This is a genomic window from Parasphingorhabdus sp. (assembly GCF_039982415.1).
Classification (GTDB): Bacteria; Pseudomonadota; Alphaproteobacteria; order Sphingomonadales; family Sphingomonadaceae; genus Parasphingorhabdus.
The window spans coordinates 343689-401359 of sequence record NZ_JBDWYL010000011.1; the positions used below are offsets into that span (position 1 = coordinate 343689).

43 protein-coding genes (2 of these 43 cut by a window edge) are annotated in these 57671 nt (G+C 49.0%); 20 read left to right on the forward strand and 23 right to left on the reverse strand.

What is annotated here, in order from left to right; genetic code table 11:
• Both ABJU74_RS15795 and ABJU74_RS15800 read right to left on the reverse strand, forming a co-directional pair.
• Positions 1 to 663: the start of an EAL domain-containing protein gene (locus ABJU74_RS15795; protein ID WP_348385207.1), read on the reverse strand. Its footprint begins 1662 nt before the window's first position; only the first 663 of its 2325 coding nucleotides appear in the window; it begins with the start codon at positions 661 to 663; the stop codon falls past the left edge of the window.
• Between the two features lie 78 nt (positions 664 to 741).
• Positions 742 to 2415, reverse strand: coding sequence for a FecR domain-containing protein (locus ABJU74_RS15800; RefSeq protein ID WP_348385206.1), 1674 nt, complete (start codon positions 2413 to 2415; stop codon positions 742 to 744).
• A gap of 165 nt (positions 2416 to 2580) precedes the next feature.
• Between ABJU74_RS15800 and ABJU74_RS15805 the strand changes: the two genes are divergently transcribed.
• On the forward strand, positions 2581 to 4269 hold the full coding sequence (locus tag ABJU74_RS15805; protein ID WP_348385205.1) for a ShlB/FhaC/HecB family hemolysin secretion/activation protein: 1689 nt from the start codon (positions 2581 to 2583) through the stop codon (positions 4267 to 4269).
• Between the two features lie 22 nt (positions 4270 to 4291).
• Here the strand turns inward: ABJU74_RS15805 and ABJU74_RS15810 are convergent, their stop codons facing one another.
• The 4 genes from ABJU74_RS15810 to ABJU74_RS15825 all read right to left on the reverse strand — a co-directional run bounded on the left by ABJU74_RS15810 (position 4292) and on the right by ABJU74_RS15825 (position 10923).
• On the reverse strand, positions 4292 to 5416 hold the full coding sequence (locus ABJU74_RS15810) for a hypothetical protein (RefSeq protein ID WP_348385204.1): 1125 nt from the start codon (positions 5414 to 5416) through the stop codon (positions 4292 to 4294).
• Between the two features lie 116 nt (positions 5417 to 5532).
• Positions 5533 to 6681, reverse strand: coding sequence for a hypothetical protein (locus tag ABJU74_RS15815; protein ID WP_348385203.1), 1149 nt, complete (start codon positions 6679 to 6681; stop codon positions 5533 to 5535).
• A 322-nt stretch (positions 6682 to 7003) separates the two neighbouring features.
• A complete protein-coding gene (locus ABJU74_RS15820; protein ID WP_348385202.1) occupies positions 7004 to 9883 on the reverse strand; it encodes a TonB-dependent receptor in 2880 nt (959 codons plus the stop codon).
• 227 nt (positions 9884 to 10110) lie between these two features.
• On the reverse strand, positions 10111 to 10923 hold the full coding sequence (locus ABJU74_RS15825; RefSeq protein WP_348385201.1) for an AraC family transcriptional regulator: 813 nt from the start codon (positions 10921 to 10923) through the stop codon (positions 10111 to 10113).
• Between the two features lie 392 nt (positions 10924 to 11315).
• On the opposite strand from ABJU74_RS15825, the gene ABJU74_RS15830 reads away from it, so the two are divergent.
• The 4 genes from ABJU74_RS15830 to galK all read left to right on the forward strand — a co-directional run bounded on the left by ABJU74_RS15830 (position 11316) and on the right by galK (position 17361).
• Positions 11316 to 13430: an alpha-galactosidase gene (locus tag ABJU74_RS15830; RefSeq protein WP_348385200.1), complete on the forward strand. Its 2115-nt coding sequence runs from the start codon at positions 11316 to 11318 to the stop codon at positions 13428 to 13430.
• 110 nt (positions 13431 to 13540) lie between these two features.
• On the forward strand, positions 13541 to 15070 hold the full coding sequence (locus ABJU74_RS15835) for an SLC5 family protein (protein WP_348422859.1): 1530 nt from the start codon (positions 13541 to 13543) through the stop codon (positions 15068 to 15070).
• Between the two features lie 84 nt (positions 15071 to 15154).
• Entirely contained in the window at positions 15155 to 16198 is a 1044-nt protein-coding gene (locus ABJU74_RS15840; RefSeq protein ID WP_348385198.1) for a UDP-glucose--hexose-1-phosphate uridylyltransferase, read from the forward strand.
• Positions 16195 to 17361: a galactokinase gene (galK, locus tag ABJU74_RS15845; protein ID WP_348385197.1), complete on the forward strand. Its 1167-nt coding sequence runs from the start codon at positions 16195 to 16197 to the stop codon at positions 17359 to 17361. The genes ABJU74_RS15840 and galK overlap by 4 nt, the downstream gene beginning before the upstream one ends.
• A 5-nt stretch (positions 17362 to 17366) precedes the next feature.
• Here the strand turns inward: galK and ABJU74_RS15850 are convergent, their stop codons facing one another.
• Positions 17367 to 18200, reverse strand: a complete 834-nt coding sequence (locus ABJU74_RS15850) for a hypothetical protein (protein WP_348385196.1) — start codon at positions 18198 to 18200, stop codon at positions 17367 to 17369.
• 223 nt (positions 18201 to 18423) lie between these two features.
• Between ABJU74_RS15850 and ABJU74_RS15855 the strand changes: the two genes are divergently transcribed.
• Positions 18424 to 19761, forward strand: a complete 1338-nt coding sequence (locus ABJU74_RS15855) for a dienelactone hydrolase family protein (RefSeq protein WP_348385195.1) — start codon at positions 18424 to 18426, stop codon at positions 19759 to 19761.
• 10 nt (positions 19762 to 19771) lie between these two features.
• On the opposite strand, the gene ABJU74_RS15860 is transcribed toward ABJU74_RS15855, so the two are convergent.
• Both ABJU74_RS15860 and ABJU74_RS15865 read right to left on the reverse strand, forming a co-directional pair.
• Positions 19772 to 21529: a carboxylesterase family protein gene (locus ABJU74_RS15860; protein ID WP_348385194.1), complete on the reverse strand. Its 1758-nt coding sequence runs from the start codon at positions 21527 to 21529 to the stop codon at positions 19772 to 19774.
• Positions 21530 to 21599: 70 nt separating this feature from the next.
• A complete protein-coding gene (locus tag ABJU74_RS15865; RefSeq protein ID WP_348385193.1) occupies positions 21600 to 22832 on the reverse strand; it encodes a DUF819 family protein in 1233 nt (410 codons plus the stop codon).
• Between the two features lie 244 nt (positions 22833 to 23076).
• Between ABJU74_RS15865 and ABJU74_RS15870 the strand changes: the two genes are divergently transcribed.
• The 7 genes from ABJU74_RS15870 (at position 23077) to ABJU74_RS15900 (ending at position 31301) form a co-directional block, all read left to right on the forward strand.
• Positions 23077 to 25431 (forward strand): chemotaxis protein CheA, encoded by a 2355-nt coding sequence (locus ABJU74_RS15870; RefSeq protein WP_348385192.1) that lies wholly within the window; start codon positions 23077 to 23079, stop codon positions 25429 to 25431.
• A complete protein-coding gene (locus ABJU74_RS15875) occupies positions 25428 to 25868 on the forward strand; it encodes a chemotaxis protein CheW (RefSeq protein WP_348385191.1) in 441 nt (146 codons plus the stop codon). Before ABJU74_RS15870 ends, ABJU74_RS15875 begins: the two co-directional genes overlap by 4 nt.
• Positions 25869 to 25917: 49 nt before the next feature.
• The gene (locus ABJU74_RS15880; protein ID WP_348385190.1) at positions 25918 to 26286 is read left to right on the forward strand and encodes a response regulator; all 369 of its coding nucleotides are present in this window, start codon (positions 25918 to 25920) and stop codon (positions 26284 to 26286) included.
• 47 nt (positions 26287 to 26333) lie between these two features.
• Entirely contained in the window at positions 26334 to 27398 is a 1065-nt protein-coding gene (gene cheB / locus ABJU74_RS15885; RefSeq protein WP_348385189.1) for a chemotaxis-specific protein-glutamate methyltransferase CheB, read from the forward strand.
• Positions 27395 to 28222, forward strand: a complete 828-nt coding sequence (locus ABJU74_RS15890) for a protein-glutamate O-methyltransferase CheR (RefSeq protein ID WP_348385188.1) — start codon at positions 27395 to 27397, stop codon at positions 28220 to 28222. The genes cheB and ABJU74_RS15890 overlap by 4 nt, the downstream gene beginning before the upstream one ends.
• A 104-nt stretch (positions 28223 to 28326) precedes the next feature.
• Positions 28327 to 29862: a bifunctional diguanylate cyclase/phosphodiesterase gene (locus ABJU74_RS15895; RefSeq protein WP_348385187.1), complete on the forward strand. Its 1536-nt coding sequence runs from the start codon at positions 28327 to 28329 to the stop codon at positions 29860 to 29862.
• On the forward strand, positions 29859 to 31301 hold the full coding sequence (locus ABJU74_RS15900) for a methyl-accepting chemotaxis protein (protein WP_348385186.1): 1443 nt from the start codon (positions 29859 to 29861) through the stop codon (positions 31299 to 31301). Before ABJU74_RS15895 ends, ABJU74_RS15900 begins: the two co-directional genes overlap by 4 nt.
• Before the next feature lie 253 nt (positions 31302 to 31554).
• Here the strand turns inward: ABJU74_RS15900 and ABJU74_RS15905 are convergent, their stop codons facing one another.
• From ABJU74_RS15905 to ABJU74_RS15940, 8 genes are all read right to left on the reverse strand, one after another.
• Positions 31555 to 32958: a methyl-accepting chemotaxis protein gene (locus ABJU74_RS15905; RefSeq protein WP_348385185.1), complete on the reverse strand. Its 1404-nt coding sequence runs from the start codon at positions 32956 to 32958 to the stop codon at positions 31555 to 31557.
• An 80-nt stretch (positions 32959 to 33038) separates the two neighbouring features.
• Positions 33039 to 34364 carry an amidohydrolase family protein gene (locus tag ABJU74_RS15910; protein ID WP_348385184.1) on the reverse strand — a complete coding sequence of 442 codons (1326 nt, stop codon included), beginning with the start codon at positions 34362 to 34364 and terminating at the stop codon, positions 33039 to 33041.
• A gap of 248 nt (positions 34365 to 34612) precedes the next feature.
• The gene (locus tag ABJU74_RS15915) at positions 34613 to 35950 is read right to left on the reverse strand and encodes an MFS transporter (protein ID WP_348385182.1); all 1338 of its coding nucleotides are present in this window, start codon (positions 35948 to 35950) and stop codon (positions 34613 to 34615) included.
• 14 nt (positions 35951 to 35964) lie between these two features.
• Positions 35965 to 36966, reverse strand: a complete 1002-nt coding sequence (locus ABJU74_RS15920) for a VOC family protein (protein ID WP_348385181.1) — start codon at positions 36964 to 36966, stop codon at positions 35965 to 35967.
• Positions 36967 to 36999: 33 nt separating this feature from the next.
• Entirely contained in the window at positions 37000 to 37293 is a 294-nt protein-coding gene (locus tag ABJU74_RS15925) for a DUF1330 domain-containing protein (RefSeq protein ID WP_348385180.1), read from the reverse strand.
• Positions 37294 to 37324: 31 nt separating this feature from the next.
• Positions 37325 to 38185 (reverse strand): alpha/beta hydrolase, encoded by an 861-nt coding sequence (locus ABJU74_RS15930; RefSeq protein WP_348385179.1) that lies wholly within the window; start codon positions 38183 to 38185, stop codon positions 37325 to 37327.
• A 191-nt stretch (positions 38186 to 38376) separates the two neighbouring features.
• Positions 38377 to 40722 carry a TonB-dependent receptor gene (locus ABJU74_RS15935; protein WP_348385178.1) on the reverse strand — a complete coding sequence of 782 codons (2346 nt, stop codon included), beginning with the start codon at positions 40720 to 40722 and terminating at the stop codon, positions 38377 to 38379.
• Between the two features lie 158 nt (positions 40723 to 40880).
• A complete protein-coding gene (locus tag ABJU74_RS15940) occupies positions 40881 to 41645 on the reverse strand; it encodes a helix-turn-helix domain-containing protein (RefSeq protein WP_348385177.1) in 765 nt (254 codons plus the stop codon).
• 195 nt (positions 41646 to 41840) lie between these two features.
• Here ABJU74_RS15940 and ABJU74_RS15945 point away from each other — a divergent pair, with 195 nt between their 5' ends.
• Genes ABJU74_RS15945 through ABJU74_RS15965 form a run of 5 tightly spaced genes read left to right on the forward strand, consistent with a single transcriptional unit; the run spans position 41841 to position 46348 of the window.
• Positions 41841 to 43379 carry an FAD-dependent oxidoreductase gene (locus ABJU74_RS15945; RefSeq protein ID WP_348385176.1) on the forward strand — a complete coding sequence of 513 codons (1539 nt, stop codon included), beginning with the start codon at positions 41841 to 41843 and terminating at the stop codon, positions 43377 to 43379.
• A 21-nt stretch (positions 43380 to 43400) separates the two neighbouring features.
• A complete protein-coding gene (locus ABJU74_RS15950; protein WP_348385175.1) occupies positions 43401 to 44405 on the forward strand; it encodes a chromophore lyase CpcT/CpeT in 1005 nt (334 codons plus the stop codon).
• A 32-nt stretch (positions 44406 to 44437) separates the two neighbouring features.
• Complete coding sequence (locus ABJU74_RS15955) at positions 44438 to 44899, forward strand: c-type cytochrome (protein WP_348385174.1); 462 nt, start codon at positions 44438 to 44440, stop codon at positions 44897 to 44899.
• 35 nt (positions 44900 to 44934) lie between these two features.
• Positions 44935 to 45828 carry an SUMF1/EgtB/PvdO family nonheme iron enzyme gene (locus ABJU74_RS15960; RefSeq protein WP_348385173.1) on the forward strand — a complete coding sequence of 298 codons (894 nt, stop codon included), beginning with the start codon at positions 44935 to 44937 and terminating at the stop codon, positions 45826 to 45828.
• A 13-nt stretch (positions 45829 to 45841) separates the two neighbouring features.
• Positions 45842 to 46348 (forward strand): hypothetical protein, encoded by a 507-nt coding sequence (locus ABJU74_RS15965; protein WP_348385172.1) that lies wholly within the window; start codon positions 45842 to 45844, stop codon positions 46346 to 46348.
• A 38-nt stretch (positions 46349 to 46386) separates the two neighbouring features.
• Here ABJU74_RS15965 and ABJU74_RS15970 read toward each other — a convergent pair whose 3' ends face one another.
• The 6 genes from ABJU74_RS15970 to ABJU74_RS15995 form a co-directional block, all read right to left on the reverse strand.
• On the reverse strand, positions 46387 to 47544 hold the full coding sequence (locus ABJU74_RS15970) for a hypothetical protein (protein ID WP_348385171.1): 1158 nt from the start codon (positions 47542 to 47544) through the stop codon (positions 46387 to 46389).
• Between the two features lie 155 nt (positions 47545 to 47699).
• The gene (locus ABJU74_RS15975) at positions 47700 to 48422 is read right to left on the reverse strand and encodes a chromophore lyase CpcT/CpeT (RefSeq protein ID WP_348385170.1); all 723 of its coding nucleotides are present in this window, start codon (positions 48420 to 48422) and stop codon (positions 47700 to 47702) included.
• Positions 48423 to 48442: 20 nt separating this feature from the next.
• Positions 48443 to 49936, reverse strand: a complete 1494-nt coding sequence (locus tag ABJU74_RS15980) for an FAD-dependent oxidoreductase (RefSeq protein ID WP_348385169.1) — start codon at positions 49934 to 49936, stop codon at positions 48443 to 48445.
• A gap of 340 nt (positions 49937 to 50276) precedes the next feature.
• On the reverse strand, positions 50277 to 52067 hold the full coding sequence (locus ABJU74_RS15985; RefSeq protein ID WP_348385168.1) for an EAL domain-containing protein: 1791 nt from the start codon (positions 52065 to 52067) through the stop codon (positions 50277 to 50279).
• Between the two features lie 677 nt (positions 52068 to 52744).
• A complete protein-coding gene (locus ABJU74_RS15990; protein ID WP_348385167.1) occupies positions 52745 to 54637 on the reverse strand; it encodes a sensor histidine kinase in 1893 nt (630 codons plus the stop codon).
• 169 nt (positions 54638 to 54806) lie between these two features.
• Positions 54807 to 55460 (reverse strand): response regulator transcription factor, encoded by a 654-nt coding sequence (locus ABJU74_RS15995; protein WP_348385166.1) that lies wholly within the window; start codon positions 55458 to 55460, stop codon positions 54807 to 54809.
• Between the two features lie 318 nt (positions 55461 to 55778).
• Between ABJU74_RS15995 and ABJU74_RS16000 the strand changes: the two genes are divergently transcribed.
• Positions 55779 to 56960 (forward strand): hypothetical protein, encoded by a 1182-nt coding sequence (locus ABJU74_RS16000; protein WP_348385165.1) that lies wholly within the window; start codon positions 55779 to 55781, stop codon positions 56958 to 56960.
• Between the two features lie 27 nt (positions 56961 to 56987).
• Positions 56988 to 57671, forward strand: partial view of a hypothetical protein gene (locus ABJU74_RS16005; RefSeq protein WP_348385164.1) — the 5' portion only. The gene runs 66 nt beyond the window's last position; only the first 684 of its 750 coding nucleotides appear in the window; it begins with the start codon at positions 56988 to 56990; the stop codon falls past the right edge of the window.

Sequence of the window (57671 nt, forward strand, 5' to 3'; positions counted from 1 at the left end):
TATATCTACAAAACTATGTCGTGGTATCGTTTGGGGATCGATTGATTGGTCAATGGGAAATTTCTGATCAATATGTCCGGCGGTTTCCGAAAGCATGCTGGCCAGAGACGGCCGCACGGTGCTTTCCGTCACCGTACCATAGCTATAATCATTGAGTTGACCGTTTTTGTCCGGGTGCACATTAACCGACGCTAGAAAAACATGGTCACGAAAAAGATCCAGCGGCAGACTTTCTACAAATTTGCCGTTGGCAGAAATGCCCTCTTGCTTGAATGTCGGCAAAATTATGGTAGCCGCAGACCGCTCCAACGCAGATGCAAAAAGATCATCCTGCTCAATGGTTGAATGCGAAGAAAAATCAATATCGAAAGCAATCACCGTCGCTTCATTTGCTGATAATTTGTCAATCAAATCAGCATAATAGTCGCGCGGCCATGGCCATCGATCGAGGGCCTGGATAGATTTTGCATCAATTTCGACAATGGCTATTTCACCCGTCGCGGGTTTTTCCAACAGATCGGCCCGAAAATTTTGAAATTGCCGTTCCACTTCTCCGCCAATACCGGCGAGCGGCAAGGATATCGCGCAGAACAATGCCGCCGTCCAAGCCAGCAAAAATCGCCGCGATGTTTTGGCACCAAAAGAAGCAAAGGCGTTGGTCAATTTATCTCCAAAACTTACCTGAGGAGATATTAGCGCAATGGCCTCTATTTTCAGTTAATTCGCGCAGAACAAATCTGTCTAGTCATCATGACCTTTTTCGTGGCCTTTTCCGCGGCCGGAAGAACTATTTCTGCCGCTACTGAACTCTTCATCGTCGTCCTCATCGGCATCATCGTCATTACCACGACCGTTGCCGAAACCCCTACCGGGATTATCGTCATCATCGCCATCCGCATCATTGCCATGACCATTGCCATTTCCGGGATTGCTATCATCTTCGCCATCAGCGTCGTTGCCATGGCCATTATTGCCATCGTCATCATCATCATCATCGTCGTCATTGCCACGACCATTGCCGTTTCCGGGATTGCTATCATCCTCGCCATCAGCGTCGTTGCCATGGCCATTATTGCCATCGTCAGACTCTTCTTGATCCGGATTGGAATCGGTTTGATCACCATCATCGGATTCGGCTTCATCTTGGTCTTCGTCGCTGGAATCGTCCTCCGCTTGATCTTCTGCATCCTGATCTTCTTCAACAGGATTGCCTGAAGTCCCGGTATCGGTGTCGTCAGACTCACCGCCGTCGACTTCGCCTTGGTCTTCGTCGCTGGATTCGTCCTCGACTTGATCTTCTTCTGCTTGACCATCTGCATCCTGATCTTCTTCGACAGGATCCTCTGAAGTTTCGGTATCAGTGTCATCCGGTTCACCACCGTCGACTTCGCCGTTTTCTACTTCGCCTTGGTCTTCATCGCCGGGGTCATCTGTGACCAGATTTTCACTGTCCTGGTCATCATCGCCCTCAGAAGCCGCGCTCTCAGTTTCATCTCCTTGTCCGTTATCGCCAGAATCTTCTTCACTGGCAGATCCCGTGCCAGCATTTACGTCAGATTCATCCTCTTCCATTCCTGCCTCATTGCCGATCGAAATGTCGACATCGCTGAATGTACCAACCGATTCTTCGGCGCTCTCAACAAGAATGAAGCGATCAGAACTCACACCACCACTAATCAACCCGTTGGTCAATTCTGCCAATTCAACACCCTCTTCGCCAACAGGAACAGATATCGTCCCGGACAAATCGGAGGATTGGACTGTTTGTGCTTGGGGCGCTGGGGATTTTTCACCCGCACGGCTAGCGCTCTTCTGGCCGAAGCCCGATGGCTTGTTGGGAGATTCAATAACGCGCTTTTCGCCATCCAAAATAACAAGGCTAAACGGATCGCTTGCATTAATCATTCCAATGACGCCCGGCGTGACCAATTCGGTGGCGCCGCCGTCCAAACTTGCCACTTCAACCGCGCCTTCGGTTACTTGAACGGCCGTCCCGTCGCCGCTCACCGAAACACTGAACGTGGTTCCCTTAACAACAGCCGCCATATAGGGTGTTTTGACACCAAAATGCGGCGTTTCTTTTTTGTCGATGCGGAACAAAACATTGCCGAGATACTCAATTATCTGGGTTATCTTGCCGGCTTTCTCCGGCTGTGCAATTTCAATATGACTGGATGGTGATACGACCAAATACTCTCCACCGCGCAACAATATGGCACGACCTTTGGGACCGGTTTTGATGACATCTCCGGGCAGCAATTTTCCCTGGCGCTGCGCAATCTTAATGATTCCATTGCGCGCAACGGTCACATTTCCGCGTATCTCAGAAACTTGCCAACCGGGCGCACCGGCATAAGCCGCACTGCTGGACAAAAGCGCGATTATGGCAACTGATTTAGTAATGGGCTGTACCATGAAATTACTTTCTACTCTTATTAGCATACTAGATTAACGGAACGGGGTTGAAGATATGAAGAAGAGAGCTGGTTAAAAGAATTTTAATTCACAGTGCTGATAACCAAGATTTAATATCAAGCCGCTAAGCCAAGGCCCCAGAATTTAATCCATTGGTGCTTTTTGTTGCGTAAATTATCAGCATTTCCTCCGGCGATATCGTTGCTTGTTCTCACAGCGCCGCAAGCGCTATGGGCGCAAGATCGGCGACTAACTGCGCTGGACGAAGAGGTTTGGACGATCGGTTTTCCAACCGATAATGCCGGTAATGCAGCAGCCGCGCAAATTACTCCGATTGAAATCATGGCAGTCGAAACCCCCGATCTTGTCACCAACAATAATCAGCCTTTGACCCCTGACGATTCCGATAATTTTCGTATTGGTGCGGTTGGCGTTGTTGGATCGGATGCACTGGAAGCAGACGTCTTTTCACCGGTGGTTGAAGCCTTTATTGGGCGTGAAGCGGACGAAGAGGAACTGGCTTCACTCACTCAGCAAATCGCTGATATTGCAAGAGAAAATGGTTTGATATTTGCATCAGCCTATATTCCCGAGCAAGCTGTGCAATTGGGTGTTTTGGAGATTAAACTAATCGAAGGTCATATTGACCAAGTGCGTATCATTGGCTCTGACAACGCATATCTCAAGGCTTCTCTCGCTTCTCTCGAAGGCAAGGTTGCCCGCAAATCAGAAATTGAGCGCAAAATATTGTTGGCAGGCGATATCCCCAATATCCGTGTGCGCTCCACAGAATTCCTGCAAGAAGGCGGGCAAAATATTCTGCAAGTTACAGTCCGTGAACGCGGTGATCGGCTGAGACTGCAAGCTGATAATTATGGCAGTGATAGTTTTGGCCCAGTAAGAGCCCGGATTTCTGGCGATCTGCGCGGCAAAATACATAGCGCTGATGCGCTTGGCCTAGCGGTGAGAACCAATCCGATAGAGCCTTCCGAACTGCTGTCCGTCAGCGGATATTACGAGACCGCCATTGGCAAAAATGGCCTGCGAGCGGGCCTTGCCGGATCGATTGGTGATACTTCTCCAAGCAGCAATATCGCCGGATCTGATTTATCCGGAACCAGCCGTTATCTGGCGCTGTTCGCAAGCTACCCCTTGGTCCGAGCGAGCTCCGGCAGCCTGTGGATCGAAACCGAAGCGGCTTATCTGTCGATTGATCGAGAAGATATGAATGCCCTTATCCGCGAAGATACAGAAGTCACCCTATCCTTTGGCGTCCGCGGCGAAATCCCATTTGCCGGCGGAAGATTTCGAGCCGGTGCGGCTATTGTTCAAGGTTTTGATATTTTTGATGCGACCCGCTTTGGCGATCCCTTTGCATCGCGCAGCGATGGTGATGGTATTTTCACTAAGGGAGAATATTGGGCAGATTTCCGGACCGGATTAACCAAAGACCTTAGCATCTATCTTGCGGCGCGCGGCCAAATTGCAAGCCGTCCTTTGCTCGCCGCGCAGGAACTTGGCATTGGCGGAGCCTATCGCGTTCGTGGTTTTGATTTTAGCGAGCTATCCGGCGATGACGGCTTTTATGGATTAGCAGAACTTCGCTATAAATTTCGCTCCAGGCCGTCTTGGCTGAGACGACTACAGATATATGGCTTTATCGATATGGGCTATGTCAACGACCTTGGGAGCAACTTTAGCGAAGGCACATTATTATCAGCAGGCCCAGGCTTGCGGGGTACTATTGGCCCCTTTGATTTTGAATTAGAAGCCGCACTGCCGATTAATCGTGATCGCGACAATAGTGAAAATAAGGACCCTCATCTCAACGTCCGGGTCGGCATGGGGTTTTAATATATCGTCGGAAACATGCTGTTTACTGTACTGTATTCTTGATATAATGGCCGCGAGATCCATCAACCGGCAAGAGCTTATTTCCCGATATTTTCAAGCGCAATTCTTCAAAAGGTGGCTCGATGAAAACCCGATTGTCAAGTTTCACTTCAAAGACTTTTGCTGTTTTCTGCGGGTCCATATCAAAGGTCGAGTGATATTTCGCACCATTGTGATGAAGCGTGAGACTGATATTTTGTAATTTGCTCTTTGAGCCACCAGACGCAAAAGCAAAACCCAGTTCATAACTATTCGCGCTCAGTTTACTGCCGTCTGCAAACGAAAAATCGGCATCAATATTCAACCGTGCATTTGGGCGATCACGGCGATTAATCCAGACGCCCACACCGTCTTGCCAATTGGCTTGCGGAGATTGTAAACCCGCGGAACCATTGGGGACATAGTCAGATAGAAACAGGCATTCCGCGGGTAAAGCGGGCGGTCTGTAGCGACCAATTAAATTCGCCGTTCGCCCGCTTTGCGCAAGAAAAGCCACCGCATCCTCCCATTTCTGTCTTGCGGTTCTAGCGGATATTTCCAACGTGTCTTTCTTGTCCGAAGGATCGCGATTCAAATATCGCGCAATGGCATTTTCATAAGCCAGCAAGCGCTCCGCCTCGATTTTTTTAGCCGCTTCAAACCGCTTTTGAGGCGGCAGTTTATGTGGAAAAGCATCATCATCTCGCGAGGAAAAATACGCACCTGATTCAAGAAAACCACATCGCCACTTGGCCCGATTTCTTTGCCGGATCTCTGTCATTCTATAAGCGGAATCGCGTTCATCAAAACCCCAATCATAAGCGGTTCCCAATTGGAAAACCGGCATGTCAGCACTAAACTCATGTGGTCCTAAACGGATTTCATCGCCAATCTGCGTCCATCGCCCTTCACTATAAAAATCGGCTGCGCCAACTATCAAATTCCATTTATAGCTCCCATCCACTTCAACAAGCAGTCGCGAAGCCGTTTCCATCGCACCAACCAAGCGATAGGAGCCGGCTAGCGCGGGACTGGGATCGGATTTTTCTTCTGCAATTTGAGCAAGGCCATCCGATAACGGTAGCGTTGCAAATATCAATGCGCCGGCGATCAATATCCACTTTCGCAATGCCGTTCTCCTGAACATATGTGAGACAATAGCCTTCGGTATAACTACCTCACCCCATTCTCAAAATGATTATTGGCCATCGGCCATGACGATCCGCTGATCCGCCAAGTCTGTGTTCATTCAATCGCCACTTGAAAAGTCAGGGCTATGGAACTGGTCGGCGCCAGCGAAGCGACAACCATCGTGATGGTTGATCCGCTTATAGAGGCGCCCCAAGGGTCATTTTCATCAGCGCCGCTATCATTATCATCCTCTGGAATAGACGCGGTTTCGCAATCCGGGCCGGATAACATAGTGCCCACCGCATAGGATATATCGACGGGCAAGGTATCCGTTGTGGTCACCATATCGGCGGTGGCGGAGCCAGTATTGGATATTAAAATACAATATTCCACAATCGCACCAGGGATGGCCTTGGGATTGCTTCCACCATTGACGGGGTCACTGACTATGGATGATAATTTCTGGACTGCGAGACTAGGCGACGCCGAACAATTGTCATTATCAGCCGGATCGAGATAATTGAATTGGCCAGCGGAAATTTTTTGGCGGAAAATAACATTCGCCGCGTTATTGGGTGCGCCCGGCGTATCAACACTGGCAGATACCCGGGAAAAATTGCTTTCGTCCTGCCAATTGCCGCAAGCGAAGACAAAGCTGGTTGCCGAACCACTGGATGATCCTATGCGAAACGATCCTGTTGGATAGGGTGTCGTTATATCACCATAGGTAAAGCCGTGAAACAGACTGCCATCTGCGGCCCGAGATTGCGCCACGTCCCCTGTATTGCGGAGCGCAAGCGGGGCATAGGAAGGGGTCGCTACAACGGTGCAGGATGAATATGCGGCACTGGCCGTCGAAGGCGGACCAGCACATGTTTTTATGCACGAACCGCGGGCCTGCAATATGTAAACGCCATCACCATTTGCATCATTTGCATCGTCGGCAGGCAAATTACTGTTGGGATCACTGTCATTATACACAACAATGATCGAACCGGGGGCAATTGCAGATAAACCCGCGCAATTGGCCAGGTCGCTGCTGGCGTCGAACCGCGCATAGCCGGGTGCAATACCAACACCGCTAGTGCTGCCTTCCCACTCACCATTATTATCGTCTAGAATCCATCCATCCAAATTGACAGAAGCCGTTGGGCTGGCAGCGTCTCCCACCACTATAAATTCGTAAAATTCTTTGGTACCTGAAGTCCCGTTGGAAGCTTCATTGACAATCAGTCCGGCTGCCCAAGCTTGCGCTGTTAGCACAACGCTCCCGAAAAACAGGAAAGAAGACGAAACCAGAATCGCCGCTATATTGCCCCAATATCCGGGATATGTTCGCTTAAATCCAAGCATCAATGAAATCACACATTGTTTTGCCTTCTGTTCGCCTAATTAACGGCAGAAACGAACGCTGCTTAAGCAAACAATTCGGAGCAAAAAATGGGACTGCTTTTCATTCCGGAAAATTTAGACCGAGACGATCGAGAAGCATTGGAATTCAATGAGGATGCTGGCCATCGCCTCCACAGAAAAAGGGGCCGCAATAGCCATTGCAGCCCCTTTATTCTCTAAAACCAATTATCGCTTAGAATTTTCCGCGAACACCAAAAGTATAGCGTGCTCCGGTACGCTCATAGTTGAGCAACCGGTTCGGGAAGCGAGAGAAATCACGTGTATCTTCTTCAAAGATATTAATCCCTTCGGCAAAGACCTGAAAATTGTCTGTCACATCAAAGCCCAATGAAAAGTCGACTTGGCTAAACGCTTCGCGTGTTTGTGGTTCGCTGAAAAAAGACTGACCCAGGAACAAAAATTCATCCCGATAATTATAGGATATACGCGCCTGAAATGGCCCTCTCTCATAAAAAGCGGTCACGTTTACAGTATGTGGGGTAAATCCATTAAAGCCCGGATCACCAGCCAATTGATCATCAATTTGGCTGTTCACATATGTATAATTGACCACACCACCAAGACCTTCAAACGTGCCGCCTGTGATTGTTTTCTGCAAAGCAATTTCAACACCGGTAATGCTGCCGCTTTGGCCGTTGCGATCACGGGTATCCTGGAAGGTCACATTGACAATCTCATCCGCCACGCGCCCGCCATTGCCTGCCGGGAAAAGAACCGGATTAACCACCGGCAACGTCGCTGTTTCGATGAAGTTTCCTAGATTTTTGTGGAAGCCCGCTATGCTGAAATAGCTCAGCTGGTCAAAATACCATTCAAAGGAAATGTCAAAATTATCTGCTTCAAACGCTTGCAAAAACGGGTTGCCGCCGCCGCTGGTAGGCGCGTTGGAGCGACCGCCAAAAGTGTTGGCCACGCCCAAAGCTGTCAATGTTGGCCGGGTAACCGTTTTCGCATAGCTCAACCGCAACACCGTATCCGCTGTCGGTTCTACCTTCACATTGACCGAAGGCAGGAAATTCACATAGTCATTCGGGACAGAAATGTCGGTTGCTGGGCCAAAAATGACTTCCAATTGGGTGTCACCCGGGGTTTCGCGGAATTGCAGAACCGGTTGATCAACTCCCCTGGAGACGACATCAGTAAACGCAATACGGAATCCGATATTGGCGCTCCACGGCAAATCGCCGCCAAAATCTCCGCCCCATTCGGTGTTAAAATATGCCGAATAGATTTTCTCATCGACGCTGAAACTCCCGCCGGGATTGAATGTCGGGGTGTAAATGCCCAATAACGGATCCGTATTTGGGTCTGCAAGAATTGCGAGCAACCCAGCAGTATTACCACCCGTCCGATTGGGATCATTGAGATTGGTTGGATTGTTCAACTCACGAAATGCATCCGCAAAACTCGCGTTGAGGATTGTCGGTGGAACCGAACCAGCGCCTGGAACGCCGGACAAAAAGCCATCAAACGAAAATGGGTTTAGAATGGTTTCATCAAACGGAACCGTATAGCCACAATAAGCGCAGAAAATCTGTGCGGCCGAAACACCGTTTCCGGGAGCGGCGAAATTGTCGAACAAATCCTGACTTTTGCTTCGATCCGTATGCAACGCTCCGAATGTTACGGTTTCTAGCGGACCTTTTTCAACCGCCCATTCCCCATCAAATCGATATTCCCAGATATCATCATCAACCCTTGTTCGGTTCACATTGACAAAGTGCAGACGTTGGATCGAGGTATCGGTCAATCCCACAAGATTGGTAATGGTTGGAATGCCATTATCATTGGGCAGCTCAATTAAGGGCGATTCCGGAGCAAGCGCACCCAAGACAACAAATGGGTTGGTCCCGTCTCTCGACGCGCTCGAACGGGAAATATCAAACACAAATTTCAGATTATCTGTCGCCTCAAACTCAACATTTCCGCCGAACACATAAGTTTCTGCTTCGCGGTTCCGGGACGTGATAACATTATCATTTTGTGACAATCCAACCGATCCCGCAATCAAGGGATTGCGATTAGCAAAATCCACGCTCGGCCGGCTGAACGATGTCACTGTGCCATTTGAATCGATGACCGGATTGATAAACGGCGGGCTGAAAAAGCCGGAAAATTGGGTGGCAAAAGACTGGACATCAAATTTCGAATAGAGACCATCCAAAGTCAGCGTCAGCCGATCAGAAGGCGCGAATTGCAATGCCCCATTGACGGTAATTCGCTCGCGGTCTTGGACATCGCGATCAAAAACCACTTGCTGCTGGACACGCGATGCCGGAATTGGCCCCAAAGCCGTGGCATCCAGTCCAACCGAATTTTCTGGAGCGTTGACCGCAATATCGCCGGCGTTAACAGTGCCGTCTCGCAGCGCAAAGCCGTTGGTAAAGGCTGTATCAATTTGTGTTTTCCGGTCGGAATATGATCCGCCCAACAAAATACCAAAACTGTCATTTGACCAGGAAACAACACCGGAAATCTCGGGACTAATTTCGTCTCGCAAATCTTCGTAAACACCAGCGACTGATGCTGTTGCGTTAAATCCAGGACGATCCAGAGGGCGAGCGGTGGAAACATTGACCACAGCGCCAATTCCGCCAGATTGCAAATTGGGCGCGGAAGATTTGAATACTTCGGCGCGCTGGATAATGTCTGAAGACAAAACGTCGAACGAAAATTCCCGTCCCGGATTATCGGTGGCAATCGTGCGGCCATTGAGCAAGACCGCATTAAATTCAGGACCCAAACCACGAACAGTAATAAACTGACCTTCACCGCCGCTGCGGTCAATCGCAACACCGGTAATGCGTTGCAAGGCCTCTGCTACGTTATTGTCGGGGAACTTTCCTACCTCTTCGGCCGAGACGGCATCAACGATCACCGATGCGTCGCGTTTAATATCTTGCGATGCTTTCAGTGAAGCCCGGATGCCAGTCACAACAATCACATCTTCATTTTCTTGAGCTGCTGCGTCCGAAGTTTGTGCTGTTGCACTAGAAATTGGCACCAAAGCGATGGCCGATGAACAGAGCAGTAATCCGCCGAGGGTTTTCATAATTCGTCTCCCATGTACAAATCGGTTTCCCCGATTTTCCTTTTCCGCGCCGATGATATTTCAAGCCATTAGACGCGTTTTCTCACCGACCAATCGAACGGTGAGCCCTCGTACTGTCATGGCGATCCGACAGAAATCCATGGGTAAAATGGCTTCTTTTGTGTTTTTTGGGATTTTGGGGACTATTTTTCGGAAGTGAAGTAGTTGGGTAACAGTGGTATAAAATACTATCTATTTGGCAGACGACTGCGATATTCCCGTGGAGACCAGCCGATAATTTTGCTAAATTGCTTGCTAAAATGATACTCATCACAATAGTCCAATCGCGCGGCAATTTGACGCAACGTCAACGATCGATCTGCCAATAAATCGCAAGCTTGTTCCATCAAGAAACCCGATCTGTACTTTCCGGGAGCCATGCCCGATAATTTTCGGAATTTTTTTCGCAACAGCTCATAGGACATTCCCAAAGCATCGGATGCTTCGTGCACATCGCGACTGGTTTCCAGTGCCCGCTTTGCATTTTGAAGCCACTGTATATCCGCCTCCACATCATTGCGGGCGGCATTCTGAATATCCATTAGCAGCTGTTGCATCCGAACCGCTTCGGCCATCATCTTGACCGAATCTCCGTCATTCTGCTCACCAATGGCTTGCTTGATTTGGTCAATCCAATAATCCGAAGGATGCAAAGGCACCACAGGCTTTGAGGTGTCAAAACACCCGTTTTTGCGCCACAGATCGAAAATTGGTCCTTCAAAAACCAAATAAAGTTCATCCCATACCGATCCTTTGGGCGGACCGTACCAATGTTCCAGCCCAGGCAGCACGATAATGGCATCTCCGGCATTAACATCAAAGGCCAAGCCATTTTCATCCCGGTATGATCCCGTACCCTGCAATACATAAACCAATGTAAAATGGGGTAATATTCGGCGAGATGTCAAAACGCCGGCACCATTTTTCACAAAGCACGCAATGCGGATACCGCCCAAAGGCGACACGGCAACATTGCGAACGAAAAAACTGCTTTCTTCCAATGCACTCCCCTTATTTACACCGTCTCAAAATTCCACAGGCGACATTTTTATTTTATGGCCACCACGGTATAATCTATTTTCGAGATACCAAGAAACACATCTAAATACCAGAATGAACATTTCAAGCATCGCGCCCAAGGCTATTATCCGCACAGGAATATCTGTTTCACGACCGGCGTAATTGGGCTTTGCTGCAAGGCTTCGGTAAGGAGCATTTCCTTGCATTCAAGGAATAATATGCGAGGGAACAGGGACCAAATTGGGGAAGACTGGTTTTAATGCTAACATCTGAATCGCAACAAAAGATCGATCAGCAAAAACGGAATTCCGCGTCGCGGGGATCTGATGGAGCGCAAAACTGCGCCAATAGCTTGCCCCAGGACTTCATCCTGTTGAAGACAGACGAGACAGAGGTTGTGATTGGCGCGACGCCAGGTCAACGCCCCTATATTCTCTATTGGGGCCCGACGCTTTCCAACTCATCGGCAGAAGAATTGCACATGATGGCCGTTCGCCAACAGGCACATGGTGGTCCGGAAATCGACATTCCGCCAACATTGTCCAATGAACTGGCAACCGGTGTTTCAGGGCCTCCGGGCTTTATAGCGCATCGCAGCGGTATCGATTGGACGGCGATATTCACTGTACACACTGTCGAAAAATTATCCGACCATCAGGTCCGGATCATTTGCGAAGATTCAAATACAGCGTTGCGGGCCACTTATGACATTGCCATCGACCCTGCCAACCATGTGTTAATGGCGAAAAGCTCGATCACCAATATTGGCGAGAAAGCAATGACGATCGATTGGTGCGCGGCCCTGTGCATGCCGATTGATGAACGCCTCACAAAGTTGATGAGCTTTGCGGGCCGCTGGGCGATGGAGTTTCAAAAACAAGAAACCTCTGCCTTCCAAGGAAGCTATGTCCGCGAAAATAAAAGCGGACGGACCAGTCATGATAATTTCCCCGGGCTCATTGCCCTAGCGGATTCCACATCAGAAAATCACGGCCGAGCCGCTGGATTCCACCTCGGCTGGAGCGGTAATAATCGGGTGCGGGCGGATCGGCATTCCGATGGGCGTATTTCTGTTCAAATGGGCGAGCTTTTTTATCCCGGCGAAATGGAATTGTCCGCCAATGAAACATATGAATCGCCGATATTATACGCCGCGCAAACGGACAAAGGTCTCAACCATTTATCGGCTCAATTTCATAGATGTTTAACGGAAACCGTTATGGATGGCCGCGTGAACAAGAAGCCGCGTTTGGTGCATTATAATACTTGGGAAGCCATATATTTCGATCATTCGGAAGAGAAATTCCTGCAATTGGCAGAAAAAGCAGCCGCGGTCGGCGCCGAACGATTTGTTTTGGATGACGGCTGGTTTGGAGCACGAAGAAACGACAAGGCAGGACTAGGTGATTGGTGGGTTTCCAAAGAAATTTATCCTAATGGTCTCGAACCGCTCGCGGCAAAAATCCGTTCACTAGGAATGGAATTTGGGATTTGGTTTGAACCAGAAATGGTCAACCCTGACAGTGATCTCTACCGCGCCCATCCTGATTGGATTTTAGAAGCCGAAGGCGTCGAGCAAGTTCCGTTTCGCCATCAATATACGCTCGATCTGACCAAATCAGAAGTCTCAGAATATCTGTACGGAAAGATCAGCAAAATCGTTCAAGATCTTGGAATTGCTTACATTAAATGGGATATGAACCGAGAAATTCACCATCCCGGAAGCGCCGGCCGAGGCGCCATTCATCGTCAAACCAAAGCGGTTTATGCGTTGATTGAACGCTTGCGCAAAGCCCATTCTGATCTGGAAATCGAAAGTTGTTCTTCCGGAGGTGCGCGGACGGATTTTGGAATATTGGGAAGAACCGACCGCGTCTGGCTGTCGGATTCCAATGACGCGCTCGATCGACAGGACATTCAGCGCGGCGCCAGTCACTTTTTCCCCTTGAAAATTCTCGGAAGCCATGTCGGCCCCAAAGTCTGCCACATCACCAAGCGCACACTAAGCATGGAATTCCGCGCTGCCACAGCTATATTCGGTCATATGGGCTTGGAGTTAAACCTGCTCGAGGAAACCCCAGATGATATTGCAACATTAAAAAAGGCCATTGCGCTTTACAAAGAGCACAGAGATTTGCTTCACAGCGGGAATTTCGTTCGGCTGGAAACTCCCGACTATCTCAACGTCATCGGCGTGATCGCAAAGGACCAATCAGAAGCGATTATCAATTGTGTGAAATTGGTGGGGCATAAATCCACCCTTCCCAGCCGTATCTTTATTGAAGGTCTTGATCCTGCCAAGCGTTATCGGACAACCATATTATGGCCGATGCAAGATTTTGCCATCACGCACCCATCGATCATAGATATTGCCGATCTGTGCGGAGAAGGCAGTGATTTTTCTGGCGAAGCCCTTGCAGTGCAAGGCCTGCAACTGCCGCTGACCTATCCTGAAACCAGTATCATTTTTAAATTTCAGGCGGTTTAAATTGATCCTGATGCTGAAAGCTGAGACAAGACCAAAAATACCGCATAGAATTAATAAAGAGCAATCATTGCAGCGGAATAATGATCGGGAACAACCGGGGGGAGTTTAGCGTGTTCGAGACCAGCAGTTCCACGATACAATTGACCGTATTTTTTGGCCTCATGATCTTCGTGGCTTATCTGACGTGGCGCAAAGTCCATGCAGCTAAGGCTGCAAGTAAAGGCAGCGCAGACAAAGAAATTTTTCTTGCTGGAGGTGGCTTAAGCTGGTTTTTCGTAGCCGGTGCCATCACCCTGACCAATTTGTCCACTGATCAATTGGTTGGCATGAATGGCAATCAAATGCTTTTGCTGGCTTGGTGGGAAATTGCCGGATTTATCGGCTTGATCATGCTGGCCTTTATTTTCGTCCCGATTTATTATCGCAACAATTGCACGACTGTAACCGAGTTGCTTGAGCAGCGCTACAAAGGCGGCAGCATCCGAACGGTCATTTCGGGCTTTTTCCTGCTCGGCAATCTGTTCATTTATTTACCGGCGGTGATTTATAGCGGTGCGTTATTCATGCAATCCGTATTCGGAACCAACATGTCGGTCATGGCTATTGCTGCCATATTTGCCATAGTAGGCGCAGCTTATGCGATATTGGGCGGATTGCGAGCCGTCGCCGTGTTGGACACCTATAGCGGCATAGGGATTTTGGCCTTGGCCCTCGTCGTGGTTTTTCTTGCGCTGCAAGCTGTCGGTTTTGATATCAGCAGCGGAGTACCGCCAGAGCGTTTGTCTATGATTGGTGACAATGATTCTCCTATACCCTTTCACACCCTGTTTACCGGCATGCTTTTCATCCAGATTTTCTATTGGTCCACCAATCAGAATATCACCCAAAAGGCTTTGGCCGCGCCCAATGTCAAAGAAGCCCAAAAAGGCGTTATGGCCGCCGCATTTATTCGGGTGCTGATTGTTCCGCCGATTGTTGTCATTCCCGGGGTCGTTGCTTTTAAACTGTTCGGAGATGTCGGCGACAAAGCTTATGGTATGTTGGTCAGCGAAGTCTTACCAAGTTGGACCAGCGGGATGTTTGCGGCCATGATCGCGGCGGCAGTCCTAACCACTTATTCAGCCGTGATGAACGCCACAATCACATTGTGGTCGGTTGATTTTCATCGCAAGTTTCTCAATCCCGAAGTAGATGTCGTTCGGCTCAATCGCAAAGTCGGTATTGGCGCGATGATCCTGTCGGTACTGCTCGTTCCCGCCTATGCCAATGCTGAGAGCATTATCAATCTGTTACAAGAACTAAACGGCTTGCTGTCTATGCCAATTTTGGCAGCATTTATCGCCGCTTTGCTCTTTCGCAATATGGATGCACGCGCTGCCGTAGTTGGCTTAATCTATGGTGTTTCCACCTATGCGTTCCACACATTCTATCTATATGTGCCCAACGACGCATGGGGCGGGGAAACTTATTACCGGTATCTCGGCCTTGACTGGCTGCACTATATTGACGTGATGGTATTCGTATTGTTTTCATCAATTCTCGTCGCTCTAGTGACCAACTTGCTGGTCTTTGGAAATCGCGCGATCTTTGCTTACAGCCAAGCTGGACGCGCAATGCGCGCGAAAGAAAATGCGGCATAGTGAAAAAGGTTTGCGTAAATATTCCGGTTTCATTTTGCTGTTCCATAGCCCGCATATCTTCTTGTCTGTTAAGAACTGACGATCATGGCCACTGACAATTTTTTCTCCGACCATCCCCATCGCCGATTTGATCCTTTGCGCGACCAATGGGTTTTGGTTTCCCCCCATCGCAACAAGCGGCCATGGCAAGGCAAGGTAGACATATCAGAGAATCAACCCAAGCCCTCCTTTGATGACAATTGCTATCTCTGCCCCGGCAACGACCGGGCTCATGGCAACAGCAATCCAGAATATGAAGGCGTGTATATTTTCCCGAATGATTTTTCTGCTCTATTACCGGATACGCCAGCACCTGAAAAAGGCTCGCCTCTTTTTCGAGCAGAACAGGCCCGCGGAGAGGCTCGGGTTATGTGCTTTTCGCCGGATCACAGCAAAACGATCGCGGAATTTAGCATCGCGGAAATTGTGCCCATTGTAGAAGCCTGGTGCGATCAGCTCGAAGAACTGGGTGCCCGCTATAAATATGTGCAAATTTTCGAAACCAAGGGCACCATATTGGGGAGCTCCAACCCTCACCCCCATGGTCAGATATGGGCCAGTGATCATTGGCCGCAAGAGGTGGTCGTCGAAGATCGCACCCAAGCCGCATGGCATTCCACTCATGGTCGGTCCATGCTGCTGCAATTGGCAGAGGAAGAATCTGGCGGCAAACGCGTGATATTTGAGAATGACCATTGGTTATCGATAGTCCCCTTTTGGGCGGATTGGCCGTTCGAGACGTTGTTACTCCCAAAATTCCCTGTGAGCCGCATGCCCGATCTTACAGCCGCACAAAGGGCATCATTGGCGGAAGCCATCCATGGGCTGGTTGTTCGATATGACAATCTTTTCGAATGTTCTTTTCCGTATTTGATGGGCTGGCACGGCGCTCCCCATGACCTTAAAAACGATGATTACTGGCAGCTACATGCCCATTATTATCCTCCATTATTGCGCTCGGCTTCGGTGCAAAAATTCAAAGCAGGTTATGAAGCCTTAGCCGAGGCTCAACGTGATATGACCGCCGAGCAAGCAGCCCAAAAATTGCGCGATGCCGGCGGGGTTCACTATCGAGGAAATGCAGCATGACCCGGGCCAAGCTAATCGCGCGCGCGCGCGCCGGATTTGTGCGCGCATTTGATAAAGAACCGGAGTTTTTCACTTATGCTCCGGGCCGGGTTAATTTAATTGGCGAGCATACCGATTATAACGATGGCTTTGTGCTGCCCATGGCAATTAATTTTGGCACAGTCGTGGCCGCAGGCTCGACCAGCAACACAGAGATCTCAGCAGTGGCGGTCGATTTTTCAGACAGTCATGACCGTATTAAACTGGGTACCCCCATCACAAGACGAGAAGATCTGCCCTGGAGCCATCATGTACGCGGTATTGCAAATATTTTGCAAAATTCAGGACAAAAATTGGTCGGCACGAATTTGGCAGTTAGCGGCGATGTCCCCAAGGGTGCGGGGCTTTCCTCTTCGGCTTCCTTGGGCGTGTCCCTTGGCAAAGCGCTGACTACAATTGCTGAGCTGAACGAATTTAGCGCCGTCGCGTTGGCGCGTATCGCCCAACAATCTGAAATTGAATTTGTGGGGACAGCCTGCGGGATCATGGATCAACTCACCTCGGCCAGCGGACAAGCGGGCAGCGCGCTGCTATTGGATTGCCGCTCGCTCGAAACGCGCGCCATTGCGCTTTCTGAAAATTTGAGCGTGTTGATCGTCCACTCTGGCGTGGAACGTGGGCTCGCCGACAGCAGTTATAATGAACGCCGGGAACAATGTGAATTGGCCGCGCAGCAAATGGGGGTCGCTTCCTTACGCGATGTCGATATCGATCTGTTGGAGGCCTCTAAAAATAGTCTTGATGAGACTATCTATCGCCGGGCCAAGCATGTCGTGACGGAAAACGCGCGGACGCTGCAAGCAGCAAAAGCCCTTACCGAAGGAAATTTGGAACAATTGGGCCAGCTAATGGCTCAATCGCATATCTCGATGCGCGATGATTTTGCGATTACGGTACCAAAAGTGGATGAATTGGTTGCAATTGCACAGGCAGAGATTGGAGACCAGGGCGGCGCCCGTATGACCGGTGGTGGCTTTGGCGGCTGTATCGTTGCGGTAATGGACAAAGACGCCGTCGAAAGCGTCCGAGAGGCTATAACTGCCCAATATAAGACACCAAAGGGAGAAGCGCCCACAACAATCTCTGTCACACCCAGCGACGGTCTCAGCCTCATTGCAAATTAAAAGCGCTAGCTCCGATATTCTAGGGCAAGTGTCGCGCAAAGATGGTCGGCCTGACTAACGGTCAGAGACATATGGTTGCCGGCTTTCTTGGTTGGCACATATTGAACTTGGAAGGGGATATCGAGTTCAACATAGCGATGAAATGACATGTGTCCGCCAACAATGTCAGGCGACGCTCCGTCCAACATCAGGTTCACAAATTGCCGAGCGATCGTAGCAAGATGAGTTGAATTCACATGATCGCCTGAACCACTGAGATAAGGATGGCCGGGAGGGAAACCATTGTCTTTGGTGATCAGCCCGTGCGCGACGCGATTATCCTGATCAATCAATTCTGAAATAAAGCAATGCGCTTGCTCTTCCAGTCCGGTTCTGGCTGCCGATGCATAAGGGAAATCCATCAGTGCTGCCGGTTTTTCAATGGCGCGCTTCGCTTTATTTCGCCAGGTTTCGAAATCCCGGTTTTTGAAAATTACACCGGTCCCGGACATGCGATAAACCAGCGACCCATTTTTATCGAAAAAAGTCAGTTGATAGCGCGGGTCAGATTCATCCATTTTGCTGTCTGCTACACCATGTGTGGCATGAGAAACGCCGGCAGCGCCGCAAGTCCATTCGGTTTGCGTCAAAGCAGACCATTTCGTGGGATCCCAAGTACCTCTGGCAATTCCCGTTTCGACCGACGTCCAATAGTTGATCGTCTGTACCACTATAGGGTCAAAAGGAGCCAAGGTGAGCCATGGCCAAATGTCAGTGTCTCCTGAACATTTAAACGATACCGCTCCATCAACGAGAACCTCGTGGGAATGGGTAAAAGACTTTTTGCGAGGATGCGTCATCGATTTAATGATCGCAGAAACGCGGCGAGCTTACAACCAATGGCTAACTTGTCTCCACGCTTTAAACGGAAAACCGACATTTTCTTCCGCTATTGCATTTTTCGGTTCGACTTGGTCCTTACAACATTCTAACGACCGCTGACACGGTCCATTGATCAGAAACCAGCAAATGAAATGGTCTGACCACGGTAAAATACGCGCTGCTATCGACAAGGAATAAGCAATGAAGAAAAGGAAAATTGCCGCAATAGGTCTCGTCGTTTTGCTGATCAGCGGAGTTTCAGTTGCCTATGTCGCTTCCCCCACCATTCATGAAGGGCAAGTTGGTGAAGCGCCCGAGTTGGGCCGCGCTGGCCCGTTTCCCATTGGCACAAACGTCCAACAATTTGCCCTTGATAATCGGACTGAAATCACGGGCTGGGGAGCCGTTACCGGCAATTTGAAAGAAACGGAACGCGCGTTGTCCGTGCGTTTCTGGTATCCAGCAAAAGCAGCGAGCGGCAAGCCTACCCAATATAAACATGTCATGCGGCCACCGGGCAAAGACCCTGTGGCTCTATCCTCACAAGGCATGGCCTTATCGGACGCCGAGGCCCTGACTGACGCAAAATATCCGCTAGTTCTGATGTCCCACGGATTTGGCGGATGGGATACCCAATTTAGCAATCTTGCAGAACATATCGCTTCCCAAGGCTATATTGTGGCCTCGATAAACCATGCTGACAAACCCATCGAAAATGCCGCATCATTCTTTCTGTCATTCGGAAATGTTCTGGTGGATCGCACGCTGGATCAACGTCAGATTCTCAGCATGATTATTGACAAGGCCCAATCAGAAACACCGGCTTATGCAGCCCAGATAGATACGGATAATATCGCTTTAGTCGGCTATTCTATGGGCGGATATGGTGCAATTGCTTCGGCCGGTGCCGCTTATGATTTTGCCAATGATCCGATGACGAATATTCCGGATGATGCTCAGGAGCGGATGATATCTGCAACGCAAAAGCCTTTACCGATTAAGGCGCTGGTGACATTTGCACCATGGGGCGGCCAACCCGATAGCCGCGTATGGAACGCAGAAAATCTGGCCAAAATCAAGGTTCCGGCATTGATTGTTAGCGGCAATCAGGATGATGTTGTCAACTTTGAAGAAGGCGTAAAATGGCTATATGACAAAATGACCGGCTCCGATCGATATATGCTGGTCTATCGTGAAGCCCGCCATAATATCGTTGGCAATCATTTTGACTTAGATCCAGATACTGCCTTCACGACCGCAGAATTTTTGAAAGAACCCGTGTGGCGAAGCGATCGATTGAACAGCATCAACCAACATTTCGTCACCGCCTTTCTCGATATGACCCTCAAGGGCGAAAGTGATAAAGCCAGCTATTTGACCGTACCGACGGAAAATTCTAACGATAGCGCATGGCCGATTGGCTTTGGCGAACAGCTTAACGGCAAAACCGCTGGCGCCGAGCAACCGGACCATTGGCCGGGCTTTCAAAGGCGTTGGGCCGTTGGTCTGGAACTATATCACCGCACGCCAGATCAATAAATGGACTCGGCTATTTGCAATTGAGCTTATTGCCGTTGCGCCAAGCTTCATCGGACGTTTGCACTGACAGATATATCCGGCAAGCCAGCGCCGCATCTTCTAGGCGCGGATCTTTGAAAAGGGCGCTAGCAACGCCTTTGCTGCTTTCCCGAGAAGCCAAAAATTGGATCCCGCCATCCGATTGACTATCAAATATCAGCAGATTTTTTTTCGCGGCTTCTATCGACCAAGACCGCCAGTCCGGCCGCACATCTTTGCCGCCACGACCCGGCACACCGTGATACGCAAAGTGCCCCCAATAGCCCATCATGGCTTCTGATAAATCCAGTCTTTCGGCTTCATTTTCATCGGTAAATAACCATTGGTCTGCTGTAGCAAAAAATCGGAAACTCCCCATGACAAATGGGATTTCCATTGCATGAGCTGCGCCCATTAAGTCTCCAAAATCCGTCCCGAGTATCGACCCAGCATCGTCCCAATCAAAGCGATAAGCGAAAACTTCTTTATGCCCAGCAGAGACCATTTGAGTGGCAGGCATATCCACCGCTTTGACGCGCCACATACGGCTCGGATATTCCGATGCGGCATCATAAATATCTTGATCCCGCACATAGGGGATCATTCCCAATCGGGAACCGACTAACTCATCCAGACCGAGCAGAAAGAGCTTCATTTCATCTCTATTGGTCCCGGTTATGATGGGAACCGCATTGAAGGTTTCTGTTGAATCAAAACTGGACGTCAAACCATTTTTGGAAACCACAATATCATCTTCGATAATCCGCGGCAGCTCCCAGTTGCGTTTATGAAGATCTGCGCCATAAGCTGCGTGAAGTTGCTTGACAGATGCCGCGCGCAACGCTGGTGCCGTCACCTCGCCATCAATCATGTTAGCTGCAATTGTTACCGACGCATCTCTGCCGGTATTTTTGGCATCTGCGAGACTGATGGAATCGAAACTTCCCGATTGAATAATCGCTTTATGGAACTTACCCGCCGCCGCGCTGCTGCCGAGCAGCGTCGCGACATTATGCCCTCCGGCGCTTTCTCCAAAAATCGTGATATTGGCTGGGTCGCCGCCAAAAGGCGCAATATTGTCCGCGATCCAATCCAATGCTGCGATCTGATCCAAAATTCCGAAATTCGCGCTTTTATCCCATTCGGTTTCCGCCGCTTCTTCCAAAGCATCATGCGCGAACCAGCCCAGTGGTCCCAAGCGATATTGGATCACAACGACGATGACATTTTCCTGCACCGCAAGCGCTGAGGGATCATATTGTTCCGCGCGACCCCAAAAATTGGAACCGCCGTGGATCCACATCATCACGGGCAATTGCGTTTTCGCTGCCGTCGCGGCATCCATAGCAGGCGCAAAAATATTCAAATAAAGGCAATCTTCTTGCCCCATAAGATTGCCCAACGGAATCGCGTCGGCGCTTGTCCCTTCATCCAATGAGCGTCTGATTTGCACGCACCATGGCGCATCTTCCAAAGACGCTCTTACACCAGTCCAAGCGGCAGCCGGACGAGGCGCACGCCAGCGCAAATCTCCAACCGGCGGTGCAGCAAATCCAATGGATTTCCATATATGAGCGGGATTTTCATGATGCACATAACCGATCAAATCACCCTGACTGATGGTACGACGGGTTATTTCAGCGCTTTCTGGTGCCGGTAACTTTTGCGCGTCGGATGAACTTAACCAGAAATATAGACCAAAAATCGTCGCTATCCCAAGGCCAACTAGTAAAATTGTCCGCAGCTTCATCTTAGTCCCTCTTCGCTATATTTTGCTGTTTAAGCACAGCAAAGGCCGACTGGAAACGCAAAAAGGGCGCTTAGGGTGCGACCGCTTGCATTAACTGCGCACATAATATGGCGCCGTAAGTGCCCAGTGCATATCCCAATACGGCCAGCAATACGCCCACGGGCGCCAATGCTGGATGAAAGGCCGCCGCAACCACAGGCGCCGACGCTGCGCCGCCGACATTGGCTTTGCTACCGACCGCCACGAAGAAAAATGGCGCCCGAATTATTTTGGCAACCGTAATCAACAAAATGGAGTGAAACATCATCCAAATAAAGCCGACCAAAATTAACATCGGCGCTTCCGCCATTTTGAAAATATCCATTTTCGTCCCAATGATCGCAACGAGCAAGAAGATCAAAACTGTCCCCATTTTGGAAGCACCGGCCCCTTCGAGATTTCGGGCTCTGGTGAAGCTAAGACCAACACCAAGGGTTGTTGCAATCACAACGATCCAAAAAAATTTTCCCGCAAGAAAACTTTCAGCAAAGGCTGAACTGGTTGCAAAAAATTCTGCAAGATAGCCCGCCCAGAGATGAGACAAGCCCACGCCACCAAAAGCCACGGCCAGCAACATCATATATTCCACCGTGGTCGGTACACGTTCAACCGACAAGGTGAAATTTTCCATTTTCGCCTGCAATTTGTCAATCGCCGAAGAATCGGCTTTCAACCATTTATCGACTTTTTTGACATTGCCAGCGCCGTATAGCAGAAATGCCATCCAAATATTGGCGATCACAATATCAACCGCAACCATAGCGCCATATCTTTCCGCATTATATCCATAGACTTCCAGCATCGCCGTCTGATTGGCACCCCCGCCAATCCAGCTGCCTGCCAAAGTTGCTAATCCGCGCCACACCGCATCGGCCCCTTGGCCGCCTACCGTTTCCGGGCTGAACGAACCAACAATCAAAATCGCAATCGGCCCACCAAGAATAATCCCGATTGTGGCCGTGAAAAACATGATGAGCGCCTTCGAGCCCAGCCCCATAATGGCTTTGAGATCGATGCTTAACGTCATCAATATTAAAGCTGCTGGAAGAAAATAATCCTTTGCCACTTGCCAAAGGCCTTCATCCGCCGAAATCAATATTCCGAAACTGCTCAATAGGGATGGAATAAGATAGCAAAGCAATACGATCGGGATGAAAACAAAAAAGCGATCCCAAAAACCCCCGCGATTCTTCAACAAAAAAAGCAAACCCAAGACACCACATAGCACCCCGAAGCTGGCAATATTATCTAGCGGGAACATCATTGGCCGAATGCCTCGGAAACTATCTTGGTTGGCAGCATGTCTGACACTCCTTCGGCAGATAAGTTGGGGTGGTCTGCAGTTATCTAAAGATTATGCGGCAAATGTACATAGAATCGCGAACATATTGGCGCGACCAGTAACCAGCCGGGAAATAACTGGCAAAAGCGAAGAGATTGCGAATCAATTAACTCTTCATCAACCATGAAAGTGCATAGCTAAGACTGGCTGTCATGGGTTGAGTAGAATGGACGATCTTCACACTGAATTTATTGCGGAAACGCGCGAGATGCTCGAATCCGTGCAGGAAGAGCTGGTTGCCTGGGAAGCTGATCCTGCCAATAGGGACAAACTCGATGCAATTTTTCGTTTCGTCCATACCGTCAAAGGCAATTGTGGTTTTTTTGATCTGCCGCGCTTGGCTGAGTTAAGTCATATTGCCGAAAGCGCCTTGTCCGATGTGCGGGCGGGCAAACGGTCACCCGATGTTCAGTTAATCGATGCCATTTTTGCAACCATTGATCGTATCGGAGAGATGATCGACATTTTCGAACGAGGTGAAGACCTGCCCGAAAGTCGTGACGATGATTTGATCGGTGCGTTGAAAGTCCAAGATGGCGCTTCAAATGAACAAACCCCAAGTACCGACGCGGCGCAAACCGAACATAGTTTAACCACTAATACGCCAATAGCGCGCTCTATTCGACTACCCGTAACTTTGCTGGACCGCGTGATGGTTGGGGTGTCGGATCTCGTGTTGGTACGCAATGAATTGGGCCGACTGATCCGCGATTCTGATGCCGATACAACCATTCTCAGTACGTTTGATCGACTGACAACAACCATCGACGAGATGCGGGAAGATATCTCGCACATGCGCATGCATCGGCTCGATCATCTCTATAGCCCCCTCCCCCGGTTGGTCCGCGATCTGTCTGCGGAATTGGGCAAAAAAACTCATCTCGAGATTGAGGGTGGACAAGTCGAACTGGATCGAGAAATTATCGAACTTATTCGTGATCCTATCATCCATATTTTGCGCAATGCGATTGACCATGGCATTGAATCGCCTGCGGATCGAATATCTGCTGGCAAAGAAGAAACCGGCCTCATTCAAATCATGACCCGGCAAACTGGTAATCGCATCAGCATTGCGATCGTCGACGACGGCCGCGGCATCGATACTGTTAAATTATGCGCCAAAGCTGTAGCGAACGGAATAATCTCAGAAAAGGAAACAGCCGGGTTATCTGAAAAAGACATATTAGCTCTCATTTTCGAACCCGGTATCTCAACGGCCCATCAGGTCACGTCAGTCTCAGGACGTGGCGTAGGAATGGATGTTGTGCGGTCGAATATCGAACGTCTGGGCGGCGAAATTTCAGTCACCAGCGAAACTGGTGAAGGCACGCGCTTGTTTTTGTCCTTACCGGCAACATTGAGTATCGTGCCCTCGCTTACGGTTCAAGTGGGCGATCATCGATTTGGTGTCCCGCGTTCTTACGTCCAAGAAATTGTTAGCTCACGATCACAGGAATTGCAGTTTATCAACGCTGGTGATTCCAAGCTCGTCCATTATCGTGATCAGAAATTGCGCTGTTCGAAACTGGCCGATATTCTAGGTATTGACGCCGGTGATGATGGAAATTGCGATTTAATGATTGTGAAAATTGCCAGTGGCGATCTGTTTGCCTTGGCCGTCGACCAAGTCATCAGCCATGAAGAGCTTGTCGTCAAACCCCTGGCTGATGCCATAATGGCAACCAATTTATATACTGGCGCATCCCTACTGGATGATGGAAGCCTGGTTCTTATGCTTCATGTAGCTGGAATTGCGATCAAGGAAAATCTGCTTAGCGATATCGTGAAAAAACAACGCCGGCCTGCATTGAAAGACCAAGACAATATGGTCAAAAAAATCAACGTGCCTGCCGTCTTGTTCCAGGGATTGGATGAACAACCGCGATTGGTTCGGATGGATTCAGTTCATCGGATTGTTAAAGTCTGTCGCAGTGCCATACGGTCCCAAGAGTCCAGCGCACAAGTCGTTATCGACGATCATATCATCCCTCTGGCAGGAACATCTTGCGGCGATTTGCCCGACGAAAATGTAAATATCCTTTTGCTCAGTGATCGCACGAGTGAAATTGCCTATGCCATTGACAAGGTACTCGACACGGTCTCGATTGAAGGGGATATCCTCTCCGAAACAACCGATGGAGAAATTGAAGGCGTAACATTATTGGATGGTAACGCCCTGGAAATGCTCAATTGTCATTGGCTTTTCGCACATTATGGTAAGCCATTGGAAACGACCAAAGTCACGATTTGCAGAATGAATCTGGATGACGCTTGGGGCCGTTCGATATTAAAGCCTTTGGTAGAAGCTGCCGGCTATCAGGTCATTGGCGCCCAAGATAAGCAATCGGCAGATATCGCTATCGCACTGGATGAAGAGGCGGATCGAACGCTGGAAGCTACCGAAACCATCAGACTCACGTCTCGTGCCGATACAGACGAAAAAGCCGGCAATGAAATTTATCGCTACGATAGAGACGCCTTAAACGCTGCCCTCAAATCCAGAAAAAGGAAGTCGGCATGAACCAGACATTATTGGTTGCGCAACTGAACGGACGGCGGATCGCAATGGCCGCTAGCCAAATTGAATCGATTGTGGAAATCAGCAAAATAACTCCTGTTCCACAGACGCCAGACTATATTGAAGGCTTGTCCACATTACGCAGTAAGGCGTTAACGGTGATCAACTGCGCTCGTGTTTTAAAAATCAATCGCGATCATAGTCAGGCCGATACGGATCGACAAGCTGCCGTGGTGCATCATGCCGGCCATGACTATGCGCTGCTACTGGACGCCGTCGAGGATGTGGTGGAAACACAGAATGTTCCGGAAGAAATATTAGGAGGCGTGGGAGACGAATGGTCGGATGTCGCCTTGGGTATTGTTGAAACAGAAATTGGTCCGGCATTGATGGTCAATGTCGAGGCGTTCATCACAGTGAAATCTGATACCGCACATTAATAAATTGCTTAGAGTTAATTGTTTAGGGTCGTAAAAGTAGGAATTGTTCATGAGTAAAACTTGTCTGATTGTCGATGATTCAAGCGTTATCCGTAAGGTTTCGCGGCACATTCTTGAATCATTGGGCTTTGAAGTCACAGACGCAGAAAACGGCCAAGAAGGCCTTGAAAAATGTGATGAAAATATGACGGATCTGATCCTGTTGGATTGGAATATGCCGGTTATGAACGGCATCGAATTTATCAAAGCCTTGCGCGCGCGATCAGACGGCAGCAGCCCGAAAGTTGTTTTTTGTACAACCGAAAATGATGTCGAACATATTCGCGAAGCGATGAGCGCAGGCGCGGATGAATATGTGATGAAACCCTTTGATCACGAAACCTTGCAGATAAAATTGAAGCTTATCGGGTTTGACTAGAACCGCCTTATGAACCCCCCCCCAATAAGGAATAGGAAAATCTGTTAATGCAACGCTTCGATCAACAAGATCCCATTCGCGTCATGGTGGTGGATGATTCACTCACCGCGCGAACCGTGCTGCGCAAAATTATAGAAAATGCGGAAGACCTGATTTTATTGGAAGCCGCGAATAGCGCGGAACAAGCTCTTGAAAAACTTCATAATGTCGAAGTCGATGTCATTTTGCTCGACCTCGAAATGCCCGGCATGGGTGGATTGGCAGCCTTGCCGGAACTGCTGGCCAGCGCCGGCGAGGCACGCATCATGATCGTTTCCGCACTAACCGCCGAAGGAGCAAAAGTAACAATGACGGCCCTGTCTATGGGCGCAGCGGATACGATACAAAAACCGCAAGTTGGCGAATTTGATACCGAATATCGGACGGACCTGGCCAATCGCATTCGCGCGCTGAGGCCCAAAGCCACTAGCGCAAATAGGTCACAGCTTGCCACGCGGTCGGCACAGCCAAAAGTAAGAAAAGCCAATCAGAACAAGATTAAAAGCCTAGCCATTGGGGCTTCTACGGGCGGCATTCATTCCATGTGTCAATTTCTCAAGCAACTGCCCAAATCATTTCAACCCGCAATCCAAATCACGCAGCATCTACCGGCGTCCTTCATGCCAATTTTCGCCAATCAAATCGCGCTGGCTTCATCCCGCAAAACGCAGATTGCAGCCGATGATATGCCTGTTTTGCCAGGAGAGATTTTAATAGCGCCCGGTGACGGACATTTGAGTTTCACCATGAAACAGGACCGCTCGGTCGTTAAAATTTTGCGCCACAAAGTAGCCAATGGATGCTGTCCCTCTGTCGATCCCATGTTTGAAAGCCTCGCCGATACCTTAAATGGTGAAACAATTGGCGTGCTGCTGTCCGGCATGGGCCGCGATGGTTTACAAGGTGCAGAAAAAATAGTTGCTGCGGGCGGGATTATTCTCGCCGAATGCCCGGAAACTTGCGCCGTCTGGGGAATGCCTCGCGGAGTTACCGAAGCCGGTTTGGCATCGGCAGTCGCCTCGCCTGAGGATCTGGCAAATTGGATCGGTTCAAGAAATTTGGTGACGACATGACGATGATTTCCGGATCCGAGAGAATCATTGCAAATCTACTGGCCTCTAGAACAGGTCAAGAGCTGACCAACAGCCGCAGTTGGCGCATTGGCACCGCTTTGTCTGGGATTTTTCGCGAAAAAGGAATATCCAATACGGATCAATTGGTCTGTATGCTGGATGAGCCTGAACACTCGCATCTATCGCAACAGGTTGTCGAGGCTTTGCTCAACAATGAAACCTATTTCTTCCGCGATCGGGCGATGTTCGATCAGTTGGCTCACCGCGTATTGCCAAAAATTGCCAATCAACGTGCAGAGAGCAAATCTCTGCGGATATTGTGCGCTGGTTGCTCGACCGGCCAGGAAGCCTTGTCGCTGGCGATGATTTTCCTCGAGCAGACCGGCCGTTGGACGGATTGGCAGATAGAGATAACCGGCGTCGATGTCTCGCACAGCGCCATCGCCACAGCACGGTCTGGAATTTACTCGCAATTCGAAGTGCAACGCGGATTATCGGTCGCCCAGATGCTCGCCAATTTTTCCGAAACGCCGATGGGTTGGGAGGCGAATGAAAACTTGCGGCAAATGACACAGTTCAAAGTGCATAATGTTCTGCATCCTATGACAACAAACGCGCCCTTTGATATGATCCTGTGCCGAAATGTGCTGCTCTATTTCGATCAAGCCACACGCCAAAATGTTTTGACCCGTTTACTGGAAAACCTGAGTCCCGATGGTTGGTTGATGTTGGGTGCCGGTGAAACGGTCGCAGACCGCAACTCACCGCTTATGCCGGTCGAAAAAGGGATTAATCTGTTCCGGACAATTGCCACAGATTTGTGATCCCAAAACAATAGCCCAATTTTTCGGCTGCTCAGTTTACCATTTTGGGTCAAGTTAATGGTTCATTAGCCAATCTTATCTATCGATATTTTGAGAGGTAGAGCATGGGTCAAATATTCGATTTTTCTAGCTGGGGACCGCAAAGTATTGTCTTTGCGCCGTTGATCATACTCAGCACAATTGTGAGCGCAATGATCACCTTGTTGATGATCAACAATTCCATTGTAGCCTCCCCAACTTCTCCTCTGATTATCGGAGGGATTTTGGCCTATGTCGGTGCCGTTGCGCTGCTCGCCCATTTCGGTTTGTTATATATTAGACGCCTCGAACGACTGGCGCTTACCGATAGCTTGAGCCGCCTTCCCAATCGGCGCGCCTTGCATGCGGATGTAAGAAACCACACCGCTTCAGAAAATGAGCTGGCAATTGCTATTGTTGACCTTGATGGATTCAAGATGGTGAATGATCATTATGGTCACAATGTCGGCGACGACTTGATCAAAAAATGCGCAACAATGCTGGCCGAACTTTGCGGCGATGATGCCCGTTGTTACCGTTTGGGCGGTGACGAATTTGCGATATGCATGATTGATCCCTTAGCCGGGACCATCGTGGAAGGCATTAGCCGCTCCTTTATCGATAAATTCAAGAAACCAATTGTGATTGATGATCGCCGGATCATGATTGGCGCAAGCATCGGTATCACCAGCAGCAAAGGCCCTAATCGCCTGTCATCGATGGAACTCACCCGTCGGTCTGACGTTGCCATGTATGCCTCCAAACGCGGCGGGAAAATGCGTTGCACATGGTATAAGCCGGAACTGGACAGAAACCGGCAATCAATCCAGCAACTGGACGACGAAATGCGTTCTGCGCTGGTGCGGGAACAATTTCAGGTTTTCTATCAGCCACTGGTCAATGCCCAATCCACGCAGATAGTCGCCGTTGAGGCCCTATTGCGCTGGGATCGTGGATCGAAAGATCCCATTGGACCCAATGTTTTCATTCCCATCGCAGAAGAATCGGGATTGATCAGCACAATTGGTTTGTGGGTTTTGCGGCGGTCTTGTGAGGATGCTTTGCCTTGGGGAGACCTTAAGCTCTCGGTCAATATATCGGCGGTCCAGCTGCGCGATGTGGAATTTCCAATTCAATTGGGTCAAATTTTGGAAGAGACCGGTTTCCCTCCCGAGCGTCTCGAGCTCGAGATTACCGAGACCTGTCTTGTCAATGATCCCATCTTGGCGGAACGCAGCTTGGATATGATCCGTGGTTTTGGGGTCAATGTGTCCTTGGATGATTTTGGAACCGGATATGCATCTATTGGATTTTTACGGCAGTTCCGCTTTGAAAAACTCAAACTTGATCGTTCACTTGTCGTGGAAGCGGAAGATGACGAAGGCTCACGCGCAATGATGCTATCGAGCATTAGCATGGCCCGCGCCTTGAAAATGGGCGTTACCGCAGAAGGTGTAGAAACCAAGGCACAAGCCGATTTGGTCCGCGCAGCTGGCTGCGACCAAATCCAGGGCTGGTTATATTATAAGGCTCTGCCAGCCGCAGAAGTGCAGGACCAATTTAACAAACAGACTATTTCTGCCGAAGAATTTAAGACCAGGAAAAGAGGAACCGCATCATGACCGCAGTAGCGACCAACATGACCAGTTTAAGCGATGCAAGAGAAGAAGCAGAACGCGAAGCGGAGCGCGAAACCCAAGCAACCAATTCAGGTCTCTTGGCCCGATATTTTAATTGGTCGATCGGCACCAAAATCAATGTAATCAACGCGATTAGCGGGATGTTTGGAGCGACATTGGTTGGAATGGGTTGGTTCTCCCTCAATGCCATCGAAACCAGTTTGCTGACATCGGGTATCAATGCGCCTGAAGTGATCGCAATTGCACATAGTGGCAAAGCCGCATTTGTTATGCTGCTGATTTTGGCCATTTTCTGGACCATCATTGCCAACTATCGCATTGGTAAAGATATCACTGTAGGCCTGAAACGAATTACACCAATGCTTTGGGATGTGATCGACGGCAAAATGGATATGGATGTACCTTATCGCCATCGCAAAGATGAGCTTGGTGATATTGCGCGATCTGTGGAAGTGTTTCGTCGCGCTTCGATCAAACTCCAACAGGTTCGAGGGGAACGGGAAGAGGCCCTGGCGCGGGAACAAGATATCCGGGATGAGCAAAATGCATTGCGGGAAAGTCAGACCAAAAAATTGCAGAAACTATCTGAATCTTTCGAGCATATGATTGGCAATATTGTCAGCAGCGTTGCGTCCGCATCGTCGCAACTCAATTCTACAGCGACTTCCATGGCGTCTTCCGCAGAAGTGTCTTCTTCGCAAATATCCTCGGTCACAAAAGCAATGGAAGATGCCTCAAAGGGCGTTACCGCAGCCGCCGCCGCGAGCGATGAGTTTGCGATGTCCATTGGTGAAATTAGCCGGCAAGCATCCAGTTCCGCCGAATTGGCACGCAAGGCAACCGGCGCGGCTGATCAAGCCAACTCCACCATTTCGACACTGTCCAACTCCGCCGAAGAAGTCAGTCAGGTGGTCGAGCTGATCCAGAGCATTGCTCAGCGCACCAATTTATTAGCACTCAACGCTTCTATTGAAGCCGCACGGGGTAGCGATTCTGGTCGCGGATTTGCAGTGGTTGCTGCGGAAGTCAAAGAATTGGCCTCTCAAACCAGCAAAGCCACACAGGATGTTGCCGATCAGATTAATTCTATGCAGGAATCTACATCGGCCAGCGTCTCCGCACTGCGCTCTATCGGCCAACAAATTCAACAATTGGAATCCACTGCGGTCTCTATTGCTGCGGCGGTTGATCAACAAGCTGTCGCCGGACAAGATTTGGCGAAGAGCATCGATATTGCAGCCCGAGGCGCAGACGAGGCTTCGACCAATATCGGCAAAGTGCAAGAAACGACACTAGCGACAGGATCGGCAGCGACACAGGTGCTGGAATCGTCCACCGACTTGGAGAAACAAGCGGTTACACTGCGGGATCAAGTTGAGAAATATATGGGCCAGGCCCGTACGATGGAATTTTTCAAATAGATTTGTCTGCGACGGAAACGATCCTCCTTTTGGATAGTCGCCTGTCATGGCGCAGTCCGCAGTTCATTTGCGGATAGCGCACCCCAGTCTCATACTTATCTGGCCTTAGTCAGCGCAGCGCGCAGCGGAAGGGTGGATCGCATCAAAGAATGCCTGCCGCAACTGGGCGCCTTTCCCGGCAGCGTTGATCAGACGATAAGCTTTCCCCTATCGTCCTCGAAAACCAGGTTTCTGGTTGTCCCGTATCAACCGACTAGTTGATATAGAGTATTTCGAAATTCCCCCAATATCGGCCGCGGAAACTCAGCGGCACAAAGACATTCTTGCCCGCAGATGCTCTCGTTTTACCAGATTGGAGAAAACGATAAACAGACACGGTATAGGGTTCCGATTTGCGCTCAATTGCCAGCTTTGTCGTCTCGTCGAGAAAGATCCGTCTGTTGCGGCAATATTTATCATCATGTTCCGGATCGCCATTAGGTGATCGAGACCGTTCGCTGAGATGGGTTGGCAGATATCCGTCAATATTGGACAAAACACTGCTAATTATTGCATTTTGATCGGCTTGATATTTGTCCAAGATCGGGCGAATATTTTCATCCGCAAAGCTGTTAAATCCATTATCATATCGTACCGGATTGGAGCCCGCTATATCCCGATACTCGCGATCAAATAGCTGGTCTTCGGACAAAGTCCCATCATCAAGAGCTTTTTCTACCATAGCGATAATTTCGCGCTGACCTTGAATTGCCAAGTCTACAAATTTGCGATCTTCTGCGGCAAATCCGCTGCGTACAAGTTGATCAAACATGACCTTTGACATCGCTTCAAGATCGCCAACTTTTCTTTTTGCGCTATCCAAAGTGACCTCATTATTCTCCGCACTTTCAGAGAAATGATTGAGAACCTCTTGAACTTTTTGTACTTTTTCATGAATCATGCCGGTACTTTCGGCGATTCCGTTATTTTGCTCACCAACCAGGTCAACCAGGTCGGAAATGCCATTAACCGTCTCGTCGATTTTCTTGAGATTAACTTGGGCCTGATTGCCTTTGCTCACACCATTTCCGATTTTTTCAACCAGACCTTGGGCTTCATGACCCAGCGAATTAACCGTGCTTGAAATCTCATCCGTAGCCATGCGCGTATCTTGGGCCAGTTTTTTCACTTCCTCCGCAACCACGGCAAATGTAGCCCCGGCGTCACCGGCGCGATGAGCCTCAATCGCAGCATTCAACGCCAACATATTGGTGGTTTCCGCAATAGTATCAATGGTTTGGGACACTCTACGAACCTGATCCATAGCACCAGCAAATCCGGTGATATGCTCTGACAGAGCCAGAACAAGATCAGTCAGGTCGCCAAATTCGTACATCGAAGATTTAATCTCTGCGGTACTGTTTCGCAGATCATTTTTCGCGCGTTCTGATAACATCCGGGCTTCGTCGGTTGAATCGGTCACGCGTTTTTGATCTTCCGACAATGTATCGATCACGTTTTTCAGCGTTTCACGGCGCGCTTGCATTTCACTAGCCGTGGCCATTACATCTTCGACCAAACCGCCAACGTCAACACAACCCACTGTAACTTCACCGCATGAACGGGCGACCGTATCAATCAATGATGGGTCAGTAATATCTATTTTTTCATGTTTCATAGTAGAATAACGTACTCGCTCTAACACTGATGACGAGCACTCTAGCCAAAAGAAGTTGGCGACTTGTTAACCACAAAAAATTATTTGATCTGAGAAGGAGCGCTGCGATAAACGTCCAGCGCGGTTCGATCGATGAGCCGGCCATCTTTGACAACCGCTTCAATCAACGCGATATTTCGAATGTCCAACAGCGGATCAGCGTTCAAAAGGACCAGATCGGCCTTTTGGGCCACTGCAATCGATCCTTGTTGGTCTTGCAAATCGAAAAAAGCAGCGGGAGCAAATGTTGCTGCTTCGATCGCTTGCAATGGCGTTAATCCAGCTTCGACCAACATGAAGAGCTCTTCATGCAAGCTTGCCCCAGGCGTCAAAAAGGCGATAGGGGCGTCTGTACCGGCCAATATGGAAACGCCGGCATTGTTTAACCGGGCAACCATGGTCATGAGCCAGTTATCAAATGCCAAATCCTGTTGTGTGGGTTCGCGTTTGGACAATTTACTAGCCCTTTTAAACCAGCCCTTGGCGACGGATTTCGGCATAAGGCGAAAACTGGCTTGATAGCGTTTCTCCGCGTATAATTTGCGCGAAAGAAAACGGCTGATGGACAATGTGGGTGTCTGTGAAACATTATTCTTCTTCATAAGTTCAATAAGCGCAGCGCATTCACCCTCATCTTGAGCAGCCACTGCTTTGGCGCGTTGCATCCGGTGCAATGCGGCGCGTAATTTCCCTCCAAATTCCGAGTTATCTTCGGCCATTACTGATTGACGCTCTTGCAACAGCTGAAGCCGATTGCCTACGCAATCCAATTCAAGATTTCTGAGATGCTGCATATCTTTGATACCAGCTTCAATGGCTTGCTGAGCGGTCATCGCCAGCGGGGAATGCCCCGTAACCGGAAGATTATGAAAGCGGGCTCTCGCTACTAGTTGGCGGAAGGCTTCTGGCGACAACATTTCATAAGCTTTGATAAAATCGACGCCTTGCGCAGCTAAGGCATCGACTTTTGCTTCCGCTATTTCAGCATTGTCAGCACCGATAGAAATATTAGGAAAACCTCGGGATTGGCCTGCATAAACTCGCTTTCTACCGTCCACCAGCGGGCCGGATATATATAAATCCGGGGCGATGGCATCGCTATCAGCTATGGCTTTGGCCGGCGCGAGCTTATCCAATTGCCCGCCAGTATCGCGCAAAGAGGTTATCCCGTGAGCCAAAGCGAGAGGAAAGAAAACATCATGACCGATTTTTGGGTTATAGGTGAGATGAACATGCGCATCCCACAAGCCGGGGATTAGAAATTTTCCAGTACCATCGACATAATTTTGGCTCGGCAGCTCGCCGCTTGATACAGCGGGACGGATCAAAGCGATACGATTCCCCGCAATTGCAACATCGACAGGCATTCGCGCGCCATGGATAGCATCTATCGCGGTGACGTTTTGGATGATCAAATTGAAGTTATCTGGCCGGGTTTTGAAACCCGTTTGACCGGTCGAGCAAGCGGACAAACAAACCACAAAAAGAAAGCAGAGCAAAAAGCAAAACGGTTTCTGACAGGCCATCAAATCTCTCTCTTCATTTCGTCAACGCACAGCGCGATCCTATCGGCCTTTCGGTAATAGCAGCGCCCCATTCAGCAAGCGCAGGTGCTTTAACTGTCCCGTTGTCTTAGCATATGGTCCAATTGGCGCCGATAGAAACGGATCGCCAACGGAATGCACAGCAGCGGAACAATCCCATACACAACCGGCAATGTCGCCATGGCAAAACGGATATTATCTTCGCCAAAAACACGTGTCGATAAAATACCCACTGTGGACGGCCCCAGAAACAGACCCGCCATGCTAATTGCCATATAATAAAGCGCGACAACCTGACCTCTTATCTGGCCGGGCGTAATTGCCAACAATGCCGTAATCGCCATGCCGGATATCATCGCGATACCCACTGTGTTCAGACATAAAATGGCATAAGCAATTTCTGGCGATGGCATGAACATCGGTAATATCGCTGTTGGCAACATGATGAGAAAGCCGACTATCATTAGACGTAAGGGCGCATCAGCAATGCCGGATTGCGTCCATCTGTCAGAAATAATGCCAGTGATAAATACGGTAGCCGGACCAAATATCAGCAAGGCCACTCCATTGATCAAAGCATATTTCTCCGCCGGCCATGCCCATGTTCGTTCAAACGTGGCTGGTAAAAAACCTTGACTATAAGCGATGATGGCCATGACAGCGGCCATGGATATGAATGTTCCATAGGTCCCAGCCCGGCGACTGACATAGGTTAGTGCATCGCGAATATTATTGCCTTCCAGGTCACTGTCCAATTCTGCCACTTGGCGCGGCGGTTCTTTGAGGAAAAAGAATATCAAGCCCAGGAATATGCCTGGGAATCCGACCGCAAAAAAGGTCAATTGCCAAGGGGCTAGTGCACCGAACAAGGGAACGGAAACAGAGGGTGTCGTTTTGGCCCAGATCAATACGGCGCCGCCAATCAGCGATGCAATGCCGCTTCCGAGCGACAGAGCGGCAACGTACACAGATATAGGCTTCCCGCGCTTCTCCGGTGGGAAGCTGTCGGCAATCATCGACATAGCCGATGGGCTCAGCGTGGCTTCCCCCACGCCAACCATCATTCGTGCCACAAAAAGGTGCCAGAAGCTTTTTGCCAATCCGGAAACTGCAGTTGCCAATGACCAAACGAAAATTCCAGCAGCGACAATCCAGGTCCTTTTGGAACGGTCAACCAACCATCCCAGCGGCAATCCCATGGTTGCATAAAATATCGCAAAAGCCGGTCCAATCACCCAACCAATTTGCTCATCTGTGAGTCCCAGATCGGCTTTTATCGGTTCGATCAACAGACCGAGAATATACCGGTCAATGAAGCTAAAAATATAAGCGATCGTCAACATGACAACCAAAAACCAACCCGACTTGACCGGTGGATAGATAGCCGAGCCGCTGTCCTTATCGCTCATATTTGCTCACCTGATCATTCTTCAAATATCTCGATAAGGAAACCGTCGGGATCCTTCAAAATCATGCTCCGCACTTCCGGAAGAAACAGACTGTCGTGAACTGCTGCGGGATGCACAATTTCAATATTGGATCGTTCTGCCCGCTGTTGAATATGTTCGATATCCTTTGCCGCAAATGACCACATGGCAATTCCGCGATTGGGCGGTCCATAGCTGGACGCTGGACTTGGCTTTGTAGACTCCATGTGATCCATCAGCACCAGATAACCGCTGGCACTACCCGGCGCAAAAGCCTGGACAAAACGTTCTGTCGTACCTTCAGGCATTAGCAAGGCCGATCGTTCACCCACGGTAAACTCAACATCTCGGCGAATTTCAAAACCCAATATATCTCGGAAAAAAGCGATGGTATCATCCGCAGCGCTGATACAGCGTGCAGAATAGGCGGCGCCACCCATACCAGTAGCCGGATCAATTGGCCCCACGGGCACAAATATATCGGGACGGACCACTCCCATTACAAAAATATTGTCCGGCGCTTTATAAACAATCTCCGCCGAAATATAAGTCTCTCCGCTGGGGCTGGCAAATTCCATTTCCTTTACCCCGATGGTAGACTCTATTCCGATCGTCATCATGTGCTTTTCATGCGCGTGGAGATCATTGATCGGAAAGCTCATGGTGGCTCCACCGGCATACAAGCCATCATAAGCCGGACGAACCAATGGCGCTGTTGTTTCTAAAGCCATGACCCGGATTTGAACATTCGCTCCGGCTCCCGATTTATAGAATGTACAAGATTGCCATTTTTGATTCTCTTCAAAACCAAAATACGCATTAGCACGAACCAATTTATGGTCGGAAAGTGTGTGCCATCCACTGTTTTGTAACCCATAGCCTTGGGTGAATATTTTTTCGACCGTCGCACGATCATCGGTCACATAAGTGACCATTTGTAACGGCCCGACAATGGCATCATCCGCATTGGATTGGGGAACGAAAATATCAACTGACATTTAACTGCCTTCCTGCTTTTGTGACATTCACGATCAAGGCGCTTCAACGATTATGACTTCGGCATCCGCCAATCCATCTCGCAATTTTTTGATTTCCGCATATTCCTTTGAATGCCAGAACGTTCGTGCAGCGTCTTTGCTTTCCCATTTCGAGATCGCAATTGAACTATAACCTTCGAGACTGCCTTCCAGCAATTCCGCACCGGGCGCGACAATCAGATATTCTCCACCATATTGTTTCACCACCTCAGGAACCGCTGATCCATAACCGGCGATAAATTTCTCGCGGTCATGTATTTTGCAGGCAATAACCATATAGGCTGGCATATCATGCTCCTCCAATTTCAATATAATCCCATCACAAATTGCTTTGCGTCAGCAGCGTGCTTTGCTTGAGTTGCTCGTCATCGCGATCGAGAAACTCATTCACGATTTCTGCCAATTCGTTCGCATGGGTTTCCAAAAACCCAAATCCCCAGCCCGGTAAGTCGATCATTTCACCATTGCGCAGATAAGCCTGTGTCCGCGGGGTCATTTCATACAAATCATCCTCGGGATTAAGCAAAGCGATCGCATGGGGCAGAGATTTTAATCGTTCGGGGAAGAGTGCGTTATAGGCAAAAACAGCTTGGTGCCCCCAGCTATATTTCTCGCCGCCGCGGATCATCTCCGCGAAATTATCTGCCGCCATTTCCAAATTGGTTTGCGAGTTTTTGTTCCGCAAAAGCATATCCCAGAAAAGTTGATATCTGGTCCCTTTTTCATCAAGCGGCACATGTGCCAAAGAGTTGTTCATTTGCTCGATTTCTTCGGGAAGCAATATGGCCGCCGATGACAAGATGAGCTTTCTAATCAGGTGGCTGCGCTGATAGGCCAGTTCGACCGCCAGTTTTGATCCGGCATGAATCCCAAATATATCGACTTGATCATGGCGTTCAGATAGCGACAATTGATCGATAAGATCCCCTATAGACTCAGCATATCCCGTTGCATCAATAGGTTGTGCTGGCGCGCTGGACTCGCCGTAACCGGGGAAATCGGGAGCAATAACAGTTCGGTCTGTTCCCATTGCTTCGATAAAATTGCCATAATTACGCCCCGACTGTGGAAACATATGCAGACAAATAAGCGGCGGCTTGGAAGATGCCGCTGCGTCATACATACGCAAATGGATTTGCCCATATTTGCCATCAATAAATTGTCGTCGGTAGCTGGGCATAGACTTTCCTTACGATCGAATGGTCAAGTCAGGGTCTTCGTTTCATCCCAGTTAAGCGGGTTAGTTTAGTGGCGGAAGAAGATGAGCCGCTTCCGCCACTTTTCTACCATCGCACCGCAGGAACTGGGAATTTGTCCATCGAAATCTGACCCGGGAGTTGGGCCAAAACCGCAGCAGCGCATCAGTAGATACTAAAAATCTCCGCTCAAACGCAGGCCAAATTGGCGGCGGTCGCGCAAACCAACCATATGTCCAAAAATGCTAAATCCACCAAAACCGAGCGTGAGATCGCGAAAGCGATTTATCGCTGTTGGGGAATCGTCATTTGTCAGGTTTGTTACAAAAGCTTCGATACGAAGACCTTCCGATTCCACGCCGGCACGCAAATTGGCTTGAAAGCCGGGTTCAGCCGAAGTGAGATTAATTTCACTGGCGAGACGTCGGCCCGTATAGGCCCCATCCCCTCGTAGGAAGAAATCCCAGTCCGCATTTAACGAACCGGTATATTGGGCCGAAACTGAACCACTAAATTTGGGGAAACGCTCTCCTCTCGTCCCGGAAGCATCTGCACTTCCAAATACTTCCAGATAAATCCCGGAATTATCAAAGAAGGAGAGTTCGGAATCGATATAGGCAGCTGTTGCGCTGAGCGTGAAACCTTCTAACAATTCATAACTGCCCTCAAACTCAATACCCTTGATTTGAGACTCGCCAATATTGATGAAGTAATTCACTTGCGTTGTGTTCATCGTATTCACTTGGCCATCCAGCGCGATGCGATCTGATCGGCGAACGGTCTGACCTGTCCGGTCCATATAAAATGCAGCGAGGGACACGAAACCGGCACCGCCAAAATTATGCTTGAGGCCAATTTCGTAATTACGCAGAGTTTCTTCGCCAAAAGTCGGTCCTACACCAGGTTGAATTGCATCCAGCCGGGTCAATTCCGTTGGCGATAGCGCAGCGACGGATCCATTGAAGCCGCCCGGTAAATTGCCTTCTGAAAAACTAGCATAAACCAATGTATCTGGTGTCGCTTGATAGTTTAAGATGATCCGCGGGAGGAAGGAGCGGAAGGTTCCTTTAGAAAATCCGTTGGCGTCGGTAATATCATCATCTTCACGCACGGTATCAATTTGATATCGCGCTTCACCGACCAAACTCAATTCATCCGTAAAGTTTACCTGTGCGCTTCCGAACAGCCCGAGAGTCTCGATTTGCTCTTCCGCTGGTTCGCCGTTCCCAAACGCAAAATTACCGAATGCAGGGACAATAAACTCGCCATTATTGGTGAATCTTTGATCAAAATAATTTGCTCCAACAGACCAATCGAGAAGCCCGTTAAAGGATTCTCCGGTCAGCCTAATCTCCTGACTGAAATCACGAAACTGGCGACCAGCATAGCTCACAAATTGGTTGGGAGCGCCATAGTCACCATCTTGCAAAAGATTGACTTCATCATAGTTGAGGCCCGTCAGCCAGCTAAAGACAACGCTGCTATTCGGGAAACTCACGTTAAATTGGAGACTGGCGCGCAAGCTTTGGCGATCCAATCCAAATTCATCGCGCGGATTGCCGTTTAGCTGAAAAAGCGTATTTTGATAAAAATCAATGATACCCGGTGTCTGATCGGTATTAAGTGCAGGCTGTGTTATCGGAACATCGCCACAAAAGGTCCGGTCAGTGCCGGTCACGCCATCTGTGGTAAACGGACCGCAATTATGGAAACTGCTGTCAACAAAACCGATGGCCGGAGCGGAATCTTCATTCTCGAAATAATTGACGCGAATTTTCGCATCAAAATTTTCAGACGGTTCGAAAAAGACCGTGCCTGCAACCGACCATGTCTCTTCTTTGCCAACTTCTTCGCCATTTACTGAATTGGTGTAATGCCCCCCTTTATGCCGGTACGAACCCGTCGCCCGAAATTTAAGCGTTTCGCTAATCGGAACATCGATCCCGAGCGCTCCTTGGTAGAGATCGCGCGTTCCCAGCGTGGCGGAATAGTCGACACCGAAATCATCACCTGGCGTTTTGGTGATATAGTTGACCGCTCCTCCAAAGGTGTTACGGCCAAAAAATGCCGACTGTGGGCCTTTGATAATTTCGACCCGTTCAACATCGCTAAGCGTTACGCCTTGGGCGCCATTGGCAACGAAAATGCCGTCAATAAACACCGAAGCGGTCTGGCGGGTGGGTGAACCAGTATTGACTCCGACACCCCGAAATCTCGGTGAGTTGTCAAAACGGCCCGGGAGGGTTGCGAATGATTCATAGACAAAACCCGGCGTAAAAGCCTGAAGGTCATTAATGTCGTTCAATCCTTTGGCTTCAATCGCTTCACTGCTAAATGCGGTGATCGCCACGGGCACTTCGAGCAGATTTTCTTCGTTCTTCCGTGCTGTCACGACAATGACCCCGTCTTCTGCGCCATCAGCTTCCGAAATTTCTTGTGCAGATGCTTGGCTAGCCATCCATGCACTTGCCAATACTGCGCCGCAAACTGACGTTTTCACGATATTTTTAACTTTCAACATTTCCCTGTCCTTTCCCGTAACCAAAGCCTTGCAAATCTATCGGCTTTGGGTCGGCCACCCTCGATTAACGCAGCAGGATTAGTGAGAAGAGGTAAAGTTAGTCAATTCACGTAGATGGAAATGATGATTTTATAAATGTATGTATATTACGAGTTCTTCTATTGGAGCTTAAAAACAGTTTTTACGCCAAATTCCTTGGCCAAAGCGGCGATTGTTTTGCGGTGCAATTCTACATTTTTTGAGATCCGATTGCTCGGTCCAACAACACCGACAACCAAAGTTTCCTGATTGGCCAGGGATTTGATTGGTAGGCAAACCGCTCCCACGCCTTCCAGCAACACATTGTTTTTAGCGGCCGATCCGAATGTGTCCAATTCTTCTCGGACATGGTCAAGGTGGGCTTTGTCAAACTGATCCTTCGGTGATGAGTCGGATGAGTTTATAAAGCTCAAATATTCTGAGAACTCGAAATCGGTCAACGAAGCGAGCGCCACCATTCCAGTTAAAGAATTCCCATTGGGCATGATTGTTCCAACCCGCACACTGACCCCCACTGACAAAACACTTTCCAGTCCGTGAATAATTCTCACATTCGTCCCAATACGACGGCTAATATTGATTGTTTCCCGGGTTTCCCGGTTAAGAGCATGCACAAAATCCAATATCGCGGTTTCTTTTTCGATAATGTCCGGCACCCAATTCAACACCGAAATAAAACTTTTAGAAGGCATGTAAGTCCATTTGGGAGCATCGAAATCCATATATCCCAACTGATACATGCTTTTGAGCAACTGATGTGCACTCATCAATGGATATCCGAGCTCCTTTGAGATTTCCTTTGCTGCCAACGGCCGGCGCTCGCGATCGAACAGTTCGAGAATTTCGAATATCCGGCCGACTGATTTTATGACACCTTCTGGCATTGGGATATATCTCCTAAAATAATCAGACCCTCGCGAGCATGCGTGCAACAAAGCACAGTTTTTATATTTCAATATATAGGATATCGCTTTTTTGATACACGTACATTTACAATATGCCGATTTTTCGTTTTTGCGCTGGGACAATTTTGATGCGCGGTTTAGCTTTATTCCTGTGGATCAAATTCAGGCGGTCATATGAACGATAAAATTCCAGAAAGCCCAGGCCAATTTTCGAGAAAGCTCAAGGCCAGCAAAGTGTCCCGCCGCCAGATATTGGCCAGCGGAGTCGCCGTCGGCGCGCTCGGGTTGGTCACATCATGCGCGAAGGAACCCACGGCAGCCGAACTAGAAAACAGCTCAGAAGCGACGGATATCCTATATGATGCCATCATCGTCGGCGCGGGTTTAGCAGGCCTCCACGCAGCCCGATTACTCGAAGAACAAGGCTTAAACGTCTTGACGCTTGAAGGGCGAGACCGCGTTGGTGGCCGGGTTTATACGTTAATGGATATTCCGGGAAAACCGGAAGCTGCTGGCGAATTGATCGGCGGCAATTATGCCCGAATGCTGGATACTGCACGCCGCCTTGATCTGGAATTGTTTGAACCCAAAACCCCGCTGGGAAGCGGCGAACGCTATTTCAACATTCGCGGTACCAATATTTTGAAGGATGAGTGGGAAGGCCATGCGCTCAACCCCATGTCCGGCGACGATCGAAAACTGATGCCCGATCGCATGTTATGGACATTGTCGCATCGCAACAATCCTTTATCCGGCAAGCCGTTGGATGACTGGATAAAGCCCGAATATGCCCAATATGACATTCCTCATGGTCAATATCTCAAAGAAACGCTTGGCTTTAATGATGAAACCATCCGGCTAATGAATGTGGTGATCCATTCTGATCATATAAACAACACATCTGCCATGAACGAATTGCGCAGATATGCGGTCAATGAATTTAACGGAAATATGGCCAAGGCTCGCCCTGACCTGCCTTCGGTGCAACAAGTTAAAGGCGGCAACTCTCTAATGGTCAAAGCCATGGGAGAAAGCCTCAAAAATGGTGTTTTGCTGAATAAAACAGTTCTGGCCTTTGAAGATACTGGCGATGAGGTCACCGTTTATTGCGCTGACAACAGCTCTTACAAAGCCAAGCAAGTGGTCAACTCGATGCCGCATAGCGTCATGCAAAGCGTGAAATTTTCACCACGATTGCCGCAAAGGATGGAGGAGTCGATCCGGGATATCACTTATGGCATTTCTATTCAGGTGCATTTTCTTTTGGAAAAAGAATATTGGGAAGAAGATGGTTTACCGCCTTCGCTTTGGTCAGATACAGTTATTGAACGTTTTGCGCTGCTGACCGATGACGATACCGGCAACCCGAGTTCGGCCTTGGCGTTCATCAACGGCAATGAAGCCTATAAATATAATTTCATGACCAACGACCAAGCCTTTGCTTATACCATGCGCGAGTTGGAAAAAATTAGACCTTCGCTAAAAGGTGCGCTGAAGCCGGTAATGGTGCAGTCCTGCCATCGCGATGTGCACGGGGCTGGAGATTGGGTGTTCTGGCGCCCTGGTCACGTCACAAAATATGCCCCCTATATGCGAGAATCTCATGGCAATATTCACTTTGCCGGCGAACATACCGCGTTGCTTGAACGCGGCATGGAAGGTGCGTTCGAATCCGGTGAACGGGCCGCGACGGATTTACTTAGCCGCGCCTAAACCATTGGTTAGGGGAAGAAAATGAAAAACCGTTTCTATATGGCTTTGATGCTGGGGTTCGCCAGCATCGCCTATCCAGCTTCAGCCGGCCCCATGGAACGCGATTTACTCCTGCTGACCCAATGGTTTGAAGGACAATTTGATAACGAGGAACAACGCTGGTTCCAAAATGGTCCTTATGCAAAAATTCCCGAGCCTGAACAGCATGTCCGTCTCCATGTTTTTCACAAAAAACTGAGCATGCCGGCATTGGGGAAGCACGTATTTTATGTCGAAGAATATCAGAATAACGACCCTCAAGATATTATCCGCCAACGGATCGTTATTTTCACTACGGATGGAAAGAGCCAAACGATAAGGATGCAGCAAGGTTTTTTCAAAAATGCAGAAGCGGTCCGCGGCGCTCATATTAATCCATCAAAAGTGGAATCTCTAACAGCCGATGACGTCTTTTTTCTCGATGAATGCGATGTCACATGGAAGCGGGTAGCGAGTCAGTTTGAAGGCGGAATGAAGCCCAAATCATGCATTTTTGGGACAGGAAAAGATCGCCGATATTCGGTGCATGACATGTGGTTATCGCCCGACAAATATTGGCGGATCGACTCCACTTTTCGAGTGTCAGACAATAGCTTGTTCGCTGGCAAGCCGATTGACAAACCTTATCAGTTGCGCCGTGCAAAACCCTTTAATTGCCAATTCTACTTCTTTGCAGATAATGGCTTCGATGCCCAAGTGGTTGAGAACTTAGAAATGCACAGCCAGGGGGGAACGGTAACCGCAACGCGCAATGTCGATGGGAAAACCTTTGAAATTTTGATGCGCGACAAGGAATATCCGAGTTACAAAACCCGGCCTGATTTTCTCTATTTTTCGCTCCGTGAACAAGGGCAGAAACGCTCTCTTGCTTTTACCGTCAACGACCCGGATTCCCGTCAAATCGGCGTTCGCGCCCATTCAATCGGCGCATTTTGCCAGCGCAAAGGATTTAATTTTCGGGAGCCGCTCGAGCTTCTCGAAAATTGATCGCATTTATTTTCATCAGGACAAAAACCATCATGATACGAATGTACACCCCACTAACTTATATTGTCGCATTGACAATGTTGACCAGTTGCGCGGAGCGCGAACAGGCGCAAGACGGCACTGCGGGAAACACGGCAGACACGGCCATTGCACCAGCAACAGCGTCGGCGGGGCAAAATCTCACTGACCTTGAGAAAAAGGGAAAAATCGCTTTTCTAAAATGCCGCTCCTGTCACTTGCTCAACGAAGGGGACCCGCATTTAACCGGGCCGAGCCTTTACGGCTTTTACGATGCGCCAGCCGGAACTCGAGCCGATTATATCTATTCCGATGCCTTGAAGTCTTCTGGCATTACTTGGAACGCAGAGGCATTGGATGGCTGGTTGGAAAAACCTTCCAATTCCATTCCCGGAACAAAGATGGTCTATGCGGGTATGCCGAACAAATCCGAGCGCGAAGCATTGATCGCTTATCTGAAGACGGCGACCCAATAATGGCGCACGGCGGTCTCGCTTCTCGAACAGCTTTTATGGCTATCATAGCTGGTTTTTCAGCTCCTGCTCACGCTCAGACGGGACCGGAATCTTTCTCCGATTGTGAAAATTGCCCCGCAATGATTATCATTCCTTCCGGCTCGGCTATGATTGGAGCCGAACCTTATGAGGCCAACCAAAAACGTGGTGATATTCCCGTCAGAAAAGTGACGATCGGTTATAAGCTTGCCGTGGGCAGAACCGAGATTACCCGCGCACAATATCGGCAGTTCATGGAAGAAAGCGGTCATGCTATGGCTACCGATGGCTGTAACAGCTGGGGAAGAAACCGGATCATGGGTTATGTGCCCAATCACCATTGGGACAATCCCGGCTTTTCACAAAATGACAATCATCCGGTTGTTTGTGTCAGTCATGTTGATGCCAGCGCTTACGCCCGTTGGATGGCACAAAAGACCGGTAAACCCTATCGGCTGTTATCCTCTACCGAATTTGAATATGCGACGCGCGCTGGAACACGGGGCCCTTGGTTCTGGGGTACATCCCAACGCGATGCTTGCACATATGCCAATGTTGCCGACGATGTTTTTCGAAAAAATTTCGACCATGCCCCTGTGTTCAAATGTGATGACGGTTATGAGCATACAGCGCCCGTTGCCACCTATGAAGCGAATGGCTGGGGACTGCACGATATGTTGGGCAATGTATATGAATGGACCAACGATTGCGTGCACACCGTCAAATCCAATGCGCCAACTGATGGCCGTGCTTGGCTTGAGGAAGATGGCGGCAATTGTGAACGCCGCGTCCCACGGGGTGGAAGCTGGGTATCCGGAACGGATTGGGTGCGCGCCGCAGCGCAAGCGGGCGATTTGGCAAAATACCATAGTCAATTGCTTGGATTTCGTGTTGCCGTGACATTGCCCTGATATCGAGACAAATATGCGTATCATCGGACAGATAAAGGAGCTTTCTCTCACCCCTGCATCAGATGACCGATCGAGCGATCTGGCTCAACATATGCCGACGTTCATCGCTTACGAAGGTCGTTGGTGCGGGGAATTTCAGCATTATAGCAATGATGGAAAATTGCTGGAATCCCACCATGGCTTTGTAAAACACGAGTTTCCTCAAAATGGCCCATTTGATCATATCCAGCATAGCCATTTCACTTGGGATGACGGCCACGAACAAATATTGCAGCAGCAAAGCATATTTTCAAATGGTAGATTATGGTGGGAAAGTGGTTCTTTCCAAGGCTGTATCTGGGAAACTGAATTTGGTAATGTGCTGGTCAATATCTCTCAAACAAATAGCCCAAGATTGTGCCTGAATGAGATAATCAGTCCGGAAACCAACGGCAATCGCCGTTCTCGGGTCAGGCAGTGGTTCAAAAACGGCAAACTTTACAAACGAACTTTATGCCATGAACGGCGGATCAACAATTAATCTTCGCTGCACACCACCATATCGGTGGTTTAGAACCTTCAAAGATATCTTGGAAAGGCTTCCAATTTCGGATTTTTCATCAGTCTCACAATGCGACTGATGCTCATAATGCGTTCGCGTGCGGGTTTGATCGAACTTACCAGCTTGCGTGCTTCCATGTTGCGGCCGTGCTTGGCAAAACCCCAAGCAATGTCTCTTAAAGCGGCCGCCCGCAACGAACTGGTAGAACCAAATTGCGTTTCCGGCAAATCAGTCACCAATCTGTCTGCGATGGAAAATTGACCAGAAAAGGCCGCCGATCCGGCAATTTCATAATATGAAAATTGGCGAAATAAGTCTGATTTCGCTTTTTGGGCAAATTGTTCCGCTTCCTGCAAAATCGATTGGGTATCTCGATAGAGACCACAATCAGCCATGCCTGTGGCTATGCGGCTCATCGCGCGCGCTTTCTCCTGGTAGCTATTCGCGCGCCGAGCCCCCGCTATTGCATCAGTGAACAAAGACATCGCTTTGTGTCGCATATCTGCATTCACATAAGCGACCCCAATATCTCGCAAGGCGCCGGCTACGAAATAACCATTTTCTTGCGCACGCGCTATTTCTTCCGCCTCTTGCAACAATCTCACTGCCCTTTCAAAATCTCCTGCAGAAAAAGCGAGATGGGCGATGTCGGAACGCACTGTAGATTGATAATAGGTCAAACCAAATGAGATTTCGGTAATAACAAGATCTGCCTCTGTCCATTTACCAGCCTTGGCCAGTTCAACAGCAATTTCTCGCAAAGACCGGGCTTTAAACGCTTGATGGTTGCTCGTCGTTTCTGGAAAGGCTCGCACCGTTTTTAGCGCCCGATCAAATTGTCCGATTGACGCGCGAACAACCGCGAGCTTGCCTGACAGATCATATTTTTTGGCATTGTCGGCAATATTGGCAGCTGCAAGCTCGCCTTCGGTGACCAACCGCTCAGCCAAGTCTGGCAGTTTTGCGGTGACCGCGTCTTTTGCCAAAGCCGCCGATGCTGAAATTTTGGCGTCGGACGATTCCAGTTGATCAATTTTTTGCTGTGCCCGGCTTACATAATCTCGGGCGGCGATACTCTGTCCATTTGCTGCAAAGGCCGCCGATATTTCACCTGCTGCAACGATCCATTCCGCTTCATCCTCTAATCCCAAAAAGGACTGTTCGGCGGATCGCAACAGGCAGGAAATCTCTAGGTTTTCAGAATCGCAGACAACACTTGCCGCGACATTAGCGTTCGCTGTCTGATGTGTTTGGCAGGCTTGCAGTGATAATGTCCCCGCGATCATTACCAAATATAGTATCCAAATTCGCGCAGTCATTGGCGGCATGATCAATTTATCTTATCAAGCTCATGATAAGTATAATCTCCCGCCATTGATATAACTGCGTCATCGGCAACGGCATTAATCTTGTCACGGAACCAGAAACTCTGTTCTCCCAAAAGCACTTGATAGCTGAAATAATTATCGCCGAAGACGCAGGCTTTGTCCGCCATCGGCATATGATATTTGTCGCCTTGTTTTTTAACCAACAAATCACATTCATCTTGCAGGGGAAACATTTGATCTTTGGTTAGGTCACTGAGTTTCGAGAGGTTTTTCCAGGCGCCCACATATTTTTTCTTGTCGTTAAAATACCAAAGTTTCACGCGCAATTGATCTCTTTCGTCAATGGAAAGAGTATAAATTCTTTGGCGAAAAATATTATCCGGCTCACCATGTTTGGTCTCTTCAACATAAATTACATGGCTACCAAATTCCGGCAAATCAATCGATCGATAGTGCGATGTTACCTCTATGTGTCCACCTTTACCCGATCCATCTGCGCGCCAAATAGGCTTCCCTTGCACCGCAAGGGCCGCCAAATGTCGATCATTATTATAACTGCCATTCCACCAGAGCATGATTGTGTTCAAATCTTGCTGAGACGAGCTTGGCGCGACGTTGTCGGCGGTTTTAGTATCACCCGTTGCGGTACATCCAACGGTTAAAACTGCACAAGACAGACTCGCGACGGCCGTCTTGAACCTTTGCCCCATTATTCCACTTGTCATGTTTCAACCTTCCTCGTGATTTAAATCAACTCAGCCACTTCAAAAGCGGCGCGCTCTCCTGACTCCATGGCACCTTCCATGCCGCGGGCCGCAATCGCGGTATGCTCGCCCGCAAAGTGCAGCCGCCCAGCAGGTTTAGCCATATCCTTGCCAAAGGTAGACAATTGCCCAGGCTGCCAAGCCGCATAGGCGCCCCCGGAAAGCGGGTCGAGCTGCCAAGACCAAAATTTAACAAATTCCAACGCGTTCTTCGTGCTCGGCCGAATCTGCTCGAGATAAGATAAAATATGGCGGTTGGCCGCTTCTGCACCCAATCGATCCAGCAAATTGGCTTGCCGATCATTGGCGAACGCAATGAAGCTGGTTACTTCCTGAGGATTATCTGGATTGTTGCGCAAAGCCATGAATCGCGCCGTGGGGCCATCGGTCCACATGGACGGTTGCATCCCGTCATCCTCCCAAAATTTACGCTTTGGCACATAGTGGAGATGGGTGACATTTGTGTAACCAAGCGCACGAATAGCATGGGCTTGCAACGGCGCCAGCGGGGCATCAATATTGACGAGACGCAATGCGGAAAATGGCGCCGTAACAATCACGCGTTTGGCAGAATAGACGGTGCCATCGTCGAGTACGACTTCTGCTTGATCGGATTCGCTGCGAATACCCACTACTTTTGCATTCATATGAATATCGCGTTTCAGCGCTTTGGCCATGCCTTCCGGTATCCGTTGATTGCCGCCTTTTCCGGCAAAGGGTGAACCAGGTTGAGAAGCGCCGCTATTGGCTTGCGCAAAGGCGATTATGTTGAACCACATCAAAATTGAAAGGCCATAGGGCCCACGCGCATCGCCGTAGCTCATGTTCGTGCCCGCTCCCAATTCTATAGCATTGCGGGAAAAACCCTTCTGGGAGAGAAATTCGAACACAGACACATCATATTTAGCAAATGCAGGGTCCAAAAACTGATCCGGGCTCGCGAGCGGGTTGTTATCGCTGTAAATGCCATATTTGAACAGCCACGGCATTTTGTCACGCATGCCTTCCGGGAAAGGGTTTAGGGCATGACCTGCCCATTGTTTGGGCGTGATGTTTTGACGCGCCACATTGATTATGGTGTTTTCTACTTCCGCTACGGTACGCGGTCTTTCGGATGCACGGGCAATCTGATACCGGTCCATGGCCCCCAAAATCCGTCCATAACTTGAGCCTATCCCGCTACCCCCAGCTTCGGGCATTCCGGGAACATCGTCCATGGTGTATAATCGCCCGCCAACGCGATCCTTACCTTCCAATATGGTGACGCTGTGCCCCAGCTCTTCCAACAAAAGCGCTGCATTCAAACCAGAGAGACCGGCACCGATCACGATCACGTCAGATTTTTCAACCTTGCGGGCTGGCTTGGTCGTCTTAATGCTATTTGTGGAAATCAGATCGGAATAATAGATCGCACCCCCCGCAGCGGCGGCTACCGCGGCACCTCCTAATATCGTTCTTCTCGTGATTTTACCCATTTCCCGAGTCACTTTCCGTTTGCGCCAATTCTATTTGGGGCGCCCAAAATCATAATTTTGGTGGATTATCCCTTCGGCCGAACGGGCGAAATGGTCAAGTTTACTTCATAATTTTAAGTAATATATAAACGTACGTTTATCCCGGAAGTGAGAAGTTGATAGCGTTTGACCACCATTCAGGTACGATGATCATCAATGATTTTGGCAATTGATGACAACCGATCTCAACATCCTATTTTTGAGGACCGTTCTTCTCTCCATCTTGTCCAGAAAACCAATCATAATGGAAAGCTGGTATCAGCAAGAGGCAATGCATCGATTCCGACAACGGCGTTGGCTGTTAAGCCGTTTTCTGCCATTGCTGCTTGGTTGAACTGGTTTCCAAAAAAGGCAGCAAATCTTGCGCGCTCATGGGTATTCCGAAAAAATATCCTTGGACTGTTTGGACGCCAACCCGCTTGGCCATCACCAACTGCAGTTCGTTTTCCACTCCCTCAAGCAAGCATTCCACGCTCAACGTTCGTGCCATGCCCGACAAGGAATGGAGAATTTTCTCAGTCATCGGGTCCGTCATATTCTCAATGAAGGAGCGATCTATTTTCAACTTATTAATCGGTAAAGTCCGCAAATAGTTGAAATTGGAATAGCCAGTACCAAAATCGTCGAGCGCAATCGGGTGGCCCAACTCGGTCAAGCGCATGAGATTGGAACTCGCTTTTTGCATATCAGCCATCATCGCTGTTTCGGTGACTTCAAACTCGATCAAGCTTGGATCTTGACCGCTTTTTTTGACCTCTCGGATAATCTGACTAATCGTCTGATCAGCAATCAAATCGATACTCGACAGATTAATGGAAAGCGGAAAAGGATCATTCCAACTGTCCAACGCTGCCAACGCTTTTTTGAGTACGGTTAAAGTGATATTCGCAATCAAACCACTTTCTTCGGCGATTTTAATGAAACGATCGGGACCGATTTCGCCAAGAATAGGGCTATTCCATCGTGCCAATGCTTCGGCTCTGACAATCTTATTTTCCGAGAGATTAAATTGTGGTTGGAACAATAACTCCATTTCTGAATTGAAATCCGCAACCCGCAGAGCTTTCTCAATCTTATAGCTTTCAACTGCATCTTGCGCGTGTTCTTCGGAAAAAACGACCACGCGATTCTTGCCGTTTCTTTTCGCATGCATAAGCGCATAGTCGGCATTTCTGATGATATCTGTATCGCTCTCATCTGGTTGAATTTCAACGCATCCAATCGATCCAGAAATCTGGATAAGCCGGCCATCAATGCGATATACTTTCGAGATCTGCGGCAGCAATTGCTGGCACCATAGTTCGACGTTTTCAGCATTGGGGTTATCAGGCAGTACAATATTAAACTCGTCACCGCCCATACGGCTGAGATGAGCAGCTTTCCCGCAATACCCCCTCAAACGCTCCGCCACCATCTTCAGCAATTCATCCCCCATAATGTGGCCATGCACATCATTGACGGCTTTGAATCCGTCAAGGTCAAGCAATATCAGCCAACCATGAGACGATGACGGCTTTGATGATTTATGGTCTTGGAGCTGATCAAAAAATGCGCGGCGATTTGGCAAGCCGGTCAAACTATCCGACAAGGACCTTCTACGCATGGTTTCACCCAGGTCTCTGGCTTCATCCAATCCCGTTTCCGCTTCGCGCTGTGCTGCTACCGCTAGTCCAACCGCCCGACGCAGCATCGACGTTATCGATACAGTACAGAGCGACGCTGCGAAGGAAATAAAGCCATAGGTGACCAAAAGTTCTGGGTCGTGCTTATTCAGAGTGTAAAACAAACCAATGATAACTACTGTGATTGACAACAGTGCCTGACGAATAGTGATACTCGCAAAACCAAAAACAATTGCCATCATGATAAAATAGATGAGCTTGGCTTCGGCATATTCCAAATGCAGTGCAACCATGACATTGGTCAGCACCAACATATTGGTCATACCCGTCAGCAGCTCCAGCTGTTCAACCGGGCGGGGTCGGCGCAATATGAACCAAGATGCACCAATGGCAGCGCAAGCGACGCCGGACGCTCCAGCCATCATGGCCAATGCCCAACCACTGAACCAGCCGAAATGAGTCATTGTCATCAGCGCATAATAAATAGCCGAAACTGCAAAATAAGTCCGGATTATTGGTCGATAAGTTTCTGAAACTATAGAGTTTGCTCCGCGGTCGTCAGGCGAACGCGCAAAAACTTTTAACTGCCTAAGCAATTGCCGTCCCCTTTCCCCACATGGTCAAAATCTGCAATTGTTATTACTCTCAAATACTTAACAATCCTTTCGCAGCCGGTCCCAAAGTGGTGCAAAACCAGAGTTTCTTGGCAAAACAGAGCGACCGAAAGAGAATAAAGGTTAGTGTCGGCCGTGAGGCGCAGTGCTAACCATGCGTCAAATTCGTCTAAATTCCGGTAAAAACAGGCAATCGTTGAACGGATCAGCATGCCAATGACAACGATCAATTGTAAAAAATGCTAAAATCTCAAAGGACTAGAAATAGACAAGCTAATAGCAATTCTGATATTTTTTTAACTATATTTACAAAACAAAAAGCTCTGCATTGTCATTTATTCACAAAATCAAAGGCTCGCGTTTGATCATTCTAATGTCCAATGGGCTGCCACCATGCGGCTTCAACTGGCAGGTAAGTCTGAAATCAAAGGCTGAGTTTTGTATCCAGCATGACCGAGCAATTGGGGTCAAGCATTATTCACGCAATCGGGCGCATGAACGAGGGGTCATATTGCCCCTAAGCTAAGGGATTTCTAATCACCGGCTGGAATATAAATAAAGGCTGCAGACCCGATATGTTTGCGCGAATGAAATTCAAATTCCAATCCCAATTGCTGAGCGATTTCGGTAACAATGGACAACCCCAATCCATCCCCGGTTGAACTAGAGGATTTCTTGTGCCTTTCCGACAAGATATCCAGTTCACCGGCTGATAGGCCGATACCATTATCCCAAACTTCTAAACGTATGGTATCGGCGCGCTGTCGAGCGGCGAGCAATATGATATTCCCTCCATGTTGAATGGCATTGGAAACCAGATTGCTGGTGATACGCATTAACGCAACCGGGTCGGAGGTCACATGGACTGGGCACGATCGATAGCGAAGCACTTTCCCTTGCTGGCGCGCTTGGTCAGCAAAAATTTCATGCACATTGTCCATGACGATATGCAATGAAAATTTTTCGCGGTCGCTGCGGTCTCCTGCATTGCCGCTTTCATCGCCCTCTCCTCCCCAACCCTTGACCGCTATATCTTCCAGATAGTCAAATGCGGCATTCATTTGCTCCGTGACATCCTCGTTCTGGCCCCGGATCCGGCGGATCGCTGCGCGCAAGGAAACAAGGGGCTGCCGGATATCATGACTCACGTTGGACAGTTGATCGAGGCGCTGCTCTGACAGACGCTTGGCATCACCATATTCCTTCTGACTCGCCATCAGGGCCTGATTCAATTGCAGTTTTTCCTGCGCAGAAGAAAGCGCTGCCGCCAAAGCTTGATCGCGTTCTTTTCTGACGGCTTGCAAGCGCAGCATAATCGCGATTGCAAAAGCAACACATTCCATGAACAGAACGAAATGGCCATAGTCCAGAGTTTGATCCATATCAAATTGACCAACAACAAGATGGGCAATTGTGGCGTAAACAAACGACGTCACAACCAAAGTCGCGCCGATAATATATGGATAGGCTCCAACGCGGCCGCTCCGAGCAGCAGTAATCCCGCTTAGCAATTGCACCATCGTGGCAATGGGAACCAAAGAATATGCAGCAACCATATACCAGCGATTTTCATAGAAAAGCAAAGTGCATAAGGAAATCGCGACCATCAGGCTGATGAAGATTTTCAAAAAACGATCCATTCGCGGCGCGATCTCAGCGAAAAGGAATAATTGACGAGAGAAATTCAAAGCGGCCGCGGGCATTAGCAATATTGTGACAAGGTTCATCGGATCATTGAGCCATGGATCATCCGGCCAGAAAAATTGAAATGTATATCCGTCTGCATTGGCAACATATAACATACCAGCGCTGATATAGGCCGCGAAGGAAACACCAATTCGCGGGCCAATGACCGGGATCAGAAGCAAAGACAAAATGATCATCGCAAATAGTGCACCGTTCAATGCCCAATCGATATTGGCTTCGCGGTTGTGCACATTATTGGACCCGTCCGGCTTTGCAAAATGGATCGGCAATACAGTAGTTGATGAGGATCGATAACTGACATAGAAATGCGCCGTCTCGCTTGGTCCAAGGTCGAAATCCGCCTGCAAAAAGCGACTAGGAATATGCCGCTGATCAAAAGGTTGCGTTTCTCGGTTCGATAGCAGTTTGACTGGCTTTCCTTCTCGCAGGATAAACAAATCCAGTTCTTTCAGATATTGCCGTTTAATATCGATCCGCCAACGATCCGCTTTGTCCCCAGAATTGGTTGCTGAAAAGCGCAGCCAAACCCGTGCACTGGTCAATCCGACATCCAAATATGGTGTTGTAATGGGTGTAAAGTCATCAGACCGCTCGATAATGTCAGTTACATTCAAGGCTAGGCTTTGATCCAATCGATAATCTACGTGATCAACAATATAATAATGGAAACCTGGTGCTTGCTGCAGCAGAACAGGCCGCTGCGATTCCGCGCTAGCCATTGTTGAAACTAGCGAGAAAAGAAGGGCGGATAGGAACAAAAACGGTTTCTTTATTAGCCGGTTCTTTATCCGTCTGCCGGGCGCTGGGAAAATGTGCTTCACGTATGCATAATGTCGCGCCTCAGATATAGCGTCTATGGGGTTCATGCCCCATTTTCCATCAGATTTGTCACAGTTGTTTGTGGGTTTCCAACAAACCTTCCTTCAGTGCATAGGCCAATAACTCAGCCACGGAACGGACACCGAGCTTTCCCATCAAGCTCCCCCGATGCTTTTCCACCGTCTTGATACTGATGCTCAGCCGGTCAGCGATAGCCGCATTGGCATGACCAGACCCGATGAGCGACAGAACTTCTCTTTCGCGCGCGGTTAGCGAAACTGGCTCTACCGCATCTTGCAATATTTTGGCCACCGACTGAGCAACAAAATTATGGCCAGCCAATATGGTTTCGAAGCCGCGTTTAATCTCATCAGGATCACAACTTTTCAGAAATAGTCCTTCCACCCCCATGTCCATCCATTCCGCTAGAAGATTGGAAGAGGTAAAGCCTGTGAGTATCGCCACCCGCGTTTTTGGCGACCAGCGGCGAGCTTCGGCAAAAACTTCGACCCCTTTCGCATAAGGCATGGCTGCATCCAAAACGAGCATATCCGGTAAATATTTTCGGACCGCTGCCATCGCGTCGAGGCCATTTTCAGCTTCTGCAACAATTTCGGTATCAGGAATAGAAGACAATATCTGAACCGTCGCCTGCCTGACAATGGCATGATCGTCAGCAACAACAATTGTTGCCGGACTCTTTTCGCGATCCGTTAGCGCCATAGCTGAAATCCCCTGCATCGAGGAAGATAGCCGATTTGAGATATCAATCAATGACTTAAGAGTTAGGCCAAAAAGCAAACCCGGCAAGTTCTTGCCGTTGTACACCATTTTTTGCCGGTTCCTTGCTTCCCTTGCGTTCCACCATCGGTCCAAATTCCTAGAGCCACTGAAATATAGGGATTTATCCGAAGCTCTTCTGCTTTTGGCATGCTGTTTGCTGAGATGGGAATAAGCAAATTGACCACAGCAGACACCCTATGGGTATCAAGATGGCTGAATGGCTGGAACAGAACATATTCTACAACGAGGAACAACAGAGTGAGGCAAGACGAGAAAATAATCCTATTCTACTTGCCGGTGGTTACTCCTTGGTGGTTTGAGAATATAATTGTCCACTTAATCCGGTCCACTGCCCAGAACCATGAAGTCCATGTGTTGGTTCCGCCATTGTGGCACAATACTGGGATCGGTGCACAGCACGTCGCAATTATAACAGAATTGGCTCATGTTCGTTGGCACATATTAGATGGGCCGGATCATCCCCAGCTTCGCACTAACGGCAGCGATCAGGACGATCTGTTAGCTTTGGTTGATGATATTGCTCCAGATATTACTCTGTGCCGGAGTGCAGATATCACAACACCGCAGCGCTTTCCGGGCATTGTGCGCTATATTATGGAAGGAGCTGCACCGCCTTTTCACACCGAGAACCGCTGGATCATGTTATCACCAACGCTGTTCGACCACGGCTTGATACCCGATCTTTCTTCAGAGCAGACCGTTATTTTAGATCATTTTGCTCAGTCCTTGTGGGCACAAATGATGGCAAAAACAGCGCTACCCAATCGAACAGAATTTCTCGCCAGAAATGAACTGACCGATGATAAAATCATCATTGGCTTGTCGCTGGAATATGAGAATGCGGAGAATTTCTTCGGCCAACATCACCGCTATTCGACCAATGCAGAAATGATTTTGGAACTTAGTTCGATGGTAAATGATAATGTCATTCTGGCGATAACCAATCATCCTCTCAATGATCTTCATAGCGATAATTCTGCAGTCGATGCGATTGTTTCTGGTCAGGCCAGTAAGATTAAGATGCTGAAACCTGGCCCAATTGCCGGCCATTCCACTTTGGCGTTAAGCAAATATTGCGACGGAATGATCGTGGGCAATTCAAAAAGCTGGTCTGCCAGTGCCGCTTTTGCAACTCCGATGATGCGACTATCAGATTTCGCTACGGGCACGTGGGTGCATGCTTATAATAAAATCCCCCAATTTTTCTCGGATATCGGCCATTGTTCGAGCAAACATGCTGACCCAGCTCTGGCCCGGCGGTGGTTTGCCTTTCATCTTCTCAACAATGTGTTCAACCCCTGCGATCCATCTCTTAGCGGCGAGGACATAATCGGGCGTGTGATCAACCCCACAGATCCCAAGCGCTGGGACCCCGCCATGGCGCGTTATAATCACTTTTCTATGGAACATGCTGCATGACCGGGTCAGCTAAAAAGGAGAAAAATCATGTATGATCTGGCTGTCGTTGTTCCGGTTCGACGGGGCAGTTCACGCATTGCCGAAAAATGCTTATTGCCTTTCGGCAATCAGCCTTCCCTAATTGAATGGAAACTGACGCAACTGTGTCAAATAATTGATCCACAGCGTATTTATTTATCGAGCGAAGACGATGAGTTTCTGAAACTGGGAGAACGGTTTGGGGTGTCAAATCATCACCGCGCACGCCATCTCGCAATCGACCATATCGTTCCCTTTCGCGATGTCATTTCCGGTATTGTAAAAGATATTCCCCACACGCATATCGCCTGGTCGACGGTGGTTTGTCCGTTGATGGCGCCGCAGGAATATGCCGATGCATTCCGCGTCTATTTTGATCAAGTTATTCGTGGCGGGAAAGACTCATTGATCGGCGTCAATTTGATGCAAGAATATTTTTGGTCGCGTGACGGAGCGCTCAACTATCAAGCCGATCGCAATCATACAATTTCACAAGAATTACCCGAATGGTTCAAGGTGACCAACAGTATCTATATGGCTTCACGCCAAGATATTTTGGCCCGTGAATATTTTATCGGTGAGCATCCCATTTTACAGCCGCTGTCCAAACTGGCTGGTGTGGATATTGACTATATTGAAGACTACCGGATCGCTCAGGCTCTGTATGCGGTTTATGCAGAAGATCAATTGGAC

Bases quoted from the DNA above. Each gene is read 5' to 3' on its own strand.
- ABJU74_RS15820 (WP_348385202.1), bottom strand. From the start codon at position 9,883: ATGAAAACCCTCGGCGGATTACTGCTCTGTTCATCGGCCATCGCTTTG.
- ABJU74_RS15925 (WP_348385180.1), bottom strand. From the start codon at position 37,293: ATGCCAGCCTATATGGTTATTGCCTGCAAAATACATGACCGCGAGAAA.
- ABJU74_RS15850 (WP_348385196.1), bottom strand. From the start codon at position 18,200: ATGACGCATCCTCGCAAAAAGTCTTTTACCCATTCCCACGAGGTTCTC.
- ABJU74_RS15955 (WP_348385174.1), top strand. From the start codon at position 44,438: ATGATACGAATGTACACCCCACTAACTTATATTGTCGCATTGACAATG.
- ABJU74_RS15945 (WP_348385176.1), top strand. From the start codon at position 41,841: ATGAACGATAAAATTCCAGAAAGCCCAGGCCAATTTTCGAGAAAGCTC.
- ABJU74_RS15895 (WP_348385187.1), top strand. From the start codon at position 28,327: ATGGGTCAAATATTCGATTTTTCTAGCTGGGGACCGCAAAGTATTGTC.
- cheB (WP_348385189.1), top strand. From the start codon at position 26,334: ATGCAACGCTTCGATCAACAAGATCCCATTCGCGTCATGGTGGTGGAT.
- ABJU74_RS15960 (WP_348385173.1), top strand. From the start codon at position 44,935: ATGGCTATCATAGCTGGTTTTTCAGCTCCTGCTCACGCTCAGACGGGA.
- ABJU74_RS15995 (WP_348385166.1), bottom strand. From the start codon at position 55,460: ATGGCGCTAACGGATCGCGAAAAGAGTCCGGCAACAATTGTTGTTGCT.
- galK (WP_348385197.1), top strand. From the start codon at position 16,195: ATGACCCGGGCCAAGCTAATCGCGCGCGCGCGCGCCGGATTTGTGCGC.
- ABJU74_RS15940 (WP_348385177.1), bottom strand. From the start codon at position 41,645: ATGCCAGAAGGTGTCATAAAATCAGTCGGCCGGATATTCGAAATTCTC.
- ABJU74_RS15800 (WP_348385206.1), bottom strand. From the start codon at position 2,415: ATGGTACAGCCCATTACTAAATCAGTTGCCATAATCGCGCTTTTGTCC.
- ABJU74_RS15950 (WP_348385175.1), top strand. From the start codon at position 43,401: ATGAAAAACCGTTTCTATATGGCTTTGATGCTGGGGTTCGCCAGCATC.
- ABJU74_RS15900 (WP_348385186.1), top strand. From the start codon at position 29,859: ATGACCGCAGTAGCGACCAACATGACCAGTTTAAGCGATGCAAGAGAA.
- ABJU74_RS15920 (WP_348385181.1), bottom strand. From the start codon at position 36,966: ATGTCAGTTGATATTTTCGTTCCCCAATCCAATGCGGATGATGCCATT.
- ABJU74_RS15980 (WP_348385169.1), bottom strand. From the start codon at position 49,936: ATGGGTAAAATCACGAGAAGAACGATATTAGGAGGTGCCGCGGTAGCC.
- ABJU74_RS15890 (WP_348385188.1), top strand. From the start codon at position 27,395: ATGACGATGATTTCCGGATCCGAGAGAATCATTGCAAATCTACTGGCC.
- ABJU74_RS15860 (WP_348385194.1), bottom strand. From the start codon at position 21,529: ATGAAGCTGCGGACAATTTTACTAGTTGGCCTTGGGATAGCGACGATT.
- ABJU74_RS15905 (WP_348385185.1), bottom strand. From the start codon at position 32,958: ATGAAACATGAAAAAATAGATATTACTGACCCATCATTGATTGATACG.
- ABJU74_RS15865 (WP_348385193.1), bottom strand. From the start codon at position 22,832: ATGATGTTCCCGCTAGATAATATTGCCAGCTTCGGGGTGCTATGTGGT.
- ABJU74_RS15930 (WP_348385179.1), bottom strand. From the start codon at position 38,185: ATGCCCAGCTACCGACGACAATTTATTGATGGCAAATATGGGCAAATC.
- ABJU74_RS15985 (WP_348385168.1), bottom strand. From the start codon at position 52,067: ATGACAATGACTCATTTCGGCTGGTTCAGTGGTTGGGCATTGGCCATG.
- ABJU74_RS15965 (WP_348385172.1), top strand. From the start codon at position 45,842: ATGCGTATCATCGGACAGATAAAGGAGCTTTCTCTCACCCCTGCATCA.
- ABJU74_RS15910 (WP_348385184.1), bottom strand. From the start codon at position 34,364: ATGCCTGTCGATGTTGCAATTGCGGGGAATCGTATCGCTTTGATCCGT.
- ABJU74_RS15915 (WP_348385182.1), bottom strand. From the start codon at position 35,950: ATGAGCGATAAGGACAGCGGCTCGGCTATCTATCCACCGGTCAAGTCG.
- ABJU74_RS15990 (WP_348385167.1), bottom strand. From the start codon at position 54,637: ATGGCTAGCGCGGAATCGCAGCGGCCTGTTCTGCTGCAGCAAGCACCA.
- ABJU74_RS15840 (WP_348385198.1), top strand. From the start codon at position 15,155: ATGGCCACTGACAATTTTTTCTCCGACCATCCCCATCGCCGATTTGAT.
- ABJU74_RS15880 (WP_348385190.1), top strand. From the start codon at position 25,918: ATGAGTAAAACTTGTCTGATTGTCGATGATTCAAGCGTTATCCGTAAG.
- ABJU74_RS15855 (WP_348385195.1), top strand. From the start codon at position 18,424: ATGAAGAAAAGGAAAATTGCCGCAATAGGTCTCGTCGTTTTGCTGATC.
- ABJU74_RS15935 (WP_348385178.1), bottom strand. From the start codon at position 40,722: ATGTTGAAAGTTAAAAATATCGTGAAAACGTCAGTTTGCGGCGCAGTA.
- ABJU74_RS15875 (WP_348385191.1), top strand. From the start codon at position 25,428: ATGAACCAGACATTATTGGTTGCGCAACTGAACGGACGGCGGATCGCA.
- ABJU74_RS15870 (WP_348385192.1), top strand. From the start codon at position 23,077: ATGGACGATCTTCACACTGAATTTATTGCGGAAACGCGCGAGATGCTC.
- ABJU74_RS15975 (WP_348385170.1), bottom strand. From the start codon at position 48,422: ATGACAAGTGGAATAATGGGGCAAAGGTTCAAGACGGCCGTCGCGAGT.